This is a genomic window from Fluviicola taffensis DSM 16823, assembly GCF_943372375.1.
GTDB lineage: Bacteria > Bacteroidota > Bacteroidia > Flavobacteriales_D > Crocinitomicaceae > Fluviicola > Fluviicola taffensis_A.
The window spans coordinates 1-57,671 of record NZ_CALRYJ010000010.1 but is presented as its reverse complement, the minus strand read 5'-3'; the positions used below and the strand labels follow the sequence as shown (position 1 = coordinate 57,671).

Below are 57,671 nucleotides of genomic sequence, written 5' to 3'. Positions count from 1 at the left end.
TTCGTTTGAGGCTTTCGGTGGGTTTTTGGATGTGAAGTTTCGCGAACATGATTTCTTTTTGGGAAGAGATAATGCCCGTAATTTCTTTCGCTACTTTTTCAGTTTACCGGAGGATGCCAAAAGCCCGATACATGCTAATTGGACTGAAGAGATGAAACAGGTATTCGGGTTTATCCATAAGGATGAGAAGAAATTGTATCTCCCGATCATTCCGGATATGAAACTGTTGGAAGCACTCGGATTGGGTCAAAAACTCGAAGTGGAAGATAGAAACAGAATGAAGGAAAATGCCTACAGTTTCTCAGGATTGGAGTTTGCTACGTACACCGTTTCTGAACGACCAAAATACAACCCGGTTGAATTGTTCCGGATGGAAGCAGATATCAAAGCCCGCTTCAAACGGATCCTGGAAGTGAGTAAAGCCCGTTTATTGGATAATGAGAAGAAAGTCCCGATAGCTATCGGGATGAAACGGGAAGAACGCCTGAATTATGATTTATGGGTGAACAAGCATTACTTCAAAAGTCCTTGGAAAAAGTTTTTCTCAAAAATGCTTAAGGTTGGAATGAATGTGACTTTCTCACTGACTAAAAAATCGTTGGCAAAAGCAATGACAGAGGCTGCAATTAAAGCAATCATTAAGGATTTGGACGAAAAAGACCTCTTGGTGAAAGCGAAGGAGTAATGAATTATCAATTAGTAATTATCAAGGTGGATACTCTTCCTTGATAATTAAACCATTCATAATTGATAATTATTTTTTTCTTCTAGTGTCGGTGATGATCAGAATTTTCCAGGTTCCGTTAATTTTGACCAATTGGAAAGCATTTACTCCTTCATGGGAATAAACATCGTCCACGTAGAATGCGTATTTGGTCCAAACCGTCGCTAAGTTATCATCAATTTGGATCTCGCAGGAAAGGATTCGCTCATCCCATATTTCTTTGTGAGGCGTTCCGATTGCATTTAAAAATGAGATGATGGAATCCTGATGTAATTTTGCTTCACCCTTAGAATTGACAAAACTGGTATTTAAAGTGGCATTCGGCAAAAGTGTTTTGCGGACTTGTGAACTGTCACCTTTTCTCATGCCGTCAAACAACCCGTCAATGACTTTCCGCACTTCTTTCTTTTCCCCTTTTTGGGATTGGGCAAAAAATGGAAAGATGAGTAATATCAAAAGGAATGTTTTCATAGTATTGCTTTACCCTAAGATACATTCTTTTACCCAATATTCACACGAGTTCACTTTGCGATCTTCCACTATTTGCGGTTCAATAACGGGTATTTATATTTTTTACCGCTAAGAAGCAAAGTCGCAAAGTTTTATTCATTCTTCTTTGGGTTCAGCTCTTTTAATGACGGTTCGAGGTTCATCAAAACTTGTTTTTTTGTAAGGAAAAACGTCAGCTAATTCTCCGCTGTAGAAGAATTCATAGGCAACAGACCCAAAGGTGTAATTCGTGTCTTTGATTTTATAAACGGAACCACCAACTGCAGGATTGGGTTTTGGAACCGAGCGTTGAAAGCCCAGATTGAACAAGGATGCCAATATTTCAGGACGGTCGTTGATCGGATAACCTGCTTTTTCCCATTGGGTTTTGATCTCTCTTAGGAACAACGCAGTATACAGATAGGAATAGTAGTGATTTTCCCACTGGACCAATCGTTGCAAGCGCAAGTCCAGGGTGTCATTTGCTTTTGTCGCATAAACGGTTGTTGAATCGAAATCCAAAAGTGCTTCGTATTTTTCTCCGGGATAAAACTCGCTGTTCTTTTCAGCTAAATAACGCTCTATCGTCAGGGCTGTTCCATTCTTGATTCCGGTAACTCCATAAGAAAGATGGTTTTCAAGCGCCAACACTTTCAGAGGACCGATGTATCTTTTGTAGGATTCCCTGCTGGAATTGAAGAGTCTGATTTGTTCTCCGACCAGGCAAGCTACAATTAGTCGCGGTTCAACTCCTGTCACATGATAAACCGAGTCAATGTACTTTTTGTCTTTGGTAACAGCCTGTTTGAAATCCTGCCATTCAGCGATATTCATCCATTCAAAAACACTCAGTCCGGTTGTCTTTTGGGATGCGTTTTCATTCTTGTATTTCCATTTGGATTTGGCTTTCAGGTACGCTTTATTCTTTCTTAGTTGAAGATCAACAGCATCCAGCATGCGCAATGCTAATTTCTCATCTTTACTTTTAGTGTAAATTTCCAAAATTTGATTGGCATTCTTCGGATAGAAATCATTGACCAGCATAATACGGTTCAGTACCTCAAAACGATGCTTGATCATGGATACGGAATCAACTTTAAAAGATTGATCGTATTTGTCATGCATTTCCGAAAAGTAACGGTTGTTTTCATCCACGGAACCACCTTCGTTCGTCCAATTGAATTTAACCGCAAAATAGGTTGCTGTGAGTATGAATCCATAGGCTGCAAAGCCGTAAAGCAAGATGGTGTAAGGTATTTTGAACCATTTTTTCCTAAGGAAGGAGAATTTCATTCGTGTTTATTTAAAACCGATACAAAGCTAGGAATAGATTCGAATTAGAAACTGATTTTAACAGATTCAGATTTACAGATTAATAAAACGCAAATTAGGTCTTGTATTTTGGATTTTGAAGAAGATGCCAAGTTGATCATACAACCCTTTGCAGTACTGGGTAAATAGACACATGTCTATCCGTCTTTTTGCTCCGGATTAGCAGCTATTTTTTGATTCCTTTAAACGAAGCAATCCGGATCTCCTGCGTCAGATTAGAATGTGCATCCACGAGTTTTTTAATTGGAACAAAACGACCATTCCCAAAATGAGCAGCTTCCGTCATCAATTGAGCATCCCGATCTTTGGTCTGAATTCCGACTACTGAAAATACAACTCCATCTTTGGCATATTTCTGAACGGTTTTTTGATAATCATCCGAATCTTTATTGAAAGCTCCATCCGTAATAACAATCACCATGTTGGCTTTGTTCGGATCGTAATTCTTCATCACTTCCTTGTAGCCCAATTTGATTCCTTTTCCGCCCGCTGTCATACCCAATGGTTTTAAATCGGAAATGGACTTCTTCAATTCTTCCTTGTGATCGCCGGATGTAGGACTTTGAAAAACTTCTGCGGTGTTTGCATAAGTCACCAGTCCCATTTTGTCTTGTGGACGCAATTTACTGGCCAATTGATTCAATGAATACTTCATCAGGTCCATTTTTTCGCCCATTTTCATCGAGCTGGAAATATCAAGTACAAAGACCACATTTACATCTTTAAAGTAAGACTCGTCAAAATTATCTACCGGGATGGAAACCAATTCGGGCATTACTTTTTGTGTAACAGTATCAACGGCTTGATTTGTCATTTGCTGATCCAGCTCTTTTTGCGATTCTTCCGGAGAAAGTTGTTCTGCAATATCTATAGTATCCGCCGATGGTTTATTAGTCGGTGCCGGAAGCTCATATCGGGGATCTTTGGATAGGGGAATGGTGATTTCGGAAATCTCCGGACCGACATAAATTCCAGCTTCTTTTGTCAGATAACCATCTCTACTCACCACGAAATAGAAGAATCCGGGAGGTAATTTTTCTTCAAATTTCCCCAATCTTCCGGTTATCCAAGTTCCTGCAGGTTGCCCGTTGTGAATAATACTGACCGTTGATTTTGAAAGTGTTTGCTTGCTTTCCTTGTCAATCGTTATGATAGTTAATTCGCTTTCTTTTGTTGAATTTGGGGTTGTAGCATTGAAATCAGGACATTTGGTGACGTATTGGTCATCAGGAAGATCTTCCAGTAATTTACCGGTCAGACGATAAGTAATCGGAGCATCCGTTTGGTCGCTTAAATGCAATTTGACCACCAGGTTGAAATCACCTTTTTTCTTTGGATTTACTTGTATTCTGAGATGAACGGTAGAATCCGGAGCGATCAGGTCGGAAGTCAGTCTATAAGTCACTTCCGGACTATGCTCCACACGCAGGATATAAATCTTCTGACTTTTGGGATTACCGATTGTCAAATCAATGTATCGTTTCGAATTGGTGTGAATTTCACCAAAATCAAGTACATCATCCGCAATAGTTTTCTGACCGAAAACCAATCCGGCAAAAAAAGCGAAACAAAGGATTAAACTTATTCTCATGGATAATAACGAATTCTAAAATACGATAAAATTCGATTAGCAAGAAGAATGCCTATTTTTTTAATTCATACAAATAAGTTACCTGTTGATCGTCAATTTCCCTAACATAGTTATCCATTTTCAATTTATAAGCAGGAACGCTTTGTTGGATTAATTTGAATCCCAGTTTTTGGATATTTTCTCTTCGGGGATAGGTATCCAAGAAAAGGCGGGTGGTAACAAATAAGTTAACTGTATCTTTTTTTATTCTAGAGGAATCAAGTTCTTCAAACTTATTGATGTAATTGAAACTGACATTTTTGTCTAAATAAAAGTTTTCCCCCCTAAACCATGGGGCATAAGGATTGGAATAGGGCATAGTGATCAGGTTAACGGGTCTTCCTTGATAATTCTGATGAATAAAATGGGTAATTCCATTTCGACCCAATCCGGCTGAAGTACTAGCGAGAATGGGTAATCCAATTATACTTGTAGTCAGTATTCCTAAAGTGGTTAAATAAATTAATGCCAGAGCAACCTTCTTGGGAATATAGTCGATAAGTAATTGGAAGAACTGAACAAAAAATAGAGGAAAGAAAAATACAATGGGGAATAAAAAACGTTCCTCTTTGTGTCCAATAAATGTATGAATCAAAATAAAACTTAAAATCATCCAGATAAAAGGTGATCTTCCTTTGAATATCAAAGTCGAAGTAAGACTTAAAAAGAGAAGTGTTCCAATAAGTTTGGTCGGGAGGTGAAACATCCGATTGAGATAGTAATCCCATGGGAGCTCTCCAAAATTTATAGTGGGATCAGGATGTAAGAAAGTTTGGAGATATTTCCACGGAGTGAAAACCCATTCGGAATAAAACCAGCGATCGATAAATATTCCAACTAGTAGTGCGATCAGAAAACCGCCGATGATTGATAAACTTGTTTTTAGTTTTTGTGTTCCGAAGATTAGTTGATGAATTCCGAAACCGATAAGCGCAAAAGCAATTTGAAACCTGAATAGGAAACTAATTCCAAAAAAGAATCCTGTTATAATAAGAGTTCTTGGGGTTTTGTTTTGTGAGCAAAAACATCCCATAGCAAAAATCAGAAAAATGGCCGACCAAGTTTCAGATGAGAAGCGCACTCCTAAATAAGGAACGTACCAGATGAGCAACAAAAATCCAAGGTACAAATACTTCAACAAATTATTGTTCTGCGGATTTTTTTTGGATTGGATCAAATGATTGGTATTTCGATAAAAGAAAACCAAGGCAAAAATGAGAGTCAAACCGGTGACTTCCCGCAAAAGAAAAGAAAGCGTATAGGAATCGGTTATTCCGAATAATTTGAAGATGGAAATAAGTCCGTGTGCAATAGAGGGTTGGATTGATGATCTGATTTGCGTGTGATATTCCCAAACCACATCATTTGGAGTGTTCCATCCAGCTTTTATACCGATGAATTCAAGAATTTGAAAATGCTCATCCGCATGAAAAAAACCCACACTATAATAAGCTGTAGTGGTAAAGACAGCAACGGAAAGAAAAATTAAAATTGATTGTATTGATAATTTCATCAAAGTATGCTAGTTGATTTAGTCCCTTCATAAATTTATGAAGGGACTAAATTCATTATTTTGACCATTCTTTCAATGAATCATTGAACATCTTGGTATAGTTATCGTATTTTGTTTTTTCAGACAAAGCCAATCCTTTTTTCGCAGATTCGATAGCTCCTTTTTTGTCACCCAATTCTGCCTGGATCAATGATTTTGTACGTAAGATCCAAAATGCATCCGGACTCATGTCAGCAGCTTTTGTAGCCCACTCCAATGCTTTCTTCAGATCTTTTTTGCTTTCGTAGTAATAACTTGCAGCACCGAAGTAGTCATTCGCAGAAGGTCCAGCCAATGTTTTGTTGATGTTTGCCATCACTTTTGCATCCGTTGGAACTCCGAAAGGAAAAGCAACAGCTGTCTGGTCCCATTTCAAGGTCAACGTAGCTCCGTTTACGGACTCTAATCCATCGATTGAAATGGTGAATGTTTCAACTGCATCTTTCAACATCATTGGTTTTGAAGATACCTTCAAAGCTACTTTCTTGTCATCCCATTTTTCCGGAGTTCCCCAGTTATCCGTATCTGTGTAAAAGATCAAATCCCAGGAATCTTTTGTTGGTTTTGTGAAAAGGGCATAAGTTCCCGGTTTCAAGGAGTCTTTCCCGAAAATCAATACATCGGAATTGGTGAACTTCGTGTTTTCGTTAGCACCTGTTCTCCAAACTTCTCCAAATGGAACAACATCTCCGAAAATCACACGGTTTTTCTTGCTTGGTCGGGAGTATTGAATAGTCAAATCCGTAAGACCGACTGTTTGTTCCAATTTACTTGCCGGACTTGGTTGTGGAGCTAACTGCGCATTAGACAAAGTGCTAAAGCCAATTGCTAAAATGACTGTTGTGAATAATTGTTTCATGAGATTCAATTTTAATTGTTAGACAAAAAAAAGTTGGGATTAACCCAACAATTTCTCTAAAGCGGAAGCCAAATTTTCGTCGGCATTTCCAAATTTGTTCATATAATCCGTGTGCGATCTCTTGATTACTTCGAATGCTTCTTCTTTTCCATAAACATGAGTGATCTCAACGTTTTTAGCACCTCCGTCCAAATCTTTGTAAGTCAGGAAGAAATGACGCACGCGGTCGATGACCATTTTCGGCATTTCCGAAATATCTTCAATTGATCCGTAAGCCTGATCACCTTTCAAAACTGCAATAATCTTGTCGTCAGCTTCTCCACCATCCAACATGCGAAAACCTCCGATCACCTTAGCATCACAAATGATATTTCCATTGTTGAATGAACGTTCGGAAAGCACACAAATGTCTAATGGATCACCATCACCAACGATATCTGTTCTGCCTGTTTTTTCATTTGAGAAAGCAGCTACTTCTTTGTCACAATAAGTTTGTGGAACAAATCCATACAAACAAGGCATGTGATTTGATAACTTCTGCGGTCTGTCCACCATAATATAACCGGATGGTTTGTGGATTTCATATTTGATAGAATCCGCCGGAATGATTTCGATAAAGGCATTGACGATTGCCGGTTGTTTTTCACCGATTTCAATTCCATGCCAAGGATGCGAAGTAAAACGCTTACTCATTGCATCAATAACTGCTTTAATTTCTGCTTTCATAGGGTGCAAATATAAGAAAAAGCGTAGCTTTTGAAGACTAAATTATGACAAACGTCAGTGCGAAAATAATTTAGGAAAAGCGTAGCTTTTGATAACTGAATCCGCCGCGGCGGATAGTGCAGTTCAACAAAGGGGATTTATTTTAATAAAATACTCTTTTGAAGGCCAAAATAGGATCAGCCAAGGCTTACTAGTGCTAAAATGATTTGAGAACAGATGATTACTAAAAGACCAAAGAAATTAGACAAGACTTAAGACCGTTTTCGTCTTTAGTCTTCTGTCTTTGGTTTCAAGTCTCTTGAATTATCAGAACTTTGAAAGACCCTCACATCCCTTTGCGGATAAGGAATCGTGATCTTGTAATGTCTGAAAAGGCGGTCAATCTCGAAACGGATTTCGGATTTGTAGATATTGATGTCCCAACTTTGATCTGCCCAAAAAATGATTTCCATCTGAAGTCCGTTTTCTCCGAAATCGTTTAATCGAACATCGACACCCTTTGTCTTGTGCACCTTCGGATGGCTCAAAACCGCTTGTTTCAATAATTCACGGACCAGATGAGTATCACTACCATAAGCAACTGTTACCGGAAGACGAAAACGGGAAAGAGTACTTCCATGGCTCCAGTTTTCAACGTATTCCTGTGTGAGTTTCGCATTCGGAACAATGAGGATATTTCCGTCCCGTGTTTCAATTTGAGTAGTTCGCACATTGATCCGGATAATCTTTGCTACCATTGAGTCGGATGATTTTCCGTCATTGAATTCCACCACATCTCCCACACGGATACTTCCTTCAAAGAGCAACACAAAGCCGGAGAACATGTCTTTGAAAACGTCCTGTAACCCCAATCCCAAACCAACCAACAATGCTGCAGAACCACCCAGGAATAATTTTGCATCCACATCGAGTGCAAAGAGAATGAAAACGAATGCGATTACATTGATGATGTATTTGGCAACCTGCGTAAAAACATATTCCGTGCCGATTTCAGTTGTTTTCTGCTTTTTAAACCTGCGTTGAATAAATAATCGAACCACATTCAAAACTACACGAGCTCCAAAAATGATCAGGATGACCAAAATCACATTTTCAAAGCTAACCCTGATCTTGGAGGTGTCAATAAAGTGATAATCCAAAAATTCACGGAAGGTGACTCCATCGTTATTGATGTTGAAGCTTTTAACGGAAATATAGGCAGCGAGTGCAAAACCACTTTGGCTCAACAGACGCAGCAAAATTGCTTTTCGTCCTTCCAAATGAATATTTGCGGAAGAGAGGTATCGTTTAACTGACCGATGAATGATTTTTTTGACAACGTAAGCTAAAAAGAAAGAAACCAGAATGATCAGGATGTTCAAATAAGAAACCGCTATCAGGCCAAGCTTAAATCGTTCTTCCAACATATCTTAATGAATAATGGTTTGGTTCAACTTTCCTGCAATGGACATTTTAACCCGTTCCAAAACAATTTGTTCGGACAATAAGTCCTGAAATTGTTCTTCGGTAATATTTTCTGCCAACTCGCCCAACTCTTTTTGAATTTGTTCGATACGCTGCATCACCCGCAGTTTTTTGAAGGCATAAATACTGTTCATAACCGAGGTTTTTAGTTTGTCTATTTCCCGGTTCGTATCTACGCTGTATTTCAAAAGCCATTGAGGGCTCAATTCGTATTGTTCTGTTTCGATTTCAGTAATCAATTGAACAATTTCAGGATTTTCATGTCGCAGCCAAAACGAAATTTTAAAAAGTGTTTTGGAGGCCAATCCGTCCACAATTTGCTGATAAATATCTTGAAAAATCGGGAATTGAAAAGTTAGCTCATCCTTTGCCAATTCATGATTGATCAATTCCGCTACACTGACTTCAACAGTATGAGCCAATCCGTGTTCATCAATGTGGTCTGTTGTAATTGCAAAAATCCCGTATTTTACCAAAACACGCATCAATTCATATTCTTCACTGGCATAAGGGTGTTTGACCACCTGTGCAGTTGTAGATTGAGGTGTTGGAGTGGTAAATGTATCTGTCAATGAAGGATTGGAAGCTATCTGTGGTTCATCCAGATCCTTGGCAATATTGTTCTTTCGGAGCTTGTTGAGTTCATTGATCACAACACTTTCATCAAATCCGAAAACGCGCGCTATTTCAGTCGTAAAGACAGAACGCGTAATCTGATCCGGAATCAATGAAATGGAATGCACGACATCACGGATGATCTGTGCTTTCTGCAATGGGTCGTTATTCCCTTCAGCAAGAAGCATCGAGGTCTTGAAACTTACAAAATCCTGTGTGTTGGCTTTGATGAAATCCATCAACTCCGTTGTGCTCACTTTTTTCGAGTAGGAATCCGGGTCATCGCCGTCCGGGAAAAGAACCACTTTTACGTTCATTCCCTCCTCCAAAATCAAATCGATTCCACGGAAAGAGGCTTTGATTCCTGCCGCATCTCCATCATAGAGAATGGTGATGTTTTGGGTGTAGCGCTTGATTAGTCGGATCTGTTCCTTGGTAAGTGAAGTTCCGGAAGAAGCTACCGAGTTTGCCACTCCTGCCTGGTGCATGGAAATGACATCGGTGTAACCTTCACAGAGAAAACAATTGTCGTATTTGATGATATCTCCTTTTGCAAAGTACAATCCATACAAAATCTCACTTTTGTTGTAAATGATACTTTCCGGAGAGTTGAAGTACTTGGCTACTTTCTTGTCAGTGATCAAAGTTCGTCCTCCAAATCCCAAAACACGACCTGAAATGGAATGGATCGGGAACATCACACGACCCCGGAAGAAATCAAAGCTGCGTTCTTCTTTTGTTCTGGTTAATCCGACGGATTCCAGGTATTCTTTTTTATATCCCTTCTTTAAAGCAGCTTTGGTGAAATCATCTCCCGAGTTCAAACAATAACCCAGCTGGAATTTCTTGATGATATCTGCCCGGAACCCACGTTCTTCAAAGTAGGAGAGACCAATGTTCTGACCTTCATTGTTTTCATGCATGTTGTGCATGAAGTGTTCCTTTGCGAATTCATTGATGATATACAGACTTTCCCGTTCGGTAATGGCAGCCATTTCCTCGGCAGTTTGCGGTTTATCTTCAGGAACCTGGATGCCGTACTTGTCTGCAAGCCATTTTAAAGCTTCCGGGTAAGAAAAGTGTTCTTTTTCCATGAGGAAACTGACCACCGTTCCACCTTTTCCGGAAGAAAAGCACTTGAAAATCTGTTTTGCCGGAGAAACCATGAAAGAAGGCGATTTCTCATCCACAAATGGACTCAATCCTTTCAGGTTCGATCCCGATTTTTTTAAGTTCACAAATTCCCCGATCACCTCCTCAATGCGAGATGTTTGCATAATTTCATCAATGATATGCGGGGGAATGCGAGACATATTTCTTATTGAACGATTTCTTTGTTTCCGTAATCTTTTTCTGAAGCAAGGCTTCCGTCTTCTTTGTAGAATTTCCAAAGTCCGGCCTCTACATCCATATTGAATTCACCGGTATAGCGCATAGTACCATTCGGGTAACGAACAAAGATAAATCCGTGTTTCTTTCCGTTCACATATTCTGTCATGGAAAGTTCGTTTCCTCGTTCATCGTAAAAGAACCAACGACCATTTCTTAAGCTGTTATCGTCTTGTGGTCCTTTGAATTTAACTGCTTTTCTACCGGGATAATACTCCGTATAGATACCATTCTTTATTTCTACCAGGTTGTCAGTAGTTTCTTTTTCAGGAGCTTTCTTCTCTTCTCCACAACTAGTGATTGTAAGGGAAACGAATGCAATAAAAATAAGACCGATTAAATGCTTCATGTTTGTTTTAATATTAATTCAAAGATACTTAAAAGTTGCCGAATGACAGCTATCAGTGACAACGAGGAAATGAATTGATTGGTTGAAAAATGCAGTGTTATTTAGGTGAATGTTTAAATTTGTAGCAAATCAATTCGGATGCTGACACTCATACCTATTTATCTCTTTGGAAAATCTTATTATGAATTGGCGAAACTCCATAATCGAAGTGCTTGGGGATATGCTTTTTTAGGGGCTTTTATCTTTTTGGGAGCCCAATTTGTGCTGGGATTTCTCTTTGGACTTTTAATTCTGACCACGAATATTGATCTGGACATTCCTGACTTTGCATTATCCCTTATTGCAATTGTTTTTGGTGCAGCTTGTACTTATGGGATTGAAAACTTATTGAAAAGAAAATGGGAGCGGCAGCCAAAAGCGGATTCGATAGAATCTGATTTGTTGGACCAATAAGGGGGGATTTAAAAGAAAAAAGCAATCGGGATCCGTTCAATTATTTATCCCGGGTAACGGTGTATTCCACCAAACCGATCAAAGCTCTTTTTGATTCCGAATCGGGAATATCTGTCAATAGGGAAAGGGCCTCTGTCTTTAATTCGATCATCCGGTTTCGGGCATATTCAATTCCACCGGCTTCAATCACTAATTGAATAGCACGATGAACGTACTTTTTCTCTTCGTTGTGGTTTTTAACGATGTTCATTAATTCCTTGCGGACAGATTTATCGCTATGTTGCAAAGCATAAATCAATGGTAAGGTCATTTTGCGTTCACGGATGTCATTTCCGGTTGGTTTTCCAATATTCCCGGGAGCTCCGTAATCGAAGATATCGTCCTTCACCTGAAATGCGAGTCCAACCAATTCACCGAATTTACGCATCCGGTCGGCCATGTCTTCCCGGTCAACGGATGCCGCCGCTGATTCACAAACTGTTGCGATCAAACTGGCTGTTTTCTGACGGATCACATCAAAGTAAACCTCTTCTGTAATATCCAGTTTTCGGGCTTTTTCAATTTGAAGCAATTCCCCTTCACTCATTTCACGAACAGCTCTTGCTACAATTTGAAGCGCACGGACATTGTCGTTCTCAAGGGAATGAAGCAATACGCGGGAAAGCATATAATCGCCAACCAAGACGGCAATTTTATTTTTCCATAGGGCATTTACGGAAAAGAATCCACGTCGCTCATTGGCATCATCCACTACATCGTCGTGAACCAAGGTTGCCGTGTGCAACAATTCAACCAGGGAAGCACTTTGATATGTTTTTTCATTGATTTCACCGAGCATTTTTGCGGTCAAAAACAAGAACATCGGGCGCATCTGCTTTCCTTTTCTTCGAATGATGTAATGCGTGATTTTGTCCAGTAAAGGGACTTTGGATTTCATGCTCTCATGGAAACGAACCTCGAAAAGTTTCATCTCGGTTTCTATGGGCGCTAAAATCTCCTGAACTGTCATGAATACAAATGTACTTTAATTCAAAAATCAAAATGCAAAAATCAAAAATTAATTGGAAAAGGAGTCAAGAGATAAGGCTGGGTGAGGCAAGACCGGAGATTGATTTGTCAATTATAATGGGTCTTGACTCTTGTCTCTATAAGTCTTGACTCTAAATTGCTTTCAAAACCCGTTTATCAATCATCTTGTTTTTGTTGGCTAGTTGACCACAAGCTGCATCCATGTCTTTTCCGTAACACACGTTCATAGGAATATTCCAAAATGAAAGAATTCAAATCTGAAGTGAACTTCTTTATTGCTTAACCACCTTATAATGACTGTTATTTATACTTATAAAGTAAGTTCCTGAATTCAATTCGGAGAGGTTAATTTCATCATTGTTAACTATCCCTTCCAACAGAACTTTACCGCTAACATCTAAAACTTGATACGGATTATTGTTTATTCCCGGTTCTTTAAAATAGATAGTCGATTCGGTAGGATTTGGATAGATAGTTGGGTTTGAAAGGACGTTGGGATTAACCGAAAGATCCGTTTGTGCTGTTACAACCCAGAAATCGTTCTGACCATTGGTTGCACATGTTTTATCGTTATCGATTCCACCACTGGATAGACCAAAAAACACCAGTTCACCATTATTATTTTTGATCATATCCATGATGGCATCATTTCCGGTTGATCCAATGGTGTTTTCGTAGATTACATTCCAATTTTCGTCTAATGAAACAAACCAGAAATCATTCCACCCGAGGCTATTTTCAGATTTATAGACATTGGCATCGGAATAGGTATTCATCAATAGAAGTATATTACCATTATTTAATTGATGCGTTTTGGTAATATTTTCGTCATAATTTGAACCGATTGTTTTGTCACGAACAACATTGAAATTTGAGTTCAGTTCAACCAACCAAGCATCATTACTACCGTAACCATTTTCTGATTTCATTCCGCCGGCAGAAGATGAACTTGCAAATGTGAGCAGAAAGTTTCCGTTGTTTAAATGTATGAAAGACACCGCATAATCAATGTCATTTCCACCAACAACATATTGATTGATTAAATTTAGAGAAGTATCTATTTTAATAATCCAAGCATCATCTTCTCCCAGATTTGCAACGGTTTTGTTACCGGAAATTCCCGAATTTGAAGATCCTGCAAGTAACAATTCGTTGCTCCCAGTTCGCAGTATCAATCCATCATAATCAAAGCTATCTCCGCCAAATTCGGCCTGTGCCAGAATATTTCCGGAAGGGTTTAATTTTAATAACCAAATATCAATAGCTCCATTTGAAGCAATGGATTTATTTCCGGAAACTCCTGATGCAGAACTTCCGGAAACAATCAAATTCCCCCCGTTTAGTTCATATACATCTGAGGAATTTTCCAGGGCACTTCCGCCATAAGTTTTGTCCCATAAAATGGTTCCGGAATTAGTCATACGCACGATCCAATAATCGTTGGCACCATAACATACAGACTGTTTGTTTCCATTATTGGGAGATTCGGAGAATCCTAAAAACAGCAAATCACCATTACTCAATTCTTTTACAGTATTCGCATAATCGTCCAGAGAACCTCCTAAGGTTTTTTGCCACAACTCATTATAACTTGCGTCTAGGCAAACAATCCACCAATCACTTTGTCCAAAGGCTCCTTCTGTTTTTGTACCGCTTACTGGAGAATCGGAAGTGCCGAACATCACGTAATTTCCATTTGATAAACGAATTGTTCTTGTCAAGTTATCATTTCCGGAACCGCCTAACGAATATTGCAGATTTAGGTTGAGGTCTTGTGCAAAAGAATTTAAGCAGAGGAAAAAGAATGTGGAGTATAAAAAGTGTTTCATGGAGTTTTGTTATGAGGCTAATTTACCAAATTAAATTAAATAATAAAAGGAATGAGGCTCTCGCTTCATTCCTTTCTTTATAGATCGGGTTATTTGATAGTTGTTTCAGTAAAAATTGATCCATCCGGACAAATGAACTTATTAAATAGCAATCCAGTTGGTATGTCGGTCGGAACGTTTACTCTTATGGTGTAAGGGTCTCTTCCAGTTGTTTTCTGAAGATCTAAGGTTTCTTCATACAGTTTATTTCCTTGAGAGTCAAAAAGCTGGTAGATTACTTTTCCTGAGAATCCTGTTTCCACTTCCATTGAATATTGATTTCCCTTTATCGGAACAGGAAAGAAATTAACATCCATTAAATCTTTCAATTCCGATACGATAGGTAAAGTTTCCTTCACTTCAAACATAAGCGGGAAATAATCTCCATTGTTTAAAACCATTCCTAATTTATAGATTCCAGGTTTCAGTGTTCCCTTGTTGTAATAAATACCATTCGTTTGGTTGAATGCCCAAACTGTTTCGAATCCCGTAAGTGGATCTATGCGCAATCTTGGATCATTTCCTGTTGCAACTCCTGGTGTATTTCCATCCACATCGTAAACGAACTCAACCCAAGAAACTGCTTCTTCCCACCAATGAGGAGAAGTTCCACCGGAATAAACCCCAAAACAATCTTGGATTCCCTGGAAATAAGTTCCTGGACTAAACTCATTGCTTGTAGGGGATATGAGATTCGTGTTGTTGATTGGTAGACAATCCGTATTGCTGGCAGAAACATCTGTACCTTGCATTGCAAATCCGTTTCCAAGGCATTTTAATTCTTCAGAACATAAGTATTCACTGCTGTTGTTAACCAAGTTGATGTAAGCTGCTAAATCAAATTGACTGACAATGGAAACATCTACGTTAGTTTTTACCGAACCAAGTGCGGGTCGATATTGACTTAGATTTTTAGCAATCATTCTATATTCCCCACTTATCCATTGATTGGAAGGGTTCATAACAGCAACTCCTGAAGGTAAATCTTGTGTGTGAAGAATCGGTGATACTAAAAGAGGATTGGAATTATTAGATCCAGAAATATATCCTTGATATTGCGAAGGTGTTAACCCATAATTCAACATAAAGTGATTTGAAATTGTAGTAGAATTTGCGCCAACGAAAGCATAAAATGGTATAAAAACAGATCCTTGCTGGTATCTTGATGCTGGACTCATAAAAACAGAACCTCCACCTGTACCATTTGGATTCTGTGGGGTACATATTTCATTGATAGACAAGTCATAGGCGTAGGCATAACCTTGAGTTTGACCATCACATGCAACTCCCGCTCTTCTGATATAGGTATCCGGAGTACCGTTAAAAGCACTGAAAGTTCCGGTAGAGACCAGTTGGTCAAACGTGTGTTTCGTTCCGTTGGATTCGGAGCCGGAAACCGAGAAGTAAATATCTCGTGTTATGTCACCACCAATACCATCGGGCATACCTACATAATCTTTACCACAAATTCGTTCTGATTTTAGAGGAGCATAGACTACAGCAGTGTTCTGGATTTTTTTCTCAAAGAAGTCAATCTGCCAACAATCGATGTTGTGATTTGCATCATTTAGAATAATATACCCATGGGTGTTTTTTGGAATTGCTTTAACAGCACTCTGAGCAATGAGTTTGGGTGCAATACCCAAAACCAATGCCGTGAAAATAATTTTTTTCATGTTTAATTTAGATGTTTCCGCATAAGCGAAAAGGTTAATAAAATAGTTGACTTCGAAGTGAAACAAAACTAGATGTTCATTTTCTAAAAAGAAAATTTTTGTCCTGCGGAAATTACTTAATGAACAGAATTAGTTAATTTTTAACAATTAAGTTCTATCAAACCCATCGAGATTGCATGGGTAATAATACCAACGGAGGATTTAACCCCGAATCGTTTCATTAATCTTCTTTTATGACTTTCTACTGTTTTAGGCTCAAGATTCAATAAAACAGCAATTTCTTTGGCACTTTTCTCTTCCAACATCAGAGAAATAATTTCGAGCTCACGTTTAGTGATGGTGCTATTGTTAAACATATAGGTGATTGATTTTTGTGGTTAAATAAGATACCTTCTTACAGAAAAAATGGTTAATAATTCAATGCGGTTATTTACTTGCAGTGAATTCTAATTTAAGTATCAGTTTTATTTGATGTATCAATCTTTAGTTTTTTTAACATAAGAACAGGTGGGTTCCAAATCAAAGAAGAAGCTCCTGAAAGAATAATTGGTTGGAAAATTTAATTTCCAACCTTAGTAATATGTTATTTTATTGAGTGTTTAAACGACTTTCAAAACCCGTTTATCAATCATCTTGTTTTTATTTGCCAATTGACCGCAAGCTGCATCGATATCTTTTCCACGGCTTCTGCGTACATTGACGATCAGGTTGCATTTTTCCTCCAGGAATCGGGCAAAGTCATCGACTTTTTGACGGTCAGCCTGACGGTATTCTCCATCGTCTATAGGATTGTATTCGATGATGTTGATTTTACATGGAACGATTTTGGCGAAATCCGCCAGTTCCCGTGCATCTTCCAATCCGTCATTGAAGTCCTTGAAAATAATGTATTCAAATGTGATGCGTGAATTGGTTTTTTCATGGAAATACAACAAGGCCTCGGAAAGAGCTTCCAGATTGTTTGTATCATTGATATCCATGATCTTGGATCGCTTCACATCGTTTGCTGCGTGAAGGGAAAGGGCCAAGTTGAATTTCACTTGATCATCTCCCAATTTTTTGATCATTTTGGCAATACCTGCGGTTGAAACGGTAATTCGTTTCGGAGACATTCCCAAACCATTTTCATCGGTAAGGATCTCCGTGCTGCGAACTACATTCTTGTAATTCAACAAAGGTTCTCCCATTCCCATGTAAACAATATTGGAAAGGTTGGTATTGTATTTATCCGTTGCAAGGTTCTTCAGATAAACCACCTGGTCCACGATTTCTCCGGCACTCAGGTTGCGCATCATTTTCAATCGACCGGTAGCGCAAAATGCACAGGACAAGCTGCAACCTACCTGAGAAGAAATACAAGCTGTCATGCGATTTGTTGTAGGAATAAGCACACCTTCAATCACCTGACTTTGTCCTTCAATTCCGAAAGCACATTTGATTGTCTTATCGACTGAAACCTGTTGGTCTTCAACTGTAATTCCATCGAAGTAAAAAGCTTCCTGCAATTTTTCCTGCAAACTTTTCCCGATGTTCGCCATGGCATTGAAATCATGGACATTTTTCTTCCAAATCCAATCATAAACCTGTTTGGCACGAAATGCAGGTTCCCCGAATGCAACGATAGCTGCCTTCAGTTCTTCCAGGTTTAAATTTCTGATATTGATCAATTTGGATGACATGTTTACTTCAATGAGGGTACAAAGTTACGGTACTTTTGCCGTACTATCCTAGAAAAACCGAGAACTTACAATTTTTTATAATCTTCGTAAAGCGTGTTCAGGAAGTAGGAACAGTTCAATTCCTCTTTTTTGAAAACCTTTTGATCACCAAAGGTATTATCGCCAACAATTTTCTGTTCCATGTAATACGTGAAGTTCCCTTTGTTCGTTCCCCACCCGTAGCCACGAATAATTGCATGGAATGCGAATTGTGGGACTTTCGGATTCATCAGGTCTTTACTGTATGGATAGCGTGCAGGTTTTCCTTTCATCTGGTAAATCAGGGTAGCCGCGATGTCTGCTTGAGAGCCGACTACATCCATGCGCTTTCCACGATAAGATTTCTTGATGGGTTCTCCGTAAAACAACAAGGGTACATGATAGAATTTTCCTCTTCCCGGATCGACCATTCCCGGAGAAGCGTGACCGTGATCGGCAACAAAGACAAACAGGGTGTTTTTGTACCAAGGATATTTTTTACACTTGTTAATGAACTCGCCCAGGCAATTGTCTCCATAGACCAAGGAATTCATGAAATCGGCTTCTTCGCCTGTAAAGTGCTTGCCTTTTCCTTTGGGTTGATCGTAAGGTGCATGCGTACTTCCCGTAAAAGCACATTGGAAAAAGGGTTTCTTGTTGGTATTGATTTCCTGAATCAGGAATTTGTATAGATCCCGATCGTAAAAATTTAATTTTCCTCGCGGCAGGTCGGATGGGAAGTCGGATTCGTCTTTTACCACATCAAACCCATGATCCATAAAGTATCCGCCGATGTTTCCATATTTCAAATCTCCGCTAAAGATGTATGAGCTGTGATAACCCCAAGCTTCCATGTCCTCGTTCAGGCAATGCAATTTCCGGTGTTTTTCCGGTTGCATGGAAATGGAGACTTCCGGCAAGGTGTAATGACCACTGAAAATACTAGAGTTTCCAATTTCGGAAGTGGTTCCAGTTGCATAAATATTAGTGAAAAGGACCCCATTTTTTGTCAATTTGTCAAAGTTCGGTGTAGCACCTTTGTTCGGTCCCAGACTGCCTATTGCTTCAGCCGACCATCCTTCCAAAACGATGAAAACCACATTTGGTCGGTTGTTTTCCAGGAAATAATTCGAATGCTCTTTGGGGTAGCTGTACCATTGTTCAACCGTTTCGCGAGCTAGTTTCTTATCCACTTTCGGGATGAAGGCATCGATTTCAGAACGATTATACAACAAGTAACTCTTTCCGAAGAAATAGAGCGAGTTGATAGAAATATCATTCACCACTGCTTTGTTTGAATAACTGGCAGCATTGATGTTTAAGGGAACGGGCTGAAAACCGCCTCTAAGTGATAAGAAGAAGAAAAAGATAGCAATCGCGTAAGTCACAGGTAAAGCAATCCATTCAAACCAATGTCTGACACTTGCTTTCTCAACGGCTTTCTTCTTGAAAAATTTCCGGAAAATAATTACGTAGACGACCAATTGGATCAAGGCGTATAAAATGTACCAGAAGATCATGGAGTAATTTGCCGTTCGGGCAACTTCATCCGGATGGGATAAATGCATGAAAACACGCGAAGTCAACTTGTGATTCCATTCTCCATAAGCCACAATTTCACCTGCCTGAACCAGCACCAGGAATACGATGGAAGACACCAATGTAATTCGGAATAAACGACCCCACCATTTCCAATTACTGTAATACTGGATCAGTCGGAACAGGAATGGAATTGCTGAAAGCCCCGCTGCGGTTGCGAGATCCAGACGAAATGAATAAAGGAATGTCAATAGCCATTCGCCAAAACCGGCTTCTTTGAGTTTTCCGAAATGATGGATTGAAAACAGGATCCGATGAATGTCAAAACAAACAATCCAGAATAGAAGAAGTTTAAGTACATCACGAAATGGACGAAGCATGCGATTTTAAATAGGATACAAATTTAGAGTATATTTCTTACGAACGTGATTTTCATCTTCTTTTTTAGTGTGCCAAAAGTCGTTGCTTCTTTGCTGTCATTTCACTTTTTACATTTTCAATTAATTCGGTATCGTATCCTATGTATAGTGGTGGATTGAAATGTAATTGGTAAAAGTGTCAGTTTCTCTGTCAGCTTGTCTGTTTCTCCGCTGTGGCAAGGTAGTTGACTAATCTGAATCAAAAAATCGATAATAATGGCAGAAGAAGTAGTTCAAAACGAAGAGTTTAACCAAGATTCCGAGGTACAGAACCAAGGTAATCAGGATGAAACGGGGAACGAGCAGGTTGAAAACGCTGACAATTCGTCAGTAAATACAGGTGCGCCTTCAGCTGAAGATCAAATAGCAGCTTTGAATGACAAGTATTTACGTTTGTATTCGGAGTTTGATAATTACCGCAAACGCACCAATAAAGAGAAGATCGACTTGATTTCAACAGCTAGTGCCGGTGTATTGAAAGATATGTTGGCTGTTATGGATGATTTCGAGCGAGCGATCGCAAACAATGAAAATCTGGAAGATATTTCCGCTGTGAAAGATGGTTTCAAGTTGATTCATCACAAGCTCAGAAACCTGTTGGAAGGAAAAGGATTGAAACAAATGGAGGCAAAGCACCAGGCTTTTGATTCTGATTTGCATGAAGCGATTGCGAATGTTCCTGCACCTTCGGAAGATTTGAAAGGGAAAATCATTGATGATGTAGAAAAAGGATATTACCTGAATGACAAGGTGATTCGTTTTGCAAAAGTAGTTGTTGGACAGTAAGATAGGCGGAAGATGAAAGATTGAAAAAGGAAGATTTGAACAGGTGTCAAATTCCCAATCTTCAATATGTAGTCTTCAATCTTCAATCTAAAAAATATGGATAAAAGAGATTATTACGAAGTTCTTGGTATTTCAAAAGGCGCATCGGAAGCTGAAATAAAAAAGGCTTACCGCAAAATGGCTTTGAAGTATCACCCGGATAAAAATCCAGGTGATTCCGAGGCGGAGGATAAATTTAAGGAAGCTGCTGAAGCATACGAAGTACTTTCAGATGCAAATAAGAAAGCACGATACGATCAATACGGTCATGCAGGTTTAGGCGGAAATGCCGGATTTGGTGGTGGTATGAATATGGATGATATCTTCTCTCAGTTTGGAGATATTTTCGGAGGTGCTTTTGGCGGCGGTAGTTTTGGTGGTGCAAGAGGTGGTGGTCAGCGCGTAGTGCGTGGAACCAACTTGCGTGTCAAAATGAAACTGACCCTGGAAGAGATAGCGGAAGGTGTCACAAAGAAAATCAAGGTCAATAAGCTTGTAAATGCAGATGGTGTAACCTATAAAACATGCGCTACTTGTAATGGATCGGGTAGAATTACGCGTGTAGCTCAGACTTTCTTGGGTGCAATGCAAACGCAATCCACTTGTAATGTGTGTCAGGGTGCCGGTAAGATGATCGACCAGAAACCGTCAGATGCAGATAATCAGGGATTGAAAAGACAAGAGGAAGTTATAGAGATTGAAATTCCTGCTGGAGTTGAGGAAGGAATGCAGTTGAGCGTTTCCGGAAAGGGAAATGCAGGTCCTTTCAACGGGATTCCGGGTGATTTGATCGTAGTGATTGAAGAGCAGGCACATGAAGAACTTCGAAGAGATGGTGAGCACTTGCATTATGAAGCGTTCATCAATTTTGTGGATGCTGTATTAGGCGAAACAATTGAAGTTCCCACCGTTAACGGAAAGGCGAAAATCAAGGTTGAACCGGGAACTCAAAGTGGTAAAATGCTTCGTTTGAAAGGAAAAGGATTGCCTTTGCTTCAAAGTTACGGACAGGGAGATTTGTTTGTGCATATCAATGTTTGGACACCGAAGAAAGTTAGCAAAGAGGAAAAGGAAATTCTGGAGAAATTGAGAGAAAGTGAAAATTTCAAACCAAGTCCGGGACAAAATGAAAAAGGATTTTTCCAACGGATGAAAGATATGTTTCAATAATAAGAATATAAGAAATATTTGTCAGTAGGGGCGCGATTAATCGCGCCCCTGCTGATTGAAACAGATTCCGCCAAAGTCATAATAACCTCACATTCAATGGTGAAAATTTAACGGGTAAAAAGAATTTAGCGACAATCTTCCCGAAACGGATGAATAAAAATTCTTTTCATTAGATTTACCTGATGAGAAGATTTACTAGTCCACTCGAGCCCTCTATTGGTGTCAGGCACTATTTACTGGGTCTTGTTGCGATTCTGATAGGTGTATACTTTTTAGGAGGTTCTTTAATGGGGATCTTGGTCTCAGCTAATTTACCGGCAGGTGAAACATTGGATTCGCTTTCCAATGTGCAGAGTCTCTTCTCCAAAAATGAATTTTTCTCATTGAATATGATTCCCTTTGTGTTGGGGGTATTAACGATTGTCTTTTGCTCCAGACTGATCTTTAAAAGATCCTTCAAGACATTCTTAACAGCGCGTCCCCGTTTTGATTTTGCCCGTTTCTTCTTTTCGTTCGGCTTGTGGTCGATCCTGATGCTGGTTTCCTTCTTTATCACCTTTATTGATTTTAGTCATCACCTGATCTGGAATTTTCAATGTGAACACTTTTTTTATCTCTTGCTTCTGGCAGTAATCCTTGTTCCAATTCAAACCGGATTTGAAGAAATTCTTTTCAGAGGTTTTTTACTTCAATTAGTTGGAAAAGTCACTCAGAAGGGGATTTACCTGATTCTGATTAATGGCATTCTTTTCTGCGCTTTGCATCTGATGAATCCGGAAATAGCCACATTGGGAATCCCTGCTGCTGTTTATTATATTGTATCGGGAATTTTCACTTCCTTCATTGCCGTGATGGACGATGGGATAGAACTTTCCTGGGGTTTTCACCTGGCGAATAATTTGTTTGGGATAATCATCGTAACAAACAACTGGCAGGTCATTCAAACGGATGCATTGTTTATGGACGTATCTCCGCCTGCGTTTGGTTGGGATATCTATGTAACCATGTTCCTGTTTTATCCGTTAATGATTCTTGTTTTCTGGTTGGTTTACCGCTGGAAAAATTGGAATAAGGTACTTTTATAAAAAGCAAACAAATCATTTTTTTTGATTAAATGTTAGAAATTCAAGAGCTTACAAAGCGTTATCAGCGAAAAGCAGCAATAGATCAAGTGTCATTCAGTCTTCGGAAAGGGGAGATTTTCGGATTACTTGGTCCAAATGGGGCTGGAAAAACAACGCTTATCCGAATCATCAATCGAATTATTGAGCAAGACTCGGGTACCATCCGATTCAATGGGGATTTGCTTCAGCAAAAGCATTTGGTTCACATTGGTTATTTGCCGGAAGAAAGAGGTTTGTATAAGCAAATGACCGTGGAAGCTCACGCACATTTTTTAGGTGCTTTGCGCGGGATGAGTAAAAGTGAAATCAATACATCACTGGATTATTGGCTGAAGAAATTCAATTGTGCGGATTGGAGAAAGAAACGGATTCAGGAACTTTCAAAAGGGATGGCTCAAAAGATCCAATTCATTTATGCGATCCTGCACGAGCCGGACTTACTGATCCTCGATGAACCGTTTTCCGGATTCGACCCGGTAAATATCGAATTGATCAAGGCGGAATTGCAGGAAATGAAAGCGAAGGGAAAGACTATTTTGATTTCGACCCACAATATGAGAAGCGTGGAGGAGATCTGCGACCGGGTAGTTCTGATTCACCAATCGAAAAAAGTATTGGAAGGTCGTGTAAGTGAAATCCAGGAACAACAGAAGACAGGTGAATACGCAGTTAAATTCAGAGGTACAATGATTGGATTTGTCAATGCACTCTGGACCGGATTCGAATTGATAGATAAAGAAATATTAGGGGATGACCGATTCATTGCCCGTGTCAAAATGAGAGGGGATAATTCATTTGAAGACCTGTTGAAGACTTTGATCGGACAAGTGAAGATAGAAGCGGCCTGGGAAGTTTTACCAAGTATGAATGAAGTATTTATTTCAACTGTAACAGGAGAGAGCGATGAGAAATAGTTGGATAATTGCCATGCGCGAACTCAGAGAACGATTAGGCAGTCGTTCGTTTTTACTGATGGCTATTTTAGGACCATTGGTTGTACTTACATTTACGTATCTGATTTTCCAATTTGGTGGAAAAGAACAACAAAAGTGGCATGTCTTGATTGTCGATCCGGCAAATGTGATGGACCATAAGATCATGTCGAAGGAAGATCCCAATATCACCTATTCCTTTGCTACGAATTATGTAGAGATTGAGCAATTCGCAGATGAAAAACGCTTTGCTCCCTTTGATGCGATGGTAGAAGTGAACGAAAAGGTACTTTCCAATAAGTCGTGTTTTCTCTTCTATCGTGAAAAACCCTCCTTCAACATGTCGGTCAATATTCGGTATCACGTGGAAAGAAGATTGGAGGAGGTTCTTGCGAAACAATTCACGGAATTATCGGTTGTCAATTTCAGAAAAATAAAGCAGCCATTGAGTTTTGTCTTTAGAAACGTATACGATCCCCAGGATGTGAAAGGCGATTTGGCAGGATGGGTCGGTTTGTTCTTTGGTGCCGTCATTTTCGTATTTATTTTCCTTTTTGGAATGACTATTCTAAGGTCGGTTTCCCGTGAAAAGACGAATCGGGTAGTCGAAATTTTGCTTGCAACCGTGAAACCGAGATCCCTGATGCTTGGAAAGATCTTAGGAATCGGGATCAGTGCGTTTTTACAAGTGTTCTTATGGGTCCTGATCATTGGATTAGGGCTGTATTTTATGCGAGAAACCATTTTTGTCGATATCTACGATGCTTCAAACCAGGTGGCTGGACAAGTGAGCGATTACAATCAGTTTGTGGAACTGGTTTTCGACCGTGTTCAATTCGGGGTGATGTTGTTTTATTTCTCCTTGTTTTTCGCTTGTGGATATTTGTTCTACGGCGCATTTTTCGCAGCGCTTGGCGCAACTTCCGGCTCAGAGTCTGATGGTCAGCAATTCCTGATCCCATTGATCTTGATTTTGTGCTTTGCATTGTATGCAGGATATTTCGCTTTGGAAAATCCGGATAGTCCCTGGACAAGCTTCCTGATGTACTTCCCATTCACTGCTCCGGTGGTGGCAATGGTGAAATTATCTGTCGGATTTGCGCCTGGAGATGAATACCAATTGTTTGTTTCACTATTTTTATTGCTGGCAAGCTCAATTGGGGTAATCGCAATAGCAGCAAGATTATTCAAGAACGGCTTGCTTCAATTTGGACATACGCTACGATTTAGAAATATTATTCTTTGGTTGAAAATCAAGTAAAATGCGTGTAGCGGTCATTGATCTGGGAACAAATACATTTAATCTTCTTATCGCGGATATAGACCCCGAAGGATTCGATATTGTACATAATTCAAAAGAAGGTGTTGCTCTCGGAATGGGCGGAATCAACGAAGGTAGAATCTCGGAAGAAGCAATGGAACGTGCTTTTCGTGCATTTGAGAAATTCACAGGGATTTGCAATGAATTGAATGTTGTAAACATTACCGGGATCGGTACGTCAGCAGTTCGCGATGCTGAAAACAATGAAGAGTTTCTAGTTGAGTTAAAAAAGCGTTTCGGGATAGATATTGAAATTGTTGATGGTCTGGAAGAAGCAAAACTGATCTATCAAGGGGTGAGTTTGTCTTACCAATTTGACCAGACTTCCCTGATAATGGATATTGGCGGTGGAAGTACTGAATTCATCCGGATCGAGGAAGGTAAGGAGTTGGAGTTTTTGAGCGCAAACATTGGAGTTTCAAGAGCGATACAACTATTTCCATTGGAAGATCCCTTATCAAAGGAGAATCAAATTGAATTGATCAATTGGTTTGAGGAAAATGCCAGGGAATTGAATGAGTTCGATTCTTGTGAGATACTGGTCGGTTCTTCCGGAAGCTTCGAAACATTCTATGAAATGGTTCATGAGAAAGAATTTCCTAAAAGTTTGGACAATATCCGGCTTTCAAGAGAAGAAATCTTAACAGCACTCAATTGGATCATTGAATCCACGTTTGAGCAACGGGAAAATCATCCGTTCATCATTCCTATCAGAAGGAAGATGGCTCCGATTGCGGCATTAAAAACCAAGTGGATTATTGAGAAATTCGAGATCAAGGAAATTGTCATTTCGCCTTGTTCCCTGAAAGAAGGAGTGCTTAGAAGATTCTTTTGAGAATTCAAAATTCAAAATGTAAAATTCAAAAGTGAAAAAATTGGTTGAACTCTTTGAACCTTTTAAACTTTTTCTAATTCGTAATTAGGCATTCGGAATTCGTAATTAAATACCTATTTTCGTTCACCAATAAAAACACATGGCAAAGATTTTAATCATTGATGATGAGCGTGCTATTCGCAGAGCATTGCGTGAAATTCTGGAATTTGAAGACTTTCAGGTAGATGAAGCTGAAAATGGGGTCGAAGGACTTGAAAAGGCGAAAAACACCTTGTACGATATTATTTTCTGTGACATCAAGATGCCTCAGATGGATGGGATGGAGGTTTTGGATGCATTGACTGTCCAAAAGATTGAAACGCCGGTGATTATGATTTCGGGACATGGAAATATTGAAACCGCTGTTGATGCAATCAAAAAAGGGGCTTTCGATTTCATTGAAAAACCATTGGATCTGAATCGTATCCTGGTCACCATCCGAAATGCAAAAGATCGTGTTGTCCTGGTGGAGGAAACGAAACAGTTGAAAACGACTGTCCGGAAATTCAAAGGCTCGTCGATTATCGGTGAGACGGATGGGATCATCCAAATCAAGGAAATGATTGAGAAAGTAGCGCCTTCGGATGCCCGTGTGCTCATTACCGGTGCGAATGGTTCCGGAAAGGAATTGGTGGCGCGTTCCCTTCACGATTTATCGAATCGCAAGAAAATGCCTTTCGTAGAGGTGAATTGTGCGGCTATTCCCAGCGAGTTGATCGAAAGTGAATTGTTCGGACATGAAAAAGGAGCATTTACGTCTGCTGTAAAGGACAAAAAAGGAAAATTCGAACTAGCTTCAGGTGGAACCCTTTTCCTGGATGAAATTGGAGATATGAGTGCTTCAGCGCAAGCAAAAGTATTGAGAGCATTGCAGGAAAATGTGATTCAACGGGTAGGAAGCGAACGGGATATTAAAATTGACGCACGTGTAGTTGCTGCAACCAATAAAGATTTATGGAAAGAAATTGCCGAAGGACGTTTCCGAGAAGATTTATACCACCGTTTGGCAGTGATCCTGATCCATGTTCCCTCATTGAATGAACGTCGTGATGATATCCCGATGTTAGCAGAATATTTTATCACTTTGGTTTGCAATGAGCATGGAGTTCCGAAGAAGGAATTTACGGATGAAGCCTTGGTTGAATTGCAACAGATCGATTGGACCGGGAATATCCGCGAATTGCGAAATATTGTGGAGCGTTTGGTGATTCTTTGTGGAGCGAAGATTACAGGTGATGATGTGAAGACGTTTGCGAATCCGAAAAAACATATTTAAAAACGTCGGGGTGAAAAATTTTTCACCCCGACGTTTTATTCTGAAATCAATATCATTTCTTCATTTCCTTAGCACCCATTTTCATCAGTGCATAAGTAAATTCACATCCTTTTTTCGCTTTCAACGTAGTAAGGATTTTCTCGATTACTTCATCTTCAGATTCCGAAGTATATACTTTATCGTATTTCTTCTCCAAATCTTTCGAACAATCTTCCATGTCTTTTCCAAGATCGATCATTGCCTGAGCATCAGCCATTCCTGTTTCCATGTCTTTCATCATAACCTCTGTCATAGCAGCCTGCATATCCGTTCCATCTTTTTCAGATTTAACGATTGCATTTTTCATGTTGTCAGAAATCCCGCTGGAAGATTTGTTCACGCAATCGCACATATCAGTTGCCATTGCATCGTAATCAGCATCATTAGCCATGTTACATGAAGTAACCAATACCGCACTCGTAACGGTAAGAATCAGTAATAATTTTTTCATATTTTTTTCTTTAAAACTAACCAAAATTAATTTAATGGAAAATGCAGAATTGATAAGTGTCAAGGGTTAATTGATAATCGACAGGAAATGGCATTGCCACTTATTCCAATTGATCATCAACTGCTGATCCCACCAATTCAATTCCGCCCCATTCCAACACGTCAAATCCGGTTCTGTCAAGTTTCTTCAGTATCTGCGGTTTGATCAATTCAACTTCTCCGGGAGTTATATGTGCCCAAATCATATAAACGCGATTCAGGTGTGCCGGTTTTGGATTGATGTCCAACGTGGCAAATTCATCGCAGGCATCATTGAGGACAAATTGGATCATCACTTCTTCGTGTTGCTGAAGCTGAGGTCCCCAGAATGTGATGAAATCTGTTTTCTCTTTGTCATTGAAACCAAGTTCTGATAGGTGATTTTCCAATGATTCAACCACATTTTTTCGGTTAATGACAAACCCACCTAATCTTGAGTCAAAGGAATTGAAGCGTTGTTCCGACTCCCAAAAAAGATACGGATAATGGGTTCCATCGATGTCAATGGAACCATCCGGATGCGCTGTTCCTTTCCATCCCTTGGAATAATCCGGATAAGAGAAAGTGAGTTCTCCTTTCGTTTTTAGCTGCACGGAAAGTTCGGTATCGGATTCCGGATAAAGATAAATAACTGGTTTTTTGACCGGTCGCATTTCGTTCTGATTCTTGAAATGAAGGGAGATGATAGTGATTTGTCCGGCTTTTATCTCGATAGTATCTGTTTCAATTTCCTGAAAATTGAAATCGTGAAAAAATTGAAAAACAGCTTTTTGAGATTTCCGAATCACGATACATTCGTTTTTTTCATTGAGTTTGATCAGTTCATCGCTTCCGTTGATGCCGAGTCGCAATTCACGGGACGGATTGTAATCCGAATCAAATTCACAGATAATCTTGATTTTGGATCCTTTGGCACTTGGAGTTGGATCCTTCTCATAGTGAACAAAGTAATCCGGAATCACTTCCAACTTGTTTGAAAACAAATTGCTGCTGATCAATAGGAAAAATAATAGGATGCGCATCAGTTATAAATTTGATTGGACTTCAATACCTCCCCATTCTACCAGATAGTTTCCGGAACGATTCATGGGTTTCAATGGATTCAGTTTCAACTCAAGTGTTTGCTCGATGGGTTGATCTGTTTCCTGGAAAACCAGGTAAATGCGATTTTGATGAAAGGATGGGGAAATATCCAATGCAGCAATGGGATTAATGGCATCGTTTTGAATCCAGAGTACCTGAATATACTTCATTTGTTGCATGCGCGGTCCCCAATAGGTAATGAAATCCGTTTTCTCTTTGTCATTCATTCCCAGTTGATTCAATTGATTGGTGAGGTAATCGATCACTTGAGTTCCCTGAATCTGGTCAGCATCTTGCCAATTCAGTTTTAAGTTCTCTACCGGAAGTGAGGCATCCCAAAAAAGATAGGGATAACTCGAACCATTCATACGAATTGTTCCGTCTTTGGAAATGGTTCCTTTCCATCCGTTCTCATAATTCGGATAGGTGAACTGCAACTCCGCATCTGTTTTAATTTTCAGACTGAAGGGTTGTTCTGTTTCCGAATACAGATAGATGACCGGTTTTTCCACCATGATTTGTCTGCCGGAACTCCCGGAGCCTTCAAAATTCAATCCGATTTCGTAATAATGGCTGCCAATCAATTCCGGGTTAAAATGGATTTCTTCAAAATTTGCATTGATGAAGAAAGATAACTGATGTTTTCCTTTTGATAAAGTAAGTTTGAAAGTTCGTTTTTTATCACGAAGGGTGTATTTTTTCATTTTCCCGTCAATTTTCACCTGAATGACTGTGGAATGCTGGTTCAACATCAATTGGTTGGATTGATCCATGACGTTAAAAACCATTTTCACGCTATCCTTATGAATCGATTTGGAAACACTGTCCTTGATGACCCAAACGGATGGCAGGGCTTCCTTTCCTTTGGAAGATCCGATCAATGGAATAAACAGAAAAGCAAGTATAATTAGTTTTTGAATCATAATTCGATAGTTTTTAGTTCAAATCCTCCCCATTCCAAGACGTTGAATCCATCGCGTTTGAAAGCGGGAAGTTCCATTGGGTGGAGAAGAGGAGTCAATGTTTCATTCCATTCGGAAAAGCCAATATACAGGCGATTGATTGCAGTGGGTTTGGGTTCACACTGAATCGTAGCAAATTGATTGCAGTCCTCTTGTAGATAAAATTGAATAAAGACAGCTTCATGTTGTGTCAAACGCGGTCCCCAATAGGTGATGAAATCGGTTTTTTCAGTAGCAGTTAGTCCTGCATTGGAAAGTTGTTTCTCCAAAAATGGAATAATCTCTTTTTTTGAAATGTGATATCCGTTTGTTTGGTCTTTTAGCTGAAAGTCTTGCTTCGAATCCCAAAAGAGGTAAGGATATTTTTGCTTGTTGATTTCGATTTCACCTGTAGGATAAAGTGTTCCTTTCCATTGGTCTTTGTAAACAGGATAGGTAAAAGTGAAATCGTTTGTTGGATTTACATGTAATGAGAAATCAAGTTCTACTGGACTTTGAAAGTAAATGACAGGTTTGGAAACTTCAATCATCAAATATTGGGAATTGAAGCTGATTTGAGCATCGCTCATTGTTTGATTTTCAATTTGGATCGTGTCGCTGATCACTTCATTGTATCCCGGACCAGCCCAGAATTTGAAAACCGTCTTTGTAGCTTTCAATTGAATAGTATGTGAAAAGCTAGCATCCAAAACAAAGGTGTCGACTAGTTCATTGATAGAGTAGTAGATGATTGTTTGGTACCCTGAAGGAATAACATTGAAGTTCGGACTAGTGAAATGAAGGGTGAGTTTAGCTTCTCCATTCTTGATACTTGCGTTTTTTGTTGTGTTGTAAATATAAAAACCCGGAACAGATTTCTGTTGCTCGAAAGCATTACTGTTAAAAGTAAGTGAGACCAAAAGGAAGAAGAACAAATAGGTTGTTTTCATGATTCGATATTAGAACAATTAGGGGTACAATCCAAATTCGCTTTCGTTCATAAAAAGGGTTGAAATTAGAAATAATGATAATTTCCGGCAAAACACCCTTTGGAAGATTAAAGTTCTTATTTTTGGCTTGAACAATTTTAACTTATGGATATAAAAGGATTCTTCCAACGAAATTGGATGTATTTAACGATAATCGGAATGATGCTTATCGTTACAGCCATGTTCTTTAAACCTCAATTGGATGGTTATGGAGTGAAACAACACGATAACAAGGAAGCTATCGGAATGGGTAACGCCATTAAACTGTACCGAGAATCTACCGGTGACGAACCAAAATGGTCGAATTCCGCATTTGGTGGAATGCCTGCTGAGCAGATCGGACTTCAAAAACCCGGGAACTGGTTTAAATATGTTTCGGACGTTTACTTTGATATTCTCCCACAACCATTGGGATTGATTTTTCTACATGTCCTGTCATTCCTAATCTTTGCACGTTTGCTAAGGTTAAATCCATGGGTCGGGCTGATTGGAGCAATTATTTTCAGTTTTGCGAGCTATGAGTTGATTGTAATCCAAGCAGGACACGTCATCAAATCAGCAGCAGCGGCATTTTTACCGGCATTGCTGGGAGCATTCATATACTCCTTTAAGACCAATCGACTTTGGGGAGTGATCCTTTCCGGTGTTTTCATGACACTTGAATTAACGATGAATCACGTACAGATTACCTATTACTTCTTCTTTGTATTGCTTTTCGTAGGGATTTACCTCTTAATTGAAGCAATCAAGGAAAAGAAAGTCAAGGACTTTGTCATTACATCTGCCGGGATTATTGGTGTCTATTTGTTGGCTTTCGTCATCAATAGTGAAAATATCTTTTTGACCAACGATTATTCGAAATACAGTACCAGGGGAGGAAATGATATTACCATTGCTCCTGATGGAACAACGGTAAAAAATGAAGAAGGATTGGACCGAATGTATATTACACAATGGTCTTATGGAATCGGAGAAACATTCACTTTAATTTCACCATATGTGAAAGGTGGTGCGTCTGAACCAATTGGTAATTCTCCCTTTGCTGAGAAAATTCAAAACAGTGATTTGCCCCAAGACCAAATCAATAGTGCGATGAATGGTTATTCCTATTGGGGAACTCAACCAATCACTTCCGGACCGGTTTACATTGGAGTAATTGCCTTCTTGTTGGCTATACTCGGATTGTTCTTCATGAAGGATAAGATCAAATGGTGGCTTTTCGCAGTGACTGTTTTGACGATCATGCTTTCCTGGGGTAAGAACTTCATGGGGCTGACAGATTTCTTCATCGACCATATTCCTGCTTATAACAAGTTCAGGGCAGTGACCATGATCTTGGTGATCGCAGAGTTAACAATTCCTGTTATGGGAGTTTTGTTCCTGAACGAGTTGATCAAGCAGCGCGATCAGATTATTGCTCAGAAGAAAAAGTTCATGGTTGTCCTTGGTGGATTCGTAGTTTTCTTAATCATTGTAAAAGTGGTTGGGTTGGATGATGGATACACTAATCCTTCGGAGTCAAAACAATTTGCCGGATTAGACAAGTCAATTCTGTCCCAGGTAATGCAAATGGATCCGCAGCAAGCAATGGCAAATTATCAATTGGATTTGTCAAATCCGCAGCAAGTTCAGCAATTTGTTACTGCTCAGGTCAATTCTCAAATGGATTCATTTAGTGCTGTTAAATCTGCTAGACAGGAAATCTTCCATTCAAGTATGACTCGTTCAATCCTGTTTGCAATTCTGGCAGGCGGTTTGTTCCTGATTTTCCTGTACACCAAAACAGAGAAGACTGCAAACACGATTTTGTTGGTTGGTTTGGTTATTTTGACTTTTGCTGATATGCTTCCTGTTGCATACAATTACCTGGGTGGGGTGGATGATGCTTCCGGTGCTGATTATAAATATTGGGAAGAAGCGAGTATTTCTGCTTACCCGATATCCGCAACTAAAGGAGATGAAGAGATTTTAATGTCTGAAGTGAGTCAAAATCCTTCCTTGGCTTCAAAAATTGCAAATGGAAAAGCAAAAGGTGAAGCTTTGGCGGATGAACTGGAATATACAGGTGCAGCCAGAATGAATGTGATCAACTCGTATCGCTTTTATGAATTGAGTGCAGCTACCAATTACCGGGTTCTTGATTTTTCAGGAGCATTCTCAAGCAGTAGGGCATCCTTTTTCCATAAATCTTTGGGTGGATATCACGGTGCCAAGTTGCGGAATATCGATAACCTGATTTCGTTCCAATTGTCTAAAACCAACAACAAAGTGTTAGACATGTTGAACGTCAAATACTTCCTTCAAACCATGCAGAACGGTGTGGATACTGCAATCGCGAATCCGACAGCACTTGGAAACGCTTGGTTGGTGAAGGATGTGAAAACGTATGCAAGTGCGAATGATGAAATCAGAGCTCTTGGAAACAAATTTAAATTGCAAAATAAAGGAACTGGAGTTCTTTTGGTAAATAAGTTACCGGTTAAAAGTGCGGTGGTTTATGGAGGCGAAAAAATGCAGTATGTGGTTCCGGGTCGTCCTGATTCCATTACTGTGCAGCTTGCAAGTGGACTTCCAAAAGGACAAGAAGCGATGTTTGTAATGGATGTGAAAGGAAACACCAATTTGGTTCCTTTGATGACCCTGCAAATGGATACTGCGAAGTCATTCACATCCTTGGTTTCCATGAAAGTGGAAGATTCCTTTGATCCGGCCAATGAAGCGGTGATGTTATCTTCAGTTGCAGGTAAACTGACCAAGAAGAAGTTTTCAGGACAGGGATCGATCAAGTTACTTGCATCCAGACCGAATAAACTAACTTACAAGGCAGATGTGAATGGAGATCAGTTAGCAGTCTTCTCTGAGATTTACTATCCGATTGGATGGAAAGCATTTGTTGACGGGAAAGAAACTGAGATTTTGAAAGTGGATTACCTGCTTCGCGGATTGGAATTGAAAGATGGTACGCATAAAATTGAATTCACATACGACTTGCCTAAGTACGATACATTCACTATGATTGCCCGAGTTGGATCAATCATCTTATTTGGATTGTTTGGTTTTGGACTTTATTATTTGTGGAAAAAGAAGAAAAAAGAAGTGAGCACAAAATAAGCTGATCTTTCTTTAACGAATTTGAATCCTTCCACCTCGGTGGAGGGATTTTTTTATTTCTTGAAAAAGGAGTGCAGTTTCATTAGCGCGAAACGCTTCATTCTTGCCCATAAACTCCCTTTTCTATTTGCGAAGTAGGTTTTCAAAGCCTCGTAAGCTTCTTTGTTTTCTTCGAGAACTTCCGGAAATTGAATGATGGGATGTTGATTGATGGCTACCTCGTAAATGTCATTCATTCCTGAGTGAACACCAGTTCCATCGTGACCGATGTTACGGACCAATGATTGCGAAGGATTCAAGGTTAAACCTTGTTTCAGAAAAATGGAAGCATACCAACGAATTGCCCAGCTATTGTTTTTTCCGCTTTTGAACTCCTGGATTTGTTTCCAGTAATTCATGGTATGGTCAATAGAAAAAGCAGCTATTTTCTCCTCATCAAACTGATTGATGAGTGTATCGATATTGGGTTCAAAATGTTTCCAGGCTCTATCCCATGTGGCCCATCCCCAGCTTGTTGCAGCACGGAAGAAGAAGGTTTCGGGAAGATGCTCTGTCCGGATAGGGAACATGTAGGATCCGATATGCATGACCTTTTCGACTTCACGGTAATGATTCAAGGCATTGTTGAAATAAGAGATGGTGTGCGGGGAAGTGATCATATCGTCTTCAAATACGACGACTTGTCCGAATTCATTGACCAACCTGGTTACACCTGCAATGATTGAATTTGCAAGCCCTGCATTCGTTTCGCGTTCAATGATTTCAATTGATTTAAAACCTGTCGCCTTGCGAATGATTTCCCTCACTTCAGCTACCTTCTGTTCATCTTGTGAAGTTTTTGCACCATCTGAAAAAATGTACAATTTGCTTTCGGCTGCCAGTTCATTTTGTTGCAGAGATTCCAATGTTCGCGCTGTGTGTTGCGGTCGATTGTAAACAAATAATGCTAATGGGGCAAGATGTTGCATGGCTTAAAGGGATTCTCCTGACAGTCTTAAAATATTTGAAGGTCTTGGTCCGATTTTTTTACAAGTACCGTGTAAGCATTCGCATATTGTTCCTGCTTCTTTTTGCCAAGGATATTTCCCAGGTTTTTTTTAATCCGGTAAATCAAATCTATTTTCAGTCTTTTTGTAATGGTTTTCGGTTGTTTTCGAATTACAAACTCACTGAATCGTGTAATTTCACGATCGGTCAAGGACAATTTATCCGCCACGATATCCAACCCTTCACTTTGCAATAGAAATCGGAGAGAAGTCGGAGTATACATGTTGATGTGTCCGTAACCCAAAAAATGTTTCATGCGTTTGTCCACTCCATAACGGTAATCTTTCGGAACTTCGATAACGATGTGCTGAGCTACTCGTTTCAACTCACGGATTAAGATACGCTCATGTTCCACGTGTTCCAGTACGTGTGAAAGGATTACCAGGTCAAAGCTGTTGTCTGCATAAGGAATTTTATAACCGTCAAAAACCTGTGCTTCTTTCAGATGAGCTAATTTTCTATCCCGGATCAGATCTACACCACTTTGGGCAATTTCCAAAGCGTACAATTCCGGAGCGAAATTGCTTTGATCAAGAAAGTGAAGAATACTACCATCGCCGGCACCAACTTCTAAAACCTTGGTTGGTTTGATTGTCTTGCAAACATCCAGGATATTCTGGGCTTTGTATTTTGCCCCAAGCATGCGCCAGGCACTTTGGTCATTGGTATAAAAATGATCGTATGCAGTTTTTACATTATCGGTTAAAAATTCTGTCATGACTTATTTTTCAAATATCTAAACAATTATCTGCCTTATAAAAAACAGATGTAGCTTTTTCAATAAGTGAGCCCGGAGAAATACCACTAAGGAACAATTCCTTAAATCCTTTCTCCTTCAAAAGGATCCGGGCAGCATTGTAACCCTCACGTTCGCTGTCATCCAAAACGATCACACCAGTTGAAGACAAGGCATCAACGCCATATTTGCAACAGTTTACCCTGTCACGACCATCTACAATGATAATATCGAATTTTCTACCCAGTGAAGCCGCTTTTTTGGCATATTCTCCGTCGGTTTCCAATTCGCAAAAGATCATCTCGGCATTTGCCGGACTGGAGTTTCGGATTGAATCGAACCAGCCTTTATCGTGTTCCACAGATGTCACTGTACCGGCTCTTTCCGCATAGAAAATGGTTGAATTTCCGGAACCGTATTCGAAGATATGCTGATCCTTGTTAATACGGTCTTTTATGAAATCGATGAAGGAATAAGTAACCCACGGAATTGCGTTTCCAGCTCCGTCAACAGATTGCTTTTTGTCATAAGCATTGAACCACCCGATGTCATTCAAGTATCCTTTATGTCCAAGTGAAAGCAGGGCTTTCAGCCTGCTTGGCTTAGAGATCAGTGTTGCAAATGCCTTTAATTTGGAGGGTTTCGAAGTGCTCACGAGGAAGTGTTTTTTTGAAATTTAAACTTAACTACAAAATGCAGGAATCACGGTTTGATTCCGTCAATGATCAAGCTGGTATAATTCAATTCCCCGTTGGCATTTCTGCTGTCGTATTTTTCAGAACGACGGATCAATCCTTTTTCCGGATCCCATGGATTGTGGTGAAACTGCTTGTTTTCATCAAAATATTCCAATAACTCTACTTTAAATCCATTTTCCTCATAAGCTTCGCTTAATGATTTATAGGTGTATAAAATTTTATGGTCGTCAGCTCCGGCACCATGTCCGCCTGGCTTCACGTACTCAATGTATTCTTCTTTTTCATGAAACCCATCAGGAACAGCTATTCGGATCCTGCCTCCTTTTTTTAGGAATTTGAAACAGACCGAAAGCGCTTTTTTACCTTCTGCAGGTGTTAAATGCTCCCAAACATGCTCCGCCATGATGCAATCAACCTGACCTTCTTTGAAATAGTTCAACCAAGTCTTTTCATCCAATAGATTCAAAAAGTGAGCTTCACTCGGAATCCACCCTTCATCAAATACTCCGGAGCTACCAACTACTAATTTGATTGGGCCTTTGTGAGCGCTGAGTCTTTTTCTGAAAGCTCTTTCTTCAACACCATTTTTGTATAATTTCCGATAGATTGATCCTAGAGTTCTTTTAATCATGACTTTATTGAGTTCCTGTTTGTTCAAATCCAAAGTTAAGGAATAAACTAAATTACAACCTGATTCGGGAAACATTTGCGACATTATTGCATGATTCTGTTTGTTTGATAATGATAGCGTGGCAGCGAATCAGTGCTGTAAAATGTCATTTTGATGATTCTCACCGCTATGCTTATCACGAACTCAGGTTAAAATAGTATCTTTGATAGCCAAAATAAATTGAATGAAGATTGCGCTAATTACAGGGATTACTGGTCAGGACGGGTCATATTTAGCAGAATTACTTCTTGAAAAAGGATATGTAGTTCATGGAATTATTCGAAGAGCGAGTGTTTTTAACACCGAACGCATCGATCATCTGATTGACAGGGAACATTTCATCCTGCATCATGGAGATGTGACTGACAGCTCGAATATCAATAAATTGATGTCGACTATTCAGCCTGACGAGGTGTATAATCTTGCAGCGCAAAGTCATGTTCAGGTTTCATTCGAGGTTCCGGAGTATACTGCCCAAGTGGATGCAATGGGAACTTTGAGAATTCTGGATGCATTGCGGAATTACTGCCCGAAAGCCCGTTTTTATCAAGCATCTACTTCTGAGTTATACGGTAAAGTACAAGAAATTCCTCAAACAGAGAATACGCCATTTTATCCCAGAAGTCCTTATGGAGTTGCCAAAATATATGGTTTCTGGATCGTGAAGAACTTTCGTGAAGCTTACAATCTGTATGCATGCAACGGAATTTTGTTCAACCATGAAAGTGAGCGCAGAGGTAAAACCTTTGTGACTCGGAAAATCACCATTGGATTGGCTGAAATTGCTCAAGGTATTCGTCAAACATTGGCTTTGGGTAACCTGGATTCGAAACGCGATTGGGGTTATGCGAAGGAATACGTGGAAGCGATGTGGCTCATGCTTCAACAGGATGAACCGGAGGATTTTGTTATCGCAACCGGAAAAACCTATACGGTAAGGGATTTTATCGAACGAGCGGCAAAGCATGTCGGATTTGATATTATCTGGGAAGGAACAGGAGTGGATGAGATTGGTATTGACCGCAATACCTGCAAAAAGATCATTGAGATCAATCCGAAATACTTCAGACCAACAGAAGTGGATTTATTGATTGGTGATGCAACAAAAGCACAAAATAAACTAGGCTGGAAAGCAAAAGTGGAGATAGATGAACTGGTCAGTATCATGATGGAAAATGATATCGAGATGGTTCGGAACAGTAAGCGCTAGGAAGATGGAAAAACACGACAAAATATATATAGCTGGCCATAATGGAATGGTTGGAAGCAGTATTGTCAGAAAATTGCAGCGTGAGGGATTTACGAATTTGATCACCCGGTCTTCTAAAGAACTCAATCTGATCAATCAGGCGGATGTATTGGCTTTTTTTGAAGAGACAAAGCCCGATTATGTGTTCATGGCTGCAGCCAAAGTAGGAGGGATTCAAGCAAATAATACTTATAAGGGTGATTTTTTGTACGACAATCTGATGATTCAGACGAATGTCATTCATGCCTCGTATCTGAATCAGGTGAAAAAAATGTTGTTCCTGGGAAGCTCTTGTATTTATCCCAAGTTTGCACATCAACCCATTTCTGAAGACAGTTTGTTGACAGGAACCCTGGAACCGACCAATGAACCTTATGCGATTGCCAAAATTGCAGGGATCAAATTGTGTGATGCATACAGGGATCAGCATGGCTGCAACTTCATTTCTGCTATGCCGACTAATTTGTACGGACCGAATGACAATTACGATCTATCGAATTCTCATGTGTTGCCGGCAATGATCCGCAAATTCCATGAAGCAAAGCTCAACGGTGGAAAAGAAGTGGTTGTTTGGGGAACAGGAAAACCAATGAGAGAGTTCCTTTACGTGGATGACTTGGCGGATGCTTGTTATTTCCTGATGGAGAATTACAATAATCCGGGCGCTATCAATGTAGGTACGGGAAGCGATATCACGATTGAAGATCTGGCTCATTTGGTGAAACGAATCGTTGGATTTGAAGGTGAGATCGTGTTCGATACCTCCAAACCCGATGGTACGCCTAAGAAACAGTTGAACGTAAGCAAAATCAATCAATTGGGATGGAGTGCTAAAATTTCTTTGGAAGAAGGGGTCAAATTGGCTTATGCATCTTTTTTGGACCATTCAAAAAACTAATCCGTTTTGAAGAGAATCAGCATTGTTTCCAGGCATTATCCACCCAATAAGAATATCAATGGAGTTTTGGCCAATCAAATGGCTGAATACCTGATAAGGGATTCTGATGCGGAAGTAACCATCTTCTGTATGGATGCCGATGCGGATGGAAATACGGCTTCCATGGATGTTTTTGGGAAAGTGGTTCGTTTGAAACAACGGTTCAATCCCAATAGCAAAATGGGGAAGCTGCTCAATATGTTCTATGATGGATATATCCTGATCAAAAAGAGTAAAAAGCATCCTTCGGATCTGATCATTTGTACTTCCAGTCCGCCCTTACTTCCTTTTTGGGCATCAGGCATGTTGAAAAAGAAACGCAAATGGGCTTTTTGGTCTTTGGACCTCTTTCCGGAAGGATTCGTTTCTGCCAATACAGTGAAGGAAAGCAACCTGGGATACCGTTTTTTGAAAAAACGCACTTACCGTCATGCTCCTGATTTATTGATCGCTCTGGGAGAGGAACAGGCAAGACATATTCAGCAGAATTATCACCAACCTATCCCGACGATCATCTTACCGGCTGGTGTTACCCTGGATGAACCTGCAAATGAACCTGAAACTGATGACAAACCAACCTGGTATAACCCGGATGTGGTCACCTTGGGATATTTTGGGAACGTCGGGCAAGCACATAATCCGGAATTCATTAAAGGAATGATTTCAGCATCTGATCGTGAAGGATTCCAGTTTGTTTTATCCGTTTATGGAATCAATGCTCAGGAAGTCAAGGAATATGCGCGTAATTTCAAGCATGCGGTGATCGTGGAGAATGGACTTGCGCAGCATCATTTGAAATACATTGATATTCATTTGGTCTCTTTGAGAACTTCCTGGACACATGCAGCTGTTCCATCCAAAGCGGTGACTGCAATTTCAACCGGTCGACCGATTCTGTTTTGCGGAAGCGAGCACAGTGATAACTGGCAAATGTTTAAGGCTGCTGCTTGGTTCATTCCTGAAACCGAGACCATGAATTTGGAGATAGAGCACTTCATTTCCACTATCAGTAAGGAAGAGATTGCCTCGAAAGCCACGCGAACCAAAAATATTATTGTAACATTGAAACAACAAGTTTTGGACGCGTATTTACAAATAGGAAAGTACGATAGATAAACCGATTATGAAAATACTGGTCATTAGTACGTATGAAACTCATGGAGGTGGATCGATTGCCGCTAAACGGTTGACTATTGCTTTAAACAAGACAAAGGAAGTTGAAGCCAAATTACTGGTGAACAACGCTCAGACAAAAGATCCGCAGGTAATTGAGGTCGCTGATACGAAACTCAAGAAACGGATGCGTAAGTTTAGGTTCATTTTGGAACGGATTCTTTTTATTCCTTATGAACTTTCCAAGAAAGAGCGGTATTCCTTTTCAACGGCTTATTTCGGGACTGATATCAGTCAGCACCCATTGGTTCAGGAGGCGGATGTGTTACATCTTCACTGGATAAATCAGGGCTTTCTTTCACATACCAATTTGCGGCAACTGATCCAATTGGGAAAACCTATTGTTGTTACCATGCACGATGTTTGGTATTTTACCGGAGGTTGTCATTATACGCGCGAATGTGACCATTTTATGAAAAATTGTGGAAATTGCATCCTCATAAAACACGCAGGTGAGAATGACCTGTCTCATAAAGCATGGAATATCAAACAGAAGATGTATTCCGATAAAATGAAATTTGTTGCTTGCAGCAATTGGTTGGCTGAATTGGCAAAAACGAGTAGTTTACTGGATTCCAATCAGGTGAGCTGCATCCCAAATCCGATTGACCGTTCTGTTTTTAACCGGAAAGACAAATTGGGTTCGCGAAAACAATTCAACTTGCCCGAAGATAAGATCCTGATCCTGTATGTTGCAGTGAAAGTGGATAATGAACGAAAAGGGTATCATTACTTGTCGGCAGCACTTAAAACCCTATTTGAATCCAATTCACCAATTAAAAAAGACATCGAAATCGTTGTGATGGGTGGCGTGGATGATCCGTCATTGATTAATTTCTATTTCCCGACCCATTTTTTAGGAAGATTGAGCAATGTAGATGCGATTGTTTCCTGTTATAATGCGGCAGATTTGTTTATTGCTCCATCGCTTGAAGATAACTTACCGAATACCATTGTGGAAAGTATTGCTTGCGGAACACCGGTTGTTGCATTCAATATCGGGGGAATTCCGGATATTATCGATCACAGGGAAAACGGATATTTGGCTGCATACAAAGACACTTCTGATCTGATTAATGGAATAGAGTGGGTACTTGCTCAACCGGATATTTCGGACAAATGTCTGGAGAAAGCAGAGAACACCTTTTCAGAAGGAGTTGTTTCCCCTCAGTTTATTAGCCTGTATAAATCACTTTTGTGATACTTTTCCTTTCAGTACAATCAGTGGAGAAAGGGATTTGCTTTCTCTTGGAATAATCCGCGTGAAAACTTTCCCGCCAACAAATAATAGTTTGAAAAAGGCCTTTACAAATACCGATTGCGTTTTGTAATTCTCCAGCCAGATACTGAATCGCCCGACGTAATAAGTCGAAACATCTTCAATTTTCAATTCATCGGCAATGGATTTCAATAGATCCAGATCCATCGATTGGATGTTGTGAACATCGTAGTTGGCTTTGTCAAATTTGCGTTGTAACCAACCGTTAATCCCTCTGAAATTCGGTAAAATGATCAACAATTCTCCGTTCGGATTGATATAATCCAGATGCCGTTTGATGATTGCTTTCGTATCTACAAAATGCTCAATCAGACCGATGGAGAAAACCAGATCGTACTTTTTTTCGATCTCATGATCCAAAGTCAGGTCATCCTCAATCAGATGAATGGCATTTTTATCCAATCCATTTGCTGCAAGCAAATCATCCACAATCGATTGGTCGATGAAATAATCTAAGAGGGTAGTGTCCAGGTTGTATTTCTTTTTGACGTAAATCGAGAATGTTCCCGGAAAACCTCCCAGTTCAATAGACGATTTCAGCTTGCTGTTTGCAATAACGGAATCCAATACCCGATTGTGGAAACCGGATTCATGAACGGGACCAATGAGTGAATCTCGTTTATTGTTCCAATAATCTTCCCAGAACTTTCTTTCGGTTAACAGGTCTTTTTCGTTCATCGCAGAAGCCATTAGTTCAGATGTTTTGTATTTAGGAATATGCCGTCTACTTGCAACAAGTGTTTGGTTTTCGCATCACTGAAACCGTTTTCCAGGGAGATCAGGGTAAATCCTTTGCTGTCCAAATAATCGATGATTTCGCGATAAAGAACTTCGTCCTGGTAAAGCTGCACCAAAGACATTTCCAATTGAATGAGCGTGATTTGTTCCAATACTTTTTCCGAACCGATCAATACATTTTTCTCATACCCCTGGGTATCGATCTTCAACATGACTTTATTCCCTTTTTCATAAAAGGATTGAAAGACTTCATCGAGTGTCTTGATTTCGATTTCTTCCGTTCCGATGTATTTCGATTCAGGTGCGCCTTCCACATGTGCATCTTCCATCTCCAGGATGGAACTGCTGAACGAGTTTCCGGAAACGTTGATAGTAGTTTTCCCCGCAACATCTCCCAAAGCATAGCGATTGATCGTCCATTTGGAATCTTTGGCGGAAGCCTGTTCCAATCGTTGGTAAGCATCGGTTACCGGTTCGAATGAAACGATTTTTCCTTTGTAGCCCAACATGCGCGACATTTCACCATACTGACCTGCATTTGCTCCGACATCAAACAATAGATCGATGCCGTGATATTTTAAGATTTGAGATCTTCTAAGCCAATCGGGCTTAAAATACTTTAGAACAGGAACTCCCATATTGATAAGATTCCGAGCCATTTTCATCTTAAAATTCATAGAGGAGAATATTGATTGAATTGATAATCTTTTCGCTTGATATGCAGCATTTTTAAAGAAAGGACGAATTTAGCAAAAAGTTTAAATATAGTAAGGACTTGCCGAACTAAAATAGTAAAGCTTAGGGTTTACTGGTGCGATAATTCAAGGTGTTATTTACACCCAATGACTTTTAGAAGTGCAATGCATCTGTTTTACCGCAGATGCACTGATTTTAATGGGCGCTTACCAGAGGGAGTTATGTATTTAACGCAGGTAAAACAAACTTGTCTTCTTTTTTCCACAATTAATTATTTTAAAAGAGCATCACTATTTTTATAAAGCACGCGGATTTATTAGATTTTCGCAGATATATACAGGTTGCAATCTGCGCTCCGACCTTGTCGGAGTCTGCGAAATCTGCGTGCTAAATTATTACACGTTAAGTTTTTAGAGACTCTTTTGAGAGTCACCTGGCTTAAGTACATAATTCCCCTTACCAGACGCCCTTAACTCATTAATTCATATTTAATGCCTTGGAAAAAATAAAGTCGACCGGTAGGCGACTTCCTTTATCTGTTCGTCTGCGGTGGGAAATAAGAATGGGAGTTATGGTGATTAATACCTGATAATTCAGGCTGTAAAAGCAAGTGGTAATCTTTTGCGGGAAAATATTCCTTAATTTCGCATCAATGGGCTTGGTGCAAAAAGATGCTTTTAGAACAACAGTGATTTCCTATGTGGGAATTCTAATTGGTTATCTCAACAAAGGTGTTTTGTTCCTAATCATTTTGTCGACAGCACAAATCGGCTTGATCAACTTGATTATTTCCATAGGAACCTTGTTTGCTCAATTGGCGAATTTCGGTACTGTTTATGTCACTTGGAAGTTTTTCCCATTCCTTAAAAATGAAGAGAAGAGGCATCATGGATTCCTACCCTTTGTCTTGCTGATCGTCGGAACAGGGATTGTTCTTTACAGTGGACTATATATTCTTTTCCGGGATCAGATTCAGCAAGGGTATATTGAGAAATCTCCCATGTTCCTGGACTATTATTATTGGATCTTACCGATTGGAATCTCCTACGCCTTCTTCATTGTTCTGGAAACTTACCTGCGAAGTCTGTATAAGAATATTATCGCTGTTTTTGCTTATGAAGTGGTTCTTCGTCTTGCATTAACGGTGATCCTTGTCTTGAAATGGTTAGACCTCATCTCATTTGAGCTGTTTGTTGGATTACACAGTTTGCTGTACATTATTCCAACCATGATACTCGTCTTTTACTTAGGACGTATAAATGAATTTCATTTACGGGTTTCAACAATTCAAATTCCGAAACGTTTCAAAAAGATCATCTTTTACTTCTCCTCTTTTTCCTATATCAACACCCTGGGCGGAGTTTGGGTAAGCTCGTTGGATGTATTGATGATTGCCCAGTTTGTTGGATTGAAAGGTGCTGGAATCTTCGCTACAGTGGTGTTTTTAGCCGGAGTACTGCAGGTTCCCTTTAAATCGATTCTCAGAGTAAGTGCACCAATGGTCTCAGACTATTGGAAACACCGGGAAATGGACAAGATGAAAGAATTGTATACGAAGGTAAGCTCGGTTTCACTAGTGATCGGTCTGTCGATGTTCCTTTTGTGCTGGGTCAATATTGATTTCCTGTTTTCGTTTATCAAATCGGAATTCCGGGAAGGGATCTGGGTGTTCTTCTTCATTATGATCGGGAGATTGGTGGATATGTATTTTGGGATAAACGGATCCATCTTTTCCACCTCCAAGAAGTACCGATACGACATCTTCTTTACGGTGTCACTGATCATAGGGGTTTATTTACTGAATTATTGGTTGATACCGATTTGGGGAATTGTGGGTGCAGCAATTTCAACATCGATCGCATTGATTGTTTACAACGTAGGAAGATTATTATTTGTTTGGATCGCCTACAAATTGCATCCTTTTCATCGAAATCAGTTTGTAATCATCGGATTGTTTGTGATCGCCATGATGGCAGGACATTTTACTCAAGGTCTTATAAACAACAAGTGGATCCAATTTTTATTTGAATCCACTTTAGCTATTGTATTATTTTTTGTTCCGATTTATTTGCTCTCTTTGGAGAAAGAAACCGTGAATTATATTAAAAAAGGAATGGCTTTTGTCCGTTCCAAATTCAGACGCAATTAAGCGATTGTTTGTTTGATCGTTTCAATTGCCTGAGTTAATCCATCTGCGTTTTTACCTCCCGCAGTTGCGAAGAAAGCTTGTCCGCCTCCACCACCTTGAATCAGGGATGCAACAGATTTAACTAAGTTTCCTGCGTTCCAACCTTTGGAAGAAACCAAGGCTTCATCAACCAAAACACTGATAGCACATTTGTCTTCTTCTTTGGATCCGATGACAGCAACCAAATTCGGAACTTCACCTTTCAATTGGAATAAGATGTCTTTTACTGAACCTGCATCGAGGTCAATCAATGCGTCGAGGTAAGAGAAATCTCCTTTGGAAACGATTTTCGCCTTCAAGTCAGCTTTCACCAATTTCGCATGTTCTTTCTTGAAACTCTCCACCTGCTTTTGAAGCTGATTGTTTTTTGAAATCAGATCTTCCACCGCTTTGGATACATCTTTCGGATTTTTCAATAACTCGTTCACCGATTTCAATTTCGATTCCTGATCTGCATAATAGCTTTCAACAGCCACATTGGTAATTGCCTCTATACGACGAATTCCGGCAGCTACTGCAGATTCCGCTTGAATTTTGAATAAACCGATTTGTCCCGTGTTTTGAACGTGTGTTCCTCCGCACAATTCTACTGAATCGCCAAATTTGATTACGCGGACAGTATCACCGTATTTTTCACCAAACAAAGCCATTGCGCCCATCTCAGTTGCTATCTCGACCGGAACATTGCGTTTTTCATCCAAATCAATGCTTGCACGAATGGCTTCACTCACCAATGATTCGATTATTGCCAATTCTTCGTCCGTCACTTTTGAAAAGTGAGAAAAGTCGAATCGCAAATAATTCGGGTTGACCAAAGATCCTTTTTGTTCGACATGTGTTCCCAATACGGTTCTTAATGCGTGATGCAATAAGTGAGTTGCCGAGTGATTGGATGCAGACAATTTGCGTTTGCTTTCGTTCACTTCAGCCGTGAAAGGTCTGTTCGGGTTGCTTGGCAATGTTTCAGACAAGTGAACAATCAAGTTGTTCTCTTTCTTCGTATCGAAAATGATTACTGATTCCGAATCATTGTAAATTCTTCCGGTATCGCCAACTTGTCCTCCACCTTCCGGGTAGAAAGGAGTTTTGGAGAATACCAATTGATAGAATGTTTTTTGTTTCTGGGAAACCTTGCGGTATTTTACGATTTCAACAGCCGTTTGAAGGTAGTCGTAACCTACGAATTCTTCCACCGAATCATCGATCAACTGAACCCAATCATCTGTTTCGATAGCTGTTGCAGCTCTCGAACGGTCTTTTTGTTTGGTCAATTCTTCGTTGAATCCTTTTTCATCAACTGTTAAGTTATTTTCGCGGGCGATCAAGCTTGTTAAGTCGATCGGAAACCCGAATGTATCATATAATTCGAAAACGGCACTACCACCCAATTGAGTTGAATTGGAAGTTTTCGCAGCGTCGATCAGTCCTTCAATGCGTTTGATACCTTGTTCCAAAGTTCTGAAAAACGACAATTCTTCTTCACGGATCACTTTTTCAACCAATTCGCGTTGTTTGATCAATTCGGAGAATGGGTCGCCCATCACTTCGGAAAGTACAACGGATAAACCGGAAAGGAATGGTTCTTTCAATCCCAAAGTCTGGTATCCGTAACGAACTGCGCGTCTTAAAATACGACGAATCACATAACCGGCTCCGGTATTGGAAGGCAATTGTCCGTCAGCAATAGAGAATGCAATAGCACGCACGTGATCTGCAATGACACGCAATGCGATATCAGTTGTTTCGTTTTCTCCGTATTTCTTTCCGGATACCTTTTCCATGTGTTGGATCAAGGTTTGGAACAGATCGATATCGTAGTTGGATGTTTTGTCTTGTAAGGTCATTGCCAAACGCTCCAATCCCATCCCGGTATCTACATGTGTTGCTGGAAGAGGCTCCAAACTTCCGTCTGCTTTCCGGTTGAATTGCATGAAAACGTTGTTCCAGATTTCAATCACTTGCGGGTGATCCTCGTTGACAAATTGTTTTCCGTCTGTTTTTGCTCTTTCAGCAGCAGGTCTGTTATCCACATGGATTTCGGTACACGGTCCGCATGGTCCGGTGTCACCCATTTCCCAGAAATTATCTTTTTTGGAAGCCAGGATAATCCGGTCTTCGGCAATGAATCGTTTCCAGATGTTGTATGATTCCTGATCTTGTGGAACGCCATCTTTTTCATCACCCTCAAAAACGGTAACGTACAAACGGTCTGTTGGAATTTTGTAAACTTCTGTCAATAGTTCCCAAGCCCAGGCAATAGCTTCTTCTTTGAAATAATCTCCGAAAGACCAGTTTCCAAGCATCTCGAACATCGTGTGGTGATAGGTATCAACACCCACTTCTTCCAGGTCGTTGTGCTTTCCTGAAACGCGAAGACATTTTTGAGAATTGGCGACACGACGGTTTTTTGGAACCGCATTACCCAGGAAATAATCCTTGAATTGGTTCATTCCGGCGTTTGTAAACATCAAGGTTGGGTCATTTTTTACAACCATTGGTGCTGAAGGAACAATCTGATGTCCTTTCGACGCAAAAAAATCAAAAAACTGCTTGCGAATTTCGTGTACTGTCATTGTTGTTAACTTGTGAACTACCGTTCAATAATAATAAAGTCCACAAATTTAGTCGAATTAGTCAATTTTACAGATGAAAGACCCTGAAATATTTCGCTTACTTGGCTCTAAACATCATTCGGAGTACGACGAAAACGGATATGACAACGGTGGTTACAAAGAAGATGTCGGGGAAATTCCCAAAAACTTCATGAAGAATTCGTTTACCATCCTTGCCTGTAAAAATTTGGACATTGTAAATTTTCAAAAGTGTCGCACAGATCAATAACATACCAAGCAAAATGATCGCTCCAAAACGGTAAATGTGTCTTCTGATTTCCGTATTACCAATGGTATTGCCTTCTTCACCGAGTTTAATGCTGTGTTGAAGTCCGCCTTGTTTGAAATTGGTGACAATTGTCCGGATGTCTTTTGGAAGTGTTTCGACCAAATAGAGATAATCTTCCGCTGAACTTAAGAGTTTGCTTTTAATGTTTTTCCATCCGAAACGTTCCTTGATCTTTTCTTTTGCATAAGGTTTTACCATGGCGATCATATCCAGTTTCACGTGAAGGGATTCAGCCACTTTTTGGATGGTAACCAGGGTTTTCAGCAACATGTACAAACTACTTGGAATCGTAATCCCGTATTTCATCAGAAGCTTAAAGGTGTCGGTAAATAACCCGGAAATATCCACATCATCATAGGTGTAGTAGGCGTACTTTTGGGTAAGTTCCCGAATTTCAAACTCCAGACTTTCCATTTCACGCAAACTTTCCACTTCCGTCAGTTTCAATAGAGCCTTGGCAATTTTATGTGGGTTATTATCCGCAAAACCGATCAGGAAATCGATCAGACCATCAATTTGTTTTGGTTTCAAACTGGAACACATCCCAAAATCGATCAGGACTATCTGATTGTCTCCGCGGATAAACAGATTTCCCGAATGCGGATCTGCATGGAAGAAACCGTGTTTCAGTATCATAGTGAGAATCACATTCACACCGTTCTCAGCAATTATTTTCGGATCGTAATCTTTGGATACCAGGTTAGCAAGATTATCAGGTGCCTCACCTTCAATATATTCCATGATCAAAAGCTTCGACGTAGAATACTTGCTGTAAACTTTCGGTACATATGCTCGCGGGTCACCTTTGAACATGTGCGTAAACCGCATCATATTCGAAAGTTCATTCATGAAATCAAGCTCTTTCAGCATGATATCTCCAAAATCCTCTATGAATTGGATGAGGTTGAAGTTACTGATCTCAGGATATTGAATCTGGATTTTTCGTGCAAAGATCTGAAGTAGTTTAATGTCCAATCGGATCTTGTTCCGGATATTCGGGCGTTGCACTTTTAACACAACTCTTTCTCCGGAGTGGAGGGTAGCCAGATAAACTTGAGCGATAGAAGCGGAAGCGATGTGTTTCTCATTGAATTCAGAGAATACGGTTTCGATTGATGCCCCAATTTCATTTTCAATGATCTGGATTGCGATATCATCTGGTATTGGTCGGGCGGAAGATTGTAATTTCTTCAACTCCAATCGCAAACCTTCTGAAGCGATATCAGGCCTGTCAGCAACGATCTGTCCGAATTTAATGAATGTCGGTCCCAAATCTTCAATAATCAGACGCAGTCTTTCAGATCTGGTTTTCCGGTTTTTACCTCTTGGATCGAAAATGATTCGCAAAGGTCCTGTTGTGAACCAATTCGTGAGATAATGCCCCAGAATGATGCGGATGATAGAAAGTAATCGGAAAAAGTTTTTAAGATTTGAACTAAAGCGAAAGATCCACATACAGGAATGTTATTTATATCAAATGTAAGTTAAAGTTTAGTATAGTGAAATAAGGTAAGTTAAATTCAGAACAAATATTTAGATTTTAGCATTCATTCACATTTTTTCTATCTTTAGCCACTTGAAAACTGAAAACTATAATATACAATGGCTAAAAATATATGGCGAGTAAAGCCAATGAGTGCCTTTGAGGCAGACATGAAGAAAAATGATTTAAAGCGCGTTCTAACAAAATGGGGTTTAACATCTTTGGGAATCGGAGCGATTATTGGTGGTGGGATTTTCACCTTAACTGGTATCGCTGCTCATAACCATGCCGGACCAGCTTTGGCTATCGCATTTGCAATTGCAGGTGTGGGGTGCTTATTTGCTTCTCTATGTTATGCTGAATTTGCTTCAGTTTTGCCTGTTGAAGGAAGTGCATATGCCTATTCTTACGGGACGATGGGAGAGGTTTTTGCATGGATCATCGGTTGGAATTTGATTCTGGAATACATGATGGGAGCGACCACTGTAGCTGTTGCGTGGAGTGGCTATTTTGAAAAACTCCTCCATCAATGTGGAATCCATCCGCCAATGTGGCTCATGAATGACCCGGTTACTGCTGCTCAAAAAGCACATGATGCTGGAATTGCAGCTCCATCTTTTGCATTTAACCTTCCGGCGTTTTTAATTACTTGGGTAGTAACATCCATCTTGGTAAAAGGAATTAAAGAAGCTGCTAAAACGAACAACCTGATTGTAATCTTGAAATTGGCAGTCGTATTGTTTGTGATTTTTGTTGGTTTCTTCTTTATCGATACCAAAAATTACACTCCTTTTGTTCCTGCAGCTGAGGTAATTGATGGTGTTTCCCATTACGGTTGGGGATTTGGTGGAGTATTGACAGCGGCGAGTATTGTTTTCTTTGCCTACATTGGTTTTGATGCTGTTTCAACACAATCCGGTGAGGCGATCAATCCGAAAAAAGATGTTCCATTTGCAATTATTGCATCATTAATTATTTGTACTGTACTTTATATTGCTGTCTCTCTCGTACTAACAGGGATGGTTGGGTTTAAGGATTTAGATATCAAAGCTCCTGTTGCTTCTGCGTTTGAAGGAATAGGAATGCCTTGGGCGACAGTTCTTATTACCATTGCAGCTGTAGCGGGTCTTACTTCGGTAATGTTGGTAATGATGTTGGGTCAGACACGTGTATTCCTTGGAATGGCGAAGGATGGTTTGTTACCATTCAAAATCTTTGGAGTGGTTCATAAAAAATTCAAGACACCTTATAGAAGTACTCTAATTGTTGGTCTGATCATTTCAATTGTAGCTTCTTTAACTCCAATTGATAAGGTTGCTGAAATGTGCAGTATGGGTACTTTATTGGCTTTCTCGATGATCTCAGTTGCCGTTTTGATTTTAAGAATCAAGCAGCCGGATTTACCTAGACCATTTAAAACACCATTCTTACCGGTTGTTTCTATCTTAGGAACCTTATTCAATGTTGGTCTGATGTTCTTTGTGAAGCCTGAAACATGGGTGGCATTTTTGATCTGGACCGGTATCGGATTCTTAGTGTACTTCGCTTACAGTAGAAGACATAGTAAAGTGAATCAATACAACTTTGAACAGTCTTTGGGAGGCCATGATGCTATCGTAAATGCTTCAGAGAACCTGAATGATGACGACGATAAATAAATAAGAGATATTTAAATAATAGTCCTGCTTTAGTAGATAGAGCGGGACTTTTTTTTGACTTATGGAAGAAAAAAACACTAAGAAATCACTCGGGCTAATGGATGCCACTTTCCTTGTTGCGGGAAGTATGATCGGTTCAGGGATTTTCATCGTTTCTGCAGAAATGTCACGTGACCTGGGAAGTTCCGGATGGTTATTGTTCACCTGGTTGATTACCGGAGTGATTACACTTTTTGGTGCCTTGAGTTACGGCGAATTGGCTGCCATGTTCCCCAAAGCGGGAGGTCAGTTCGTTTACATTCGTGAAGCCTGGGGTAAATTACCTTCGTTTTTGTATGGCTGGACCACTTTTGCCGTAATACAAACCGGAGTGATTGCTGCGGTTGGTGTAGCTTTCGGAAAGTTTGCCGGAGTTTTCTTCCCCGTTTTGGTCGATCAAACCATTTTCGAATACACTTCCGAATACGCTTCGGTGAAGATCAACGGAGCCAATTTCGTTGGAGTTGGTACAATACTGATCTTAACTATTATAAATGTTCGCGGAATCAATTATGGAAAGATTATCCAGGCCATTTTTACCAGTTCGAAGCTGATTGCATTGGCTGTTTTAATTGTTGCCGGGATCGTAGTTGGTTTTTCTTCCGGTTTTTTTGATGAGAATTTCCACAACATGTGGGAAGCAACTTCTACAAAAAAACAAGCGGATGGAAGTTGGTTGACAACTGATCTTGCATCGGTCGGTCTGATGATCGTTCTTTCAACAACCATCATTAACTCCTTGTTTTCTTCGGATGCATGGAACAATGTGACATTTATCGCCGGAGACATCCGCAATCCGGAAAAGAACCTGCCACGTTCATTATTCCTGGGAACATTTATCGTTACTATCCTGTATATACTGGCGAATGTGGCTTATTTGGGTTTACTACCACTTCATGGAACTCCATTTGAAGGAGATTTTGTGTATACGAAAGAAGCCGTTCAGTCGACCGGAATCCAATTTGCAAGTTCAGACAGGGTAGGTACTTCCGCTGCTTATATGTTATTTGGAAATGTCGCAAATCTATTGATGGCCATATTGATTATGATCTCCACGTTTGGTTGTAATAACGGATTGATCATGGCTGGTTCGCGTTTGTTCTATGCCATGTCGAAAGACGGTTTATTCTTCAAAAAAGCGAGCAAATTAAACAGCGTTGGCGTTCCTGCCTGGGCGATGTGGATTCAAAGCATCTGGGCAATAGCCTTGTGCTTTTCGGGTTCTTATGGAATCCTGATCAAGTTTGCGACTTTCGGATCGATGGTTTTCTACATCGTGACAATCTTAGGTTTATTCAAGTTGAGAAGAACCATGCCGGATGCTCATAGACCGTACAAAGCGTTTGGTTATCCTGTCATTCCGTTCTTGTATTTGGTTTTTGCCGTAGTGATATGCGTTTCCCTAACCTTATTCACTTTCTGGGATACGTTTGGAAGTATTCTGCTGATCCTGGCTGGAATCCCGATTTATTATCTGGCATTTAAACCAAAGAACAAAGTCGTTTAGCAGACAGTTTTCCATTTCCTGACAAAACTCTGACACAAAATCAGACTTGGGTGTAGTGATTCTGTCAAATCGGCAGGAAATAGCACCTTGTTTGCCGGCTTCCCTGACAAAAAGTACCCAAATGGGATAGGTTTATCTACTGGCACAACCTTTGACTTATGGAAGGAAAATTCGAAAAACGAAAAACAAGTAAAATGGGAAAAATAATTGGAATCGATTTAGGAACAACAAACTCATGTGTTTCCGTAATGGAAGGGAATGAGCCAGTTGTAATCGCAAATTCTGAAGGTAAACGTACTACACCCTCTGTGGTAGCATTCGTAGAAGGTGGTGAACTTAAAGTTGGTGACCCTGCGAAACGTCAGGCGATTACCAACCCAACAAAGACAATTTACTCGATCAAGCGTTTCATGGGATCGTCTTATGATGATGTGAAATTGGAAACAGGACGTGTACCTTATAAAGTGGTGAAAGGCGATAACAATACTCCACGTGTGGATATTGATGGTCGTATGTATACACCACAAGAAATTTCTGCAATGATTCTTCAGAAAATGAAGAAAACTGCTGAAGACTATTTAGGTCATGAGGTGACTGAAGCGGTTGTTACCGTTCCTGCTTACTTTAATGATGCACAACGTCAGGCAACAAAAGAAGCAGGTGAAATCGCTGGTTTGACAATCAAACGTATTATCAACGAGCCTACAGCTGCTGCGTTAGCTTACGGTTTGGATAAAAAAGGAATTGACCAAAAGATCGTGGTATTTGACTTTGGAGGTGGTACTCATGACGTTTCTGTCCTTGAATTGGGAGACGGAGTGTTCGAAGTATTGGCAACAGATGGAGATACACACTTAGGTGGTGACGATGTGGATGATGCAATCATCAACTGGTTGGCTGAAGAATTCAAAGCTGAAGAAGGTTTGGATTTACGTCAGGACCCAATGGCTTTGCAACGTTTGAAAGAAGCTGCTGAGAAAGCAAAAATTGAATTGTCTTCTACGACTTCTTCTGAGATCAACTTGCCATACATCATGCCGGTGAATGGTATTCCAAAACACTTGGTTAGAACATTACAACGTTCGAAATTCGAGCAATTGATCGCTACTATCGTTGAAAGAACTATCGCTCCTTGTCGTTCTGCCCTTCAAAATGCAGGATTGTCTACAAGCGATATCGATGAAGTGATCTTGGTTGGTGGATCTACACGTATTCCTGTAATCCAGGACGCTGTTCAACGTTTCTTCGGAAAAGCTCCTTCAAAAGGGGTGAACCCGGATGAGGTTGTAGCAGTTGGAGCAGCAATTCAAGGAGGTGTATTGACAGGTGAGGTGAAAGATGTCTTATTGTTGGATGTGATTCCATTGTCTTTAGGAATTGAAACAATGGGTGGAGTATTCACGAAATTGATCGAGTCAAATACAACTATTCCGACTAAAAAATCTGAGACGTTCTCAACGGCAGCAGATAATCAACCGGCAGTAGATATTCACGTATTGCAAGGTGAACGTCCGATGGCAGGCGACAACAAGACATTGGGTCGTTTCTCATTGACAGACATTCCACCTGCACGTCGTGGTGAGCCACAAATTGAAGTAACATTCGATGTGGATGCGAACGGTATCATGCACATTTCTGCAAAAGACAAAGGAACAGGAAAAGAGCAATCAATCAAGATTGAGGCATCTTCAGGTTTGTCTGATGAAGAAATCAAGCGTATGAAAGCAGAAGCAGAAGCAAATGCAGATGCAGATAAAAAACGTATGCAGGAAGCTGAAACGTTGAATAAAGCGGATTCATTGATTTTCCAAACAGAGCGTCAATTGAAAGAGTACGGTGATAAAATTCCTGCTGATAAGAAACAACCGATTGAAGATGCTTTGGCAGCTTTGAAAACGGAGTTTGATGCGAAGAACATGGCGAATTTGGAACCGGCAATGGAGCGTTTGAATACAGCTTTCCAAGCAGCTTCTCAAGAAATGTATAACGCAGCAAACGCTGGTGGTGCAGATCAGGGAGCTCAACAAGGTGGTAACGCTGGCGGAAACGCGGGTGACGAAGTAACTGATGTTGACTTTGAAGAAGTAAACGAGAACGATAAGAAGTAACTTATCAATAAAGAATAAATTAACACGAAAAAGGGTTCTTGCATAGCAGGAACCCTTTTTTTTGTCTTGTTTTGTGCTGAATCAGCTTTAAAAATCAATTCTATCGAGTCTTTGCTGGTTTTCCAAAAGGGCAATTTTGTATTCGTTTTTCAATGAATGAATCACATTAGCTGTAGTGTCTATCTTTTCAATTCCGGTGGTTCCCTGACCTGCGGACCAAATATCTTTCCAAGCCTTTCCGTGTTCTGCAGTTAATTTAGAAAAGTCTTCTTCTTTTTTCTCTGTAATATCAACACCTGATTTTTCAATACTAGGCAAAAGAAAGTTTGCATTGACACCCGAAATCCCATCCGTATAAATAATGTCCTCTATGTGAGAAGCAACAAGCATTTCCTTGTAAGCTGGTTGTGCCATACTTTCTTCAGTTGCAATAAACCGTGTTCCCATGTAAGCAAAATCTGCGCCCATCGTTTGAGCCGCAAGGATATCTTTTCCTTTCGTGATTGCTCCGGCTAAAATCAATGCTCCGTCATAAAACGAACGGATTTCTGCCACCAAAGCAAAAGGGTTTGCTGTTCCTGCATGACCTCCCGCACCGTTTGCTACTGCAATAATCCCGTCCACACCCGATTCAATAGCTTTTTCAGCATGGCGCTTTTTAATCACATCGTGAAAGACCAAACCACCATAGGAATGTACTGCATCCACCACTTCCTTGACCGCGCCCAGTGAAGTAATGACCAAGGGAACTTTGTATTTGATGCAAAGCTCTAAATCAGCCATCAGCCGCGGGTTGGTTTTGTTTACAATGAGGTTGATCCCATAAGGTGCCGGTTTTGTATTGGATTCCTCCTCAAATGTTTTTAGGGCAGTTGTGATCTCGATCAATAATTGTTCGAAGTCTGCTGAACTTCTTCCGTTGAGGGAAGGCAAAGTTCCTATAATTCCATTTTTGCAGCATTCGATCACTAATTTACTTCCTGAAACCAGAAACATGGGGGAAGCGATAACAGGTAATGAGACGCTTTTTTTAAGTTCTTCAATATTCATATGTGATAGATTTTTCAGCTATAATTTACCAATTGGAAATTACGAATAAAACGGGTACGGGAGGATGAAATTCTAACCCGTAAAATGGAGAAATCCGGCTTTTATTTTCAGAGGAGCCTCAAAGTTTGTTTCATACAATCCTCCTGTTCCCAATCCTTGCGGTAAAACTGGATTATAATCAGCTGTAAATTGTGCAATCGCATTCAGACCGATATTGCTTTCCAAAGCGGAAGTGATCCACCACGGAATTTGTCTTGCTTCTGCCAATTTGATCCATTCACTTGTTCCGCTGAATCCTCCGTGCAGACTTGGTTTCAGAATGATGAACTGCGGGGTGATGGTGTTCAATAGATCGATCTTTCGTTCCCGTTCATTGATTCCGATCAATTCTTCATCCAGTGCTATTGGTAATGGGGTTTTCTCACAAAGGTCTTTCATTTCCTTCCAAGAACCGGCTTTGATAGGTTGCTCTATGCTGTGTAAATCGAGTTGAGCTAATTCCTTCAGTTTCCAAAAAGCATCCTCCATTTTAAATGCGCCATTTGCATCCACCCGTAGCACAATTTGTGAGGCGTCGTATCTGGAACGAATCCCTTCTAACAACTTTAATTCCTGTTTAAAATCAATTGCTCCTACTTTTAACTTGATACATGTAAATCCTGCGTCGAGTTTTTCTGCAATCTGGTCTCGCATATAACCGGGATCTCCCATCCAGATCAGACCGTTGATCGGGATACTGAATCCTGTGGATGCTTTTGCAGATTCGAAGTAAATTTGTTTTCCTCCGTTGATCAGATCAAAATACGCACTTTCCAAACCGAATAGGATGGATGGGAAATCATTCAGAAGATTTTTGTTCTCAATAAAACGAGCGGGATCTTGACAGACTTCGGTCAATTTGGATTCATACTGCTCATCAGAAACATAATCCGGAGATAAACCCGGAATTACCGAACATTCTCCCAAACCGACCACGCCATCAGAATTAGCCAATTTAAGCTTCCATCCTTTCTTTTGTGTTAAAACACCACGACTTGTTCCACTCGGACGTTTAAAGTCCAGGGTGAACGCTTCAAATGAAGCTATGAGTTGTTTTATAGGATCCATTGGTTGATAGAAACGCTAATCACATAAAGAATACTGATAAAGAAAGTTCCCAAAGCAACAATTTTTAGCTGGGAATCCAATTCTCTTGGAACGGTGTTCTTAGCTACAAAGAGCAGGTGTTTAATAAATAAAATAATCGGGATCAAAGAAATGAATCCGAGCCAATTCCGGGTGAGGATCAAAAATACGATCCAACTGGAAAAGGCAGTGATGATTAAAAAGTAATGGTACTTCTTTGCGTTTGAAGCTCCCAATTTTACAACAAGCGTTCTTTTGCCAACTTTTTCATCGTTTTCGCGATCTCTTAAGTTATTCAGATTTAGAACGGCTGTACTGAGGAAACCGATAGTTATTGCAGGAAGTATCAATATCCAGGAGAGTGTGTCGGAAAACAAGGGGTAAACACCGATAACACTAACTAAT

General features: G+C 40.0%; 48 protein-coding genes (1 of these 48 running past the window's edge). 18 read left to right on the top strand and 30 right to left on the bottom strand.

The genetic code is table 11. From position 1 onward, the window contains the following. Positions 1–685, top strand: partial view of a hypothetical protein gene (locus tag AAG807_RS14115; protein ID WP_341905176.1) — the 3' portion only. 86 nt of this gene lie to the left of the window's left edge; only the last 685 of its 771 coding nucleotides appear in the window; its start codon lies beyond the left edge, outside the window; it ends in the stop codon at positions 683–685. 69 nt (positions 686–754) lie between these two features. On the opposite strand, the gene AAG807_RS14110 is transcribed toward AAG807_RS14115, so the two are convergent. The 9 genes from AAG807_RS14110 to AAG807_RS14070 all read right to left on the bottom strand — a co-directional run bounded on the left by AAG807_RS14110 (position 755) and on the right by AAG807_RS14070 (position 11,129). Further along, complete coding sequence (locus AAG807_RS14110; RefSeq protein ID WP_341905173.1) at positions 755–1,195, bottom strand: nuclear transport factor 2 family protein; 441 nt, start codon at positions 1,193–1,195, stop codon at positions 755–757. Between the two features lie 135 nt (positions 1,196–1,330). Then, positions 1,331–2,506: a hypothetical protein gene (locus AAG807_RS14105; RefSeq protein ID WP_341905171.1), complete on the bottom strand. Its 1,176-nt coding sequence runs from the start codon at positions 2,504–2,506 to the stop codon at positions 1,331–1,333. 205 nt (positions 2,507–2,711) lie between these two features. Further along, a complete protein-coding gene (locus tag AAG807_RS14100) occupies positions 2,712–4,136 on the bottom strand; it encodes a VWA domain-containing protein (RefSeq protein WP_341905169.1) in 1,425 nt (474 codons plus the stop codon). A 52-nt stretch (positions 4,137–4,188) separates the two neighbouring features. Further along, positions 4,189–5,688, bottom strand: coding sequence for a hypothetical protein (locus AAG807_RS14095; protein WP_341905167.1), 1,500 nt, complete (start codon positions 5,686–5,688; stop codon positions 4,189–4,191). 55 nt (positions 5,689–5,743) lie between these two features. Further along, positions 5,744–6,586 carry a DUF2911 domain-containing protein gene (locus tag AAG807_RS14090; protein ID WP_341905165.1) on the bottom strand — a complete coding sequence of 281 codons (843 nt, stop codon included), beginning with the start codon at positions 6,584–6,586 and terminating at the stop codon, positions 5,744–5,746. Positions 6,587–6,625: 39 nt separating this feature from the next. Beyond that, complete coding sequence (locus tag AAG807_RS14085; RefSeq protein WP_300356191.1) at positions 6,626–7,279, bottom strand: inorganic pyrophosphatase; 654 nt, start codon at positions 7,277–7,279, stop codon at positions 6,626–6,628. Positions 7,280–7,581: 302 nt separating this feature from the next. Beyond that, a complete protein-coding gene (locus tag AAG807_RS14080; RefSeq protein ID WP_341905163.1) occupies positions 7,582–8,718 on the bottom strand; it encodes a mechanosensitive ion channel domain-containing protein in 1,137 nt (378 codons plus the stop codon). 3 nt (positions 8,719–8,721) lie between these two features. Then, complete coding sequence (gene dnaG, locus AAG807_RS14075) at positions 8,722–10,704, bottom strand: DNA primase (protein ID WP_341905161.1); 1,983 nt, start codon at positions 10,702–10,704, stop codon at positions 8,722–8,724. 5 nt (positions 10,705–10,709) lie between these two features. Next, a complete protein-coding gene (locus AAG807_RS14070) occupies positions 10,710–11,129 on the bottom strand; it encodes a hypothetical protein (protein ID WP_341905159.1) in 420 nt (139 codons plus the stop codon). A gap of 138 nt (positions 11,130–11,267) precedes the next feature. Here AAG807_RS14070 and AAG807_RS14065 point away from each other — a divergent pair, with 138 nt between their 5' ends. Then, positions 11,268–11,582, top strand: coding sequence for a hypothetical protein (locus AAG807_RS14065; RefSeq protein WP_341905155.1), 315 nt, complete (start codon positions 11,268–11,270; stop codon positions 11,580–11,582). A 40-nt stretch (positions 11,583–11,622) separates the two neighbouring features. Here AAG807_RS14065 and AAG807_RS14060 read toward each other — a convergent pair whose 3' ends face one another. The 6 genes from AAG807_RS14060 to AAG807_RS14035 all read right to left on the bottom strand — a co-directional run bounded on the left by AAG807_RS14060 (position 11,623) and on the right by AAG807_RS14035 (position 19,771). Next, positions 11,623–12,591 carry a polyprenyl synthetase family protein gene (locus AAG807_RS14060; protein WP_341905153.1) on the bottom strand — a complete coding sequence of 323 codons (969 nt, stop codon included), beginning with the start codon at positions 12,589–12,591 and terminating at the stop codon, positions 11,623–11,625. A 292-nt stretch (positions 12,592–12,883) separates the two neighbouring features. Next, positions 12,884–14,440: a T9SS type A sorting domain-containing protein gene (locus AAG807_RS14055; RefSeq protein ID WP_341905151.1), complete on the bottom strand. Its 1,557-nt coding sequence runs from the start codon at positions 14,438–14,440 to the stop codon at positions 12,884–12,886. 89 nt (positions 14,441–14,529) lie between these two features. Beyond that, positions 14,530–16,155, bottom strand: a complete 1,626-nt coding sequence (locus tag AAG807_RS14050; protein ID WP_341905147.1) for a hypothetical protein — start codon at positions 16,153–16,155, stop codon at positions 14,530–14,532. A 140-nt stretch (positions 16,156–16,295) separates the two neighbouring features. Next, positions 16,296–16,511: a LuxR C-terminal-related transcriptional regulator gene (locus AAG807_RS14045; protein ID WP_341905145.1), complete on the bottom strand. Its 216-nt coding sequence runs from the start codon at positions 16,509–16,511 to the stop codon at positions 16,296–16,298. A 243-nt stretch (positions 16,512–16,754) separates the two neighbouring features. Further along, positions 16,755–17,834 (bottom strand): 23S rRNA (adenine(2503)-C(2))-methyltransferase RlmN, encoded by a 1,080-nt coding sequence (gene rlmN, locus AAG807_RS14040; protein ID WP_341905143.1) that lies wholly within the window; start codon positions 17,832–17,834, stop codon positions 16,755–16,757. Positions 17,835–17,899: 65 nt separating this feature from the next. Continuing rightward, positions 17,900–19,771 (bottom strand): sulfatase-like hydrolase/transferase, encoded by a 1,872-nt coding sequence (locus AAG807_RS14035; RefSeq protein WP_341905141.1) that lies wholly within the window; start codon positions 19,769–19,771, stop codon positions 17,900–17,902. 255 nt (positions 19,772–20,026) lie between these two features. On the opposite strand from AAG807_RS14035, the gene AAG807_RS14030 reads away from it, so the two are divergent. The 7 genes from AAG807_RS14030 (at position 20,027) to AAG807_RS14000 (ending at position 27,332) form a co-directional block, all read left to right on the top strand. Then, positions 20,027–20,596: a nucleotide exchange factor GrpE gene (locus tag AAG807_RS14030; protein ID WP_341905139.1), complete on the top strand. Its 570-nt coding sequence runs from the start codon at positions 20,027–20,029 to the stop codon at positions 20,594–20,596. A 96-nt stretch (positions 20,597–20,692) separates the two neighbouring features. After that, positions 20,693–21,805, top strand: coding sequence for a molecular chaperone DnaJ (gene dnaJ, locus AAG807_RS14025; protein ID WP_341905138.1), 1,113 nt, complete (start codon positions 20,693–20,695; stop codon positions 21,803–21,805). Between the two features lie 182 nt (positions 21,806–21,987). Next, a complete protein-coding gene (locus tag AAG807_RS14020) occupies positions 21,988–22,890 on the top strand; it encodes a CPBP family intramembrane glutamic endopeptidase (protein WP_341905136.1) in 903 nt (300 codons plus the stop codon). A gap of 29 nt (positions 22,891–22,919) precedes the next feature. Continuing rightward, a complete protein-coding gene (locus AAG807_RS14015; RefSeq protein ID WP_341905134.1) occupies positions 22,920–23,843 on the top strand; it encodes an ATP-binding cassette domain-containing protein in 924 nt (307 codons plus the stop codon). Positions 23,844–23,856: 13 nt separating this feature from the next. After that, positions 23,857–25,122: an ABC transporter permease gene (locus AAG807_RS14010; protein WP_341905132.1), complete on the top strand. Its 1,266-nt coding sequence runs from the start codon at positions 23,857–23,859 to the stop codon at positions 25,120–25,122. A 1-nt stretch (position 25,123) separates the two neighbouring features. Next, the gene (locus tag AAG807_RS14005; RefSeq protein ID WP_341905130.1) at positions 25,124–26,017 is read left to right on the top strand and encodes a hypothetical protein; all 894 of its coding nucleotides are present in this window, start codon (positions 25,124–25,126) and stop codon (positions 26,015–26,017) included. A 139-nt stretch (positions 26,018–26,156) separates the two neighbouring features. After that, positions 26,157–27,332, top strand: a complete 1,176-nt coding sequence (locus tag AAG807_RS14000) for a sigma-54 dependent transcriptional regulator (protein ID WP_341905128.1) — start codon at positions 26,157–26,159, stop codon at positions 27,330–27,332. Between the two features lie 52 nt (positions 27,333–27,384). Here AAG807_RS14000 and AAG807_RS13995 read toward each other — a convergent pair whose 3' ends face one another. From AAG807_RS13995 to AAG807_RS13980, 4 genes are all read right to left on the bottom strand, one after another. Next, complete coding sequence (locus AAG807_RS13995) at positions 27,385–27,822, bottom strand: hypothetical protein (RefSeq protein ID WP_341905126.1); 438 nt, start codon at positions 27,820–27,822, stop codon at positions 27,385–27,387. Between the two features lie 100 nt (positions 27,823–27,922). Continuing rightward, positions 27,923–28,882, bottom strand: coding sequence for a hypothetical protein (locus AAG807_RS13990; RefSeq protein ID WP_341905124.1), 960 nt, complete (start codon positions 28,880–28,882; stop codon positions 27,923–27,925). Between the two features lie 3 nt (positions 28,883–28,885). Then, positions 28,886–29,866 (bottom strand): hypothetical protein, encoded by a 981-nt coding sequence (locus AAG807_RS13985; RefSeq protein WP_341905120.1) that lies wholly within the window; start codon positions 29,864–29,866, stop codon positions 28,886–28,888. Further along, entirely contained in the window at positions 29,863–30,834 is a 972-nt protein-coding gene (locus tag AAG807_RS13980; RefSeq protein WP_341905117.1) for a hypothetical protein, read from the bottom strand. Before AAG807_RS13980 ends, AAG807_RS13985 begins: the two co-directional genes overlap by 4 nt. A gap of 144 nt (positions 30,835–30,978) precedes the next feature. Between AAG807_RS13980 and AAG807_RS13975 the strand changes: the two genes are divergently transcribed. Beyond that, the gene (locus AAG807_RS13975; protein WP_341905115.1) at positions 30,979–33,984 is read left to right on the top strand and encodes a YfhO family protein; all 3,006 of its coding nucleotides are present in this window, start codon (positions 30,979–30,981) and stop codon (positions 33,982–33,984) included. A gap of 53 nt (positions 33,985–34,037) precedes the next feature. Here AAG807_RS13975 and AAG807_RS13970 read toward each other — a convergent pair whose 3' ends face one another. The 4 genes from AAG807_RS13970 to AAG807_RS13955 are packed head-to-tail and all read right to left on the bottom strand — an operon-like array spanning position 34,038 to position 37,096. Continuing rightward, positions 34,038–34,952 carry a glycosyltransferase family A protein gene (locus AAG807_RS13970; RefSeq protein ID WP_341905113.1) on the bottom strand — a complete coding sequence of 305 codons (915 nt, stop codon included), beginning with the start codon at positions 34,950–34,952 and terminating at the stop codon, positions 34,038–34,040. Between the two features lie 26 nt (positions 34,953–34,978). After that, positions 34,979–35,749, bottom strand: a complete 771-nt coding sequence (locus AAG807_RS13965) for a class I SAM-dependent methyltransferase (protein WP_341905111.1) — start codon at positions 35,747–35,749, stop codon at positions 34,979–34,981. A 10-nt stretch (positions 35,750–35,759) separates the two neighbouring features. Beyond that, a complete protein-coding gene (locus tag AAG807_RS13960; protein WP_341905108.1) occupies positions 35,760–36,422 on the bottom strand; it encodes a hypothetical protein in 663 nt (220 codons plus the stop codon). Positions 36,423–36,469: 47 nt separating this feature from the next. Beyond that, positions 36,470–37,096, bottom strand: coding sequence for a hypothetical protein (locus AAG807_RS13955; RefSeq protein ID WP_341905106.1), 627 nt, complete (start codon positions 37,094–37,096; stop codon positions 36,470–36,472). 223 nt (positions 37,097–37,319) lie between these two features. On the opposite strand from AAG807_RS13955, the gene gmd reads away from it, so the two are divergent. From gmd to AAG807_RS13935, 4 genes are read left to right on the top strand one after another with little or no spacing between them, the layout of a single operon-like run. Beyond that, positions 37,320–38,345, top strand: coding sequence for a GDP-mannose 4,6-dehydratase (gene gmd, locus AAG807_RS13950; RefSeq protein WP_341905102.1), 1,026 nt, complete (start codon positions 37,320–37,322; stop codon positions 38,343–38,345). Between the two features lie 4 nt (positions 38,346–38,349). After that, positions 38,350–39,282, top strand: coding sequence for a GDP-L-fucose synthase (locus tag AAG807_RS13945; RefSeq protein WP_341905098.1), 933 nt, complete (start codon positions 38,350–38,352; stop codon positions 39,280–39,282). A 6-nt stretch (positions 39,283–39,288) separates the two neighbouring features. Next, positions 39,289–40,437: a hypothetical protein gene (locus AAG807_RS13940; RefSeq protein ID WP_341905095.1), complete on the top strand. Its 1,149-nt coding sequence runs from the start codon at positions 39,289–39,291 to the stop codon at positions 40,435–40,437. Between the two features lie 7 nt (positions 40,438–40,444). Continuing rightward, entirely contained in the window at positions 40,445–41,695 is a 1,251-nt protein-coding gene (locus tag AAG807_RS13935) for a glycosyltransferase (protein ID WP_341905093.1), read from the top strand. Here AAG807_RS13935 and AAG807_RS13930 read toward each other — a convergent pair. Together AAG807_RS13930 and AAG807_RS13925 are read right to left on the bottom strand one after the other, a co-directional pair. Next, a complete protein-coding gene (locus tag AAG807_RS13930; protein WP_341905089.1) occupies positions 41,684–42,463 on the bottom strand; it encodes a class I SAM-dependent methyltransferase in 780 nt (259 codons plus the stop codon). The two genes, AAG807_RS13935 and AAG807_RS13930, sit on opposite strands and share 12 nt — an antisense overlap. Continuing rightward, the gene (locus tag AAG807_RS13925) at positions 42,463–43,170 is read right to left on the bottom strand and encodes an FkbM family methyltransferase (RefSeq protein WP_341905086.1); all 708 of its coding nucleotides are present in this window, start codon (positions 43,168–43,170) and stop codon (positions 42,463–42,465) included. Before AAG807_RS13925 ends, AAG807_RS13930 begins: the two co-directional genes overlap by 1 nt. A 689-nt stretch (positions 43,171–43,859) precedes the next feature. Between AAG807_RS13925 and AAG807_RS13920 the strand changes: the two genes are divergently transcribed. Further along, on the top strand, positions 43,860–45,356 hold the full coding sequence (locus tag AAG807_RS13920; protein ID WP_341905083.1) for a polysaccharide biosynthesis C-terminal domain-containing protein: 1,497 nt from the start codon (positions 43,860–43,862) through the stop codon (positions 45,354–45,356). Here the strand turns inward: AAG807_RS13920 and alaS are convergent. Continuing rightward, on the bottom strand, positions 45,353–47,968 hold the full coding sequence (gene alaS, locus AAG807_RS13915) for an alanine--tRNA ligase (RefSeq protein WP_341905081.1): 2,616 nt from the start codon (positions 47,966–47,968) through the stop codon (positions 45,353–45,355). The two genes, AAG807_RS13920 and alaS, sit on opposite strands and share 4 nt — an antisense overlap. A 97-nt stretch (positions 47,969–48,065) precedes the next feature. Next, a complete protein-coding gene (locus AAG807_RS13910) occupies positions 48,066–49,751 on the bottom strand; it encodes an AarF/ABC1/UbiB kinase family protein (protein ID WP_341905079.1) in 1,686 nt (561 codons plus the stop codon). 147 nt (positions 49,752–49,898) lie between these two features. Here AAG807_RS13910 and AAG807_RS13905 point away from each other — a divergent pair, with 147 nt between their 5' ends. The 3 genes from AAG807_RS13905 to dnaK all read left to right on the top strand — a co-directional run bounded on the left by AAG807_RS13905 (position 49,899) and on the right by dnaK (position 55,091). Beyond that, positions 49,899–51,437 carry an amino acid permease gene (locus AAG807_RS13905; protein WP_341905077.1) on the top strand — a complete coding sequence of 513 codons (1,539 nt, stop codon included), beginning with the start codon at positions 49,899–49,901 and terminating at the stop codon, positions 51,435–51,437. 61 nt (positions 51,438–51,498) lie between these two features. Then, on the top strand, positions 51,499–52,983 hold the full coding sequence (locus AAG807_RS13900) for an amino acid permease (RefSeq protein ID WP_341905075.1): 1,485 nt from the start codon (positions 51,499–51,501) through the stop codon (positions 52,981–52,983). A gap of 194 nt (positions 52,984–53,177) precedes the next feature. Beyond that, the gene (gene dnaK, locus AAG807_RS13895; RefSeq protein ID WP_341905073.1) at positions 53,178–55,091 is read left to right on the top strand and encodes a molecular chaperone DnaK; all 1,914 of its coding nucleotides are present in this window, start codon (positions 53,178–53,180) and stop codon (positions 55,089–55,091) included. Positions 55,092–55,178: 87 nt separating this feature from the next. Here the strand turns inward: dnaK and AAG807_RS13890 are convergent, their stop codons facing one another. The 3 genes from AAG807_RS13890 to AAG807_RS13880 all read right to left on the bottom strand — a co-directional run. Further along, positions 55,179–56,141 (bottom strand): nitronate monooxygenase, encoded by a 963-nt coding sequence (locus AAG807_RS13890; protein ID WP_341905071.1) that lies wholly within the window; start codon positions 56,139–56,141, stop codon positions 55,179–55,181. A 72-nt stretch (positions 56,142–56,213) separates the two neighbouring features. Continuing rightward, entirely contained in the window at positions 56,214–57,248 is a 1,035-nt protein-coding gene (locus AAG807_RS13885) for an o-succinylbenzoate synthase (protein ID WP_341905068.1), read from the bottom strand. Beyond that, positions 57,236–57,671, bottom strand: a 436-nt coding sequence (locus tag AAG807_RS13880) for a UbiA family prenyltransferase (protein ID WP_341905064.1), incomplete at its 5' end; no start/stop codon positions are given. The genes AAG807_RS13880 and AAG807_RS13885, both read right to left, overlap by 13 nt.

What these genes read in the sequence shown, in the direction of transcription:
- AAG807_RS14110 (WP_341905173.1), bottom strand. Translation starts at nt 1,195, where the DNA reads ATGAAAACATTCCTTTTGATATTACTCATCTTTCCATTTTTTGCCCAA.
- AAG807_RS14105 (WP_341905171.1), bottom strand. Translation starts at nt 2,506, where the DNA reads ATGAAATTCTCCTTCCTTAGGAAAAAATGGTTCAAAATACCTTACACC.
- AAG807_RS14100 (WP_341905169.1), bottom strand. Translation starts at nt 4,136, where the DNA reads ATGAGAATAAGTTTAATCCTTTGTTTCGCTTTTTTTGCCGGATTGGTT.
- AAG807_RS14095 (WP_341905167.1), bottom strand. Translation starts at nt 5,688, where the DNA reads ATGAAATTATCAATACAATCAATTTTAATTTTTCTTTCCGTTGCTGTC.
- AAG807_RS14090 (WP_341905165.1), bottom strand. Translation starts at nt 6,586, where the DNA reads ATGAAACAATTATTCACAACAGTCATTTTAGCAATTGGCTTTAGCACT.
- AAG807_RS14085 (WP_300356191.1), bottom strand. Translation starts at nt 7,279, where the DNA reads ATGAGTAAGCGTTTTACTTCGCATCCTTGGCATGGAATTGAAATCGGT.
- AAG807_RS14080 (WP_341905163.1), bottom strand. Translation starts at nt 8,718, where the DNA reads ATGTTGGAAGAACGATTTAAGCTTGGCCTGATAGCGGTTTCTTATTTG.
- dnaG (WP_341905161.1), bottom strand. Translation starts at nt 10,704, where the DNA reads ATGTCTCGCATTCCCCCGCATATCATTGATGAAATTATGCAAACATCT.
- AAG807_RS14070 (WP_341905159.1), bottom strand. Translation starts at nt 11,129, where the DNA reads ATGAAGCATTTAATCGGTCTTATTTTTATTGCATTCGTTTCCCTTACA.
- AAG807_RS14065 (WP_341905155.1), top strand. Translation starts at nt 11,268, where the DNA reads ATGCTGACACTCATACCTATTTATCTCTTTGGAAAATCTTATTATGAA.
- AAG807_RS14060 (WP_341905153.1), bottom strand. Translation starts at nt 12,591, where the DNA reads ATGACAGTTCAGGAGATTTTAGCGCCCATAGAAACCGAGATGAAACTT.
- AAG807_RS14055 (WP_341905151.1), bottom strand. Translation starts at nt 14,440, where the DNA reads ATGAAACACTTTTTATACTCCACATTCTTTTTCCTCTGCTTAAATTCT.
- AAG807_RS14050 (WP_341905147.1), bottom strand. Translation starts at nt 16,155, where the DNA reads ATGAAAAAAATTATTTTCACGGCATTGGTTTTGGGTATTGCACCCAAA.
- AAG807_RS14045 (WP_341905145.1), bottom strand. Translation starts at nt 16,511, where the DNA reads ATGTTTAACAATAGCACCATCACTAAACGTGAGCTCGAAATTATTTCT.
- rlmN (WP_341905143.1), bottom strand. Translation starts at nt 17,834, where the DNA reads ATGTCATCCAAATTGATCAATATCAGAAATTTAAACCTGGAAGAACTG.
- AAG807_RS14035 (WP_341905141.1), bottom strand. Translation starts at nt 19,771, where the DNA reads ATGCTTCGTCCATTTCGTGATGTACTTAAACTTCTTCTATTCTGGATT.
- AAG807_RS14030 (WP_341905139.1), top strand. Translation starts at nt 20,027, where the DNA reads ATGGCAGAAGAAGTAGTTCAAAACGAAGAGTTTAACCAAGATTCCGAG.
- dnaJ (WP_341905138.1), top strand. Translation starts at nt 20,693, where the DNA reads ATGGATAAAAGAGATTATTACGAAGTTCTTGGTATTTCAAAAGGCGCA.
- AAG807_RS14020 (WP_341905136.1), top strand. Translation starts at nt 21,988, where the DNA reads ATGAGAAGATTTACTAGTCCACTCGAGCCCTCTATTGGTGTCAGGCAC.
- AAG807_RS14015 (WP_341905134.1), top strand. Translation starts at nt 22,920, where the DNA reads ATGTTAGAAATTCAAGAGCTTACAAAGCGTTATCAGCGAAAAGCAGCA.
- AAG807_RS14010 (WP_341905132.1), top strand. Translation starts at nt 23,857, where the DNA reads ATGCGCGAACTCAGAGAACGATTAGGCAGTCGTTCGTTTTTACTGATG.
- AAG807_RS14005 (WP_341905130.1), top strand. Translation starts at nt 25,124, where the DNA reads ATGCGTGTAGCGGTCATTGATCTGGGAACAAATACATTTAATCTTCTT.
- AAG807_RS14000 (WP_341905128.1), top strand. Translation starts at nt 26,157, where the DNA reads ATGGCAAAGATTTTAATCATTGATGATGAGCGTGCTATTCGCAGAGCA.
- AAG807_RS13995 (WP_341905126.1), bottom strand. Translation starts at nt 27,822, where the DNA reads ATGAAAAAATTATTACTGATTCTTACCGTTACGAGTGCGGTATTGGTT.
- AAG807_RS13990 (WP_341905124.1), bottom strand. Translation starts at nt 28,882, where the DNA reads ATGCGCATCCTATTATTTTTCCTATTGATCAGCAGCAATTTGTTTTCA.
- AAG807_RS13985 (WP_341905120.1), bottom strand. Translation starts at nt 29,866, where the DNA reads ATGATTCAAAAACTAATTATACTTGCTTTTCTGTTTATTCCATTGATC.
- AAG807_RS13980 (WP_341905117.1), bottom strand. Translation starts at nt 30,834, where the DNA reads ATGAAAACAACCTATTTGTTCTTCTTCCTTTTGGTCTCACTTACTTTT.
- AAG807_RS13975 (WP_341905115.1), top strand. Translation starts at nt 30,979, where the DNA reads ATGGATATAAAAGGATTCTTCCAACGAAATTGGATGTATTTAACGATA.
- AAG807_RS13970 (WP_341905113.1), bottom strand. Translation starts at nt 34,952, where the DNA reads ATGCAACATCTTGCCCCATTAGCATTATTTGTTTACAATCGACCGCAA.
- AAG807_RS13965 (WP_341905111.1), bottom strand. Translation starts at nt 35,749, where the DNA reads ATGACAGAATTTTTAACCGATAATGTAAAAACTGCATACGATCATTTT.
- AAG807_RS13955 (WP_341905106.1), bottom strand. Translation starts at nt 37,096, where the DNA reads ATGATTAAAAGAACTCTAGGATCAATCTATCGGAAATTATACAAAAAT.
- gmd (WP_341905102.1), top strand. Translation starts at nt 37,320, where the DNA reads ATGAAGATTGCGCTAATTACAGGGATTACTGGTCAGGACGGGTCATAT.
- AAG807_RS13945 (WP_341905098.1), top strand. Translation starts at nt 38,350, where the DNA reads ATGGAAAAACACGACAAAATATATATAGCTGGCCATAATGGAATGGTT.
- AAG807_RS13935 (WP_341905093.1), top strand. Translation starts at nt 40,445, where the DNA reads ATGAAAATACTGGTCATTAGTACGTATGAAACTCATGGAGGTGGATCG.
- AAG807_RS13930 (WP_341905089.1), bottom strand. Translation starts at nt 42,463, where the DNA reads ATGGCTTCTGCGATGAACGAAAAAGACCTGTTAACCGAAAGAAAGTTC.
- AAG807_RS13925 (WP_341905086.1), bottom strand. Translation starts at nt 43,170, where the DNA reads ATGGCTCGGAATCTTATCAATATGGGAGTTCCTGTTCTAAAGTATTTT.
- AAG807_RS13920 (WP_341905083.1), top strand. Translation starts at nt 43,860, where the DNA reads ATGGGCTTGGTGCAAAAAGATGCTTTTAGAACAACAGTGATTTCCTAT.
- alaS (WP_341905081.1), bottom strand. Translation starts at nt 47,968, where the DNA reads ATGACAGTACACGAAATTCGCAAGCAGTTTTTTGATTTTTTTGCGTCG.
- AAG807_RS13910 (WP_341905079.1), bottom strand. Translation starts at nt 49,751, where the DNA reads ATGTGGATCTTTCGCTTTAGTTCAAATCTTAAAAACTTTTTCCGATTA.
- AAG807_RS13905 (WP_341905077.1), top strand. Translation starts at nt 49,899, where the DNA reads ATGGCTAAAAATATATGGCGAGTAAAGCCAATGAGTGCCTTTGAGGCA.
- AAG807_RS13900 (WP_341905075.1), top strand. Translation starts at nt 51,499, where the DNA reads ATGGAAGAAAAAAACACTAAGAAATCACTCGGGCTAATGGATGCCACT.
- dnaK (WP_341905073.1), top strand. Translation starts at nt 53,178, where the DNA reads ATGGGAAAAATAATTGGAATCGATTTAGGAACAACAAACTCATGTGTT.
- AAG807_RS13890 (WP_341905071.1), bottom strand. Translation starts at nt 56,141, where the DNA reads ATGAATATTGAAGAACTTAAAAAAAGCGTCTCATTACCTGTTATCGCT.
- AAG807_RS13885 (WP_341905068.1), bottom strand. Translation starts at nt 57,248, where the DNA reads ATGGATCCTATAAAACAACTCATAGCTTCATTTGAAGCGTTCACCCTG.